Genomic DNA, 56323 nt, shown 5'->3' on the forward strand with positions numbered 1-56323 from the left:
CCACTGAATAGAATCTTTCAGAACTGGATTATCGGAGCCATAAATTGCCTGTAATGCCAGACCAAATACGACACCCATGGCCAGACCAACCAGCACTTTTTTCGCCAGGCTCCACTGTTTGTGGCGCGCCTGCGCGAGAAGCAATAGCAATACAGCGAACACAACGACGTTCGCGATGAGTGGAAAATTCATCCCCGTTCTCCTGATTTATTATTGGGTCGGTTTTTACCGATCCTGTTGGCGGAAGGTTAGCAGAAGTGTGATGTAGCGCTTATATCCAAATGGAATGGTTTATGACAAATGGGATAATTTTGTCGGTTTACTGTTCAATCTGGTGATGAATAAAGCGATTGAACTGAAATTGCAGCGAATTAATCATCTGGGATGACCAGCGAACTGCACTATTTTCGGGCAATGTTTGCGGCATCCAGACGGCATAAGCAAATAGCGCCATGCACAATACGCGCTCAAGCTGGTTGCCTTTCTGCGGTGCGAGGATCGGAAAACGGAAACGCCAGCGGCAGGGCCAAAGCAGCGGCACGCCCGCAGGCGTCAGCATATCGGCGAGAATATGGCTTAAATAGCCCAGCACCATCCCCTGGATGGCATCGGCGGGGACTATCCAGCTTTCGGGCACCTTCAAATAGAAAAGCGTCAGCAGGCCAAACACGGCCAGCAGGCTGTGGGTGAACCCCCGGTGGCCGAACGCGCGGGCGATGGGTTTCGACACCCACTTCAGGCGTTGTCCGAGGAAGGACTTGGGGTGGTCAATGTCGGGCAGCAGACAGGTCAATACGGCGGAAGGGACAATATGCCACCAGTCCCCCTGTGCCAGCACGGGGGTGAGTTCAGCGTTTTTGGCAAATACTGCGCACGCAATAGAAAAAAGCAGGTGGCCTTCCGCCGTCATGATAAAACCCACAAAACTGTCAATTCATACAGTATAGGGTTTTTATACAGTAGGCGGAAGAGGTGACGGTGTAACTGTTTGTCACAAACCGGAGAAGGGCGTTAACCGCCCTGCAGATGATGCGCCGTGAGTTCTGCCAGCGAGTTAAGCTTCACGTCGGCGAGGGCAAACCGGGGGTCGTGACGGCCTTCTTCAGCGGGCACCACAATGGAGCGCATCCGTGCAGCCTTCGACGCCACCATACCGTTAACGGAATCTTCCAGCGCAACGCAGTTGAGGGGATCCAGGCCCAGCTTTGCGGCGCAGTCCAGATAAACCTGCGGGTGCGGCTTGCTGTAAGGCAATTTTTCAGCGGACGCCAGCGCGTCAAAACTGTCGCGCAGTTCAAACATCGTGAGCACTTTTTCCAGCATATGCAGCGGTGAAGCCGAGGCCAGTCCGACCTTCAGCCCCTGGGCTTTACACAGCGCGACGGCCTCACGTACGCCGGGCAGCAGCGGCCTGTTCTCTTCCACCAGAGAAATGGCGCGGCTGATAATGCGTGCGGTCACCTCATCGCGATTGGGACCTACCCAAGGCTGTTGGGCAAACCACAGGTCAACCACCATATCGATGCGCAGGCCCAGCGTATCGGGAAGTTCATTACGGCGGCTGATATCCACGCCCAGGCTGGCCATAACGTCCAGTTCGGCGCGATCCCACAGCGGTTCGGAATCGATCAGTAATCCATCCATGTCAAAAATTGCGGCAAGAATTTGGCGCGGTGTCGACATCACAACGTCTCCTTATCCAGGGTGTTCGACAGACGATACGTGCTAAGCACACTCTGCAATTTAGCATATTGCTTTTAAAGAGCGGGCGAAATTGATGACCAGCAGGTAGACTTAGGCACAAATAACGCGTCTTTATGAAGAGGAACTGATGACGTATCAACAAGCTGGACGCATTGCGGTCTTAAAACGTATTGCTGGCTGGGTGATTTTTATTCCTGCCGTCATTTCTACGCTGATTTCTGTACTCAAATTTATGTACGACCACAGCGAAAAACAGCCGGGTATCAATGCGGTAATGCTTGATTTCGCTCATGTCATGATTGAGATGATGCGTTTTAATACGCCATTTTTGAATGTCTTCTGGTTTAACTCACCCACCCCGGATTTTCATCAACAGCTGAATATCGGCTTTTGGGTGATATACGCCCTGATCTTTGTCGCGCTGGCATTACAGGCCTCTGGCGCGAGAATGAGTCGCCAGACGCGCTTTTTACGCGAAGGCGTTGAGGATCAGTTGATTCTGGAGCAGGCCAAAGGCCCGGAAGGAATGAGTCGGGAGCAGATTGAATCCCGCATCGTTGTGCCGCGTCACACCATTTTCCTGCAAATTTTCCCGCTCTATATCCTTCCCGTGATTATCATTGTGGCGGGATACTTCTTCTTCTCACTGCTCGGTTTTCTGTAAGCGATAAGGGCGGCGGCAAGGCCACCCGTTATCTTCTCAGGCGGCAAGCATACGCTCGAGTGCCCGCTGCGCGTTAACAAGGTGTTCTCCGCCAAAAAGAATGGCACGGTTCATCAGCGTATAAAGCTGATACACCGGCTGGCGGTCGAGGAAACCGGGCGGCAGGGGAGAAACAGACTGGTATCCGTCGTATATTTGCGGCGGCTGCTCAGGATGAAGCGGCAGCATGGCAAGATCGCACTCTCTGTCACCCCAGTAGCAGGCCGGGTCAAAGATGTACGGGCCGTTGGGACCCAGCGCGCAGTTATTGGACCACAAATCGCCGTGAAGCAGAGACGCCTGAGGCTGGTGGGATGCCAGACGCTGTTGAACGTGCTCGACGATGGCGTCGATATTGCCAAATTCCAGCCCTTTCTCGGCGGCTAGCTCTAGCTGCCAGCCAATGCGCTGCTCGGCAAAAAATGTCGACCAGCGACGCTGCCAGGCATTGGGCTGTGGCGTGGTGGAGAGATCGTTGTCAAAGTCGAGACCAAACTGCGGCTGGTCGCTCCATTGATGCAGGCGCGCCAACTGTTGGCCAAGGATGAACGCATTATGGGCATCCAGCGGGCGGGCGGGGAGATATTCCATCACCAGGAAGCTGTAGTCGCGGTCGCTCCCCACGGCCAGAACCTGCGGGACCGTGACCGTTTTACTGCGGGACAACAGCTCCAGCTGGTCGGCTTCGGCGGTAAATATTGGAAGCAGCTCTCGCTCATCGCATTTAACGAAGAGATCGCGCCCAGCGTAGCGTAAATGCCACGCGGCGTGGATCTCACCGCCTGGCAGTTCGTTACGCAGTTCAATTTCACCTTCACCCAGCTGCTCACGTAAAAGATGACTGATAGCCTGCCACATGTTGTCTCTCCCATGTTGTCTGCCAGATCATAAAGTTAGCGCATAACTGCGGTAAAAAAATACGAACTAACGCACACCTGAGCGGTTTAAATTCATACAGCGCACTTATTGTTCTTTTTTTCGCCAGCTTTCCCAGGTATCCACGTCAATTTCGGCAGGCTTGTCGGTCACGCTCTCCACCAGACTGGCGGCCAGCGCATGAACCTCTTCCTGGCTCAGGGCGCCGATCAGACCAAATGTCAGGGTGCCTAAATCATGAATGTTGCCCTCGTCATCCGTCAGCGTGAGGAGAAAATTAGCCCGGGTGAAAGCATTGTTGAGCTCATTCAGCTCGGTCAGCGATGCTTCATGAAGGTTGATGGTCACGACGTAGCGTGTGATGTCACCACTGCTCATAATTCACCTCATTGTTATCATGGAAGTTTTCTTAGCATAGTCGATAGTTTGCGTTTGGCGACTCAGAGACGACATTCCCCTCCGTTAAAGACGAAGGGGAAGAGGGGTTAATTTCGGGACAGGTAATCGACGATTTTTTGCGTATCGGCGAGCGAACAGAGACGCGTGCCCTGGTTGATGGTGGCGGCGCTACCCGCCGCCACGCCGTAGCGTGTCATCTCGAGCAGAGACGCGCCCTGCGCCAGTTTTAGCGTCATCGCACCCACCATGCTATCGCCAGCGCCAACCGTGCTCTGGCTCTTCATCGGCGGTGGGACAACCTGAACGGACGACGATTCATCGACTGCCAGCGCCCCCTGAGGGCCAAGGGAGACGACTACGCGCCGCGCTTTGCCGCTTCGCACCAGCTCCTGCGCTGCGGTGCGCACATCATCAGGCTGCGTCAGTTCGCGGTTGACCAGCGCGCTTAACTCTTTCTGGTTGGGTTTGACCAGCTCCAGATTGCCCGGCACCAGAGCCGCCTGCAGGGCCTCGCCGCTGCTGTCGACAATGCAGCGGATGCCGCGCTGCTGCGCGGCCTGAATCAGCGCCGTCAATTTTTCCGTGCTTACGCCGGGCGGCAGGCTGCCGCTTACCACCAGCAGCGCGCCGCTTTCTATCGTCAGCACTTTTTCTTCAAGCTGACGAAACTCGTCATCGCTGAGTTTCGCGCCCGGCATGACAAAACGGTACTGCTCGCCGCTGGATTCTACGTGGACATGCAGGTTTTGCCGCGTCCAGTCTTTGGCCTCAACGGTTTCAACGGCCACCTGTTCATCGGCCAGCAGAGAGACCAGGTGTTCACCGGTGGCACCGCCTGCGGGGAAAATTGCCGTGGCTTTGCCGCCGAGGTGTGTAATGGCGCGCGCCACGTTGATCCCGCCGCCGCCGGGCTCAAAGACCGGGGCGCTGCAGCGCAATTTACCTTCCGGGTAAATCTGCGGCGTCAGGGTGGCGGAATCCAGGGAAGGGGAGAGCGTCAGAGTATAAATAGAAACCATCATTACCTCCTTTTAGCATGGGTTCTTATTAGCCTGGCACCATTTGTCAGGAAGGCAATGTAAATAACAGTATGATTTTAAATATGAATGCTGACGAAAAGTGAGGTGGGGGATATATAAAATAAAACGCTTTTTGAGATCGTTCTTATTCAAAAAATGAAATAAGAAAACATTGCTATGTTATTTGCGGCTTTTTATAATTTGTTACCTTTCTCTGGACGCCTTGTCATTGATCCTCAAGAAAGATTCCGGGACCGTGTGGTCTCTTTTTTTGTTGTACGGACTCCTTAATAAAATGAAGCTTTTAAAGACAGTGCCCGCTGCACTGATGCTGGCGGGTGGCGTGTTTGCGGCTATGAACGCGACCGCTGATGATACCGTTTTTACTGTCATGGACGATCCTTCCACCGCGAAAAAACCGTTTGAAGGTAACCTGAACGCCGGATACCTGGCACAATCCGGTAACACGAAAAGCTCTTCTCTGACGGCGGACAGTACGCTCACCTGGTACGGTAATACCACCGCCTGGTCTCTGTGGGGTAATGCCAGCAACACTTCCGCTAACGACGAACGTTCTTCCGAGAAGTATGCGGTAGGCGGACGTAGCCGTTACAACATGACCGACTATGACTACCTGTTTGGTCAGGCAAGCTGGTTAACCGACCGTTACAACGGTTATCGCCAGCGCGATGTATTCACCGCCGGTTATGGTCGCCAGTTCCTGAACGGTCCGGTACACAGCTTCCGTTTTGAATTCGGTCCGGGTGTGCGTTACGACGAGTACACCAATGGCGATACCAAAACCCAACCGCTCGGTTACGCTTCCGGTACCTATGCCTGGCAGATGACTGACAACACCAAATTTACCCAGGGTGTTTCTGTATTTGGTGCCGACGATACGACGCTGAACTCTGAGACGGCGCTGAACGTGGCTATCAACGAACACTTTGGCCTGAAAGTCGCCTACAACGTGACCTGGAACTCTTCACCACCAGAATCTGCGCCGGATCATACCGACCGCAGAACCACGGTTTCACTGGGTTATAGAATGTAATAAAAGCGGGCCGATGATGATGTCGGCCCGTTTATTGTCTGCGGTCTTTTGACGTCCCTTCTGATGACTTGTCTTCGCCCCTAGCCCCAAATCATTGCTGCCCAACGGAGTAGCAGCATTGCGCCGCAGATGGCAATCAGCACCAGCACCATTTTCCAGTGTTTTACGGCAAATCGTTTAGTTGGCATAACCTAATCCTTGTTGGTTGATATCCCCAGTCTACCAAACAGGGCCGAAATATGCCCCTTCTCAGGATCGATTGGGTTATGCCAGCGTAGGGTTCGGCTCAGAACCAGTGGAATCGTTCGGCGAGAATCAACAATAAACCTGTGGCGGAAAGGATGTTCAATATCACAACCGTTCTACTGGATACGTTCATGGTATGCACCTTTGGGTTTAAAGACCTGTTCAAGAGTAGCCCAGCATCTTTGAAATGCGAGCGCAGGGGAGAAGCAACCTGCGAATTCGTACGAAAGCGCCAGCCCATCAATCTGGCCGCAGAGGGTGCAATCTCCTTGCCGTTAGTGTTAACATTACGTCGCTTGCCGTAAATCCACATTAATCTGAATTCGGCTGGTGAATGATGACGAACCAATTTGACGATTGTTGGTCAGATGGTTTCGTAATCTATTGTCAAATCACGATTATTTTCTTTGTATATGCTCTTATGTGTGGGGCATCACTGCAAATAAGGATATAAAATGCCTGTAATTACTCTTCCTGATGGCAGCCAACGCCATTTCGACCGTGCTGTTAGCCCAATGGATGTTGCCCTGGACATTGGTCCTGGTCTCGCGAAAGCGACTATCGCTGGCCGCGTTAACGGTGAGCTGGTGGATGCTTCCGATCTGATCGAAAACGATGCGACGCTTGCAATCATCACCGCGAAAGACGAAGAAGGTCTGGAGATCATTCGTCACTCCTGCGCGCACCTGTTAGGCCATGCCATCAAACAGCTGTGGCCAAACACCAAAATGGCGATCGGTCCGGTTATCGACAATGGTTTCTACTACGACGTTGACCTTGACCACACCCTGACTCAGGAAGATATCGACGCGCTCGAAAAGCGTATGCACGAGCTCGCCGAAACGAACTATGACGTCATCAAGAAGAAAGTCAGCTGGCACGAAGCGCGTGAAACCTTCGTGAAGCGCGGCGAGAGCTACAAGGTCTCTATTCTTGACGAAAACATTTCGCATGATGACAAGCCTGGCTTGTACCATCACGAAGAATACGTCGACATGTGCCGTGGACCGCACGTGCCGAACATGCGCTTCTGTCATCACTTTAAGCTGATGAAGATCGCAGGCGCCTACTGGCGTGGCGACAGCAACAACAAGATGTTGCAGCGTATCTATGGTACCGCGTGGGCCGATAAAAAAGCCCTGAACGCGTACCTGCTGCGCCTGGAAGAGGCGGCGAAGCGTGACCACCGTAAAATCGGTAAGCAGCTTGACCTGTACCACATGCAGGAAGAAGCGCCGGGCATGGTGTTCTGGCATAACGACGGCTGGACTATCTTCCGTGAACTGGAAACTTTCGTACGCTCCAAGCTGAAAGAGTACCAGTATCAGGAAGTGAAAGGCCCGTTCATGATGGACCGTGTGCTGTGGGAAAAAACCGGCCACTGGGACAACTACAAAGATGCGATGTTCACCACCTCGTCTGAGAACCGTGAATACTGCATCAAGCCAATGAACTGTCCGGGCCACGTTCAGATCTTCAACCAGGGTCTGAAATCCTACCGCGACCTGCCGCTGCGTATGGCGGAGTTCGGTAGCTGCCACCGTAACGAGCCATCAGGTGCGCTGCACGGTCTGATGCGTGTTCGTGGCTTTACTCAGGATGATGCGCATATCTTCTGTACTGAAGATCAGGTCCGTGACGAAGTTAACGCCTGTATTCGTATGGTCTACGATATGTACAGCACCTTTGGCTTCGAGAAGATCGTGGTCAAACTCTCAACGCGTCCGGAAAAACGTATCGGCAGCGATGAGACATGGGATCGCGCAGAAGCGGATCTCGCCGTGGCGCTGGAAGAGAACGGCATTCCGTTCGAATACCAGCTGGGCGAGGGCGCATTCTACGGTCCGAAAATTGAATTTACCCTGTATGACTGCCTCGATCGCGCATGGCAGTGCGGTACTGTACAGCTGGACTTCTCCCTGCCGCAGCGTTTAAGCGCCTCTTATGTTGGCGAAGACAACGAGCGTCAGGTACCGGTAATGATTCACCGTGCAATTCTCGGTTCTCTGGAGCGCTTCATCGGCATCCTGACCGAAGAGTTCGCTGGCTTCTTCCCAACCTGGCTTGCGCCAGTGCAGGTCGTGGTGATGAACATTACCGATTCTCAGGCGGATTACGTTAAAGAATTGACGCAGAAACTACAAAATGCGGGCATTCGCGTAAAAGCAGACTTGAGAAATGAGAAGATTGGCTTTAAAATCCGCGAGCACACTTTACGTCGTGTCCCGTATATGTTGGTCTGTGGTGATAAAGAGGTGGAAGCAGGCAAAGTTGCCGTTCGCACCCGCCGTGGTAAAGACCTGGGCAGCCTGGACGTAAGTGAAGTGATTGAGAAGCTGCAACAAGAGATTCGCAGCCGCAGTCTTCAACAACTGGAGGAATAAGGTATTAAAGGCGGAAAACGAGTTCAAACGGCACGTCCGAATCGTATCAATGGCGAGATTCGCGCCCAGGAAGTTCGCTTAACAGATCTTGAAGGTGAACCACTGGGGATTGTGAGTCTGAGAGAAGCGATCGAAAAAGCTGAAGAAGCTGGAGTAGATTTAGTTGAAATCAGCCCTAACGCCGAACCGCCAGTTTGTCGTATCATGGACTACGGCAAGTTCCTTTATGAAAAGAGTAAGTCTTCTAAGGAACAGAAGAAGAAGCAAAAAGTTATCCAGGTTAAGGAAATCAAATTCCGTCCTGGTACCGACGATGGCGATTATCAGGTAAAACTCCGCAGCCTGATTCGCTTTCTGGAAGATGGCGATAAGGCCAAGATCACACTGCGTTTCCGCGGTCGTGAGATGGCCCACCAACAGATTGGTATGGAAGTGCTTAACCGCGTCCGTGACGATCTGAGTGAACTGGCAGTAGTCGAATCCTTCCCTACGAAGATCGAAGGCCGCCAGATGATCATGGTGCTCGCTCCTAAGAAGAAACAGTAAGGCCTTCAAGCAGCAAAATCTGTGGAGCCTTCGGGTTTCATAGGTTTTGTTCGCCTATGTTTCGTTTATTTAACAATGCGAAGTGGAAGTTATTAAGATGCCAAAAATTAAGACCGTACGCGGTGCTGCTAAGCGCTTCAAAAAAACCGGTGGTGGTGGATTTAAGCGTAAGCACGCAAACCTGCGTCATATTCTGACCAAAAAATCTACTAAGCGTAAACGTCACCTGCGTCCAAAAGGCCTCGTTTCTAAAGGCGATCTGGGTCTGGTTATCGCGTGCCTGCCGTACGCATAAGCCGTTAACGTTTAATTTTTTACTAAGAATATAGATACAGGAGAGCACATATGGCTCGCGTAAAACGTGGTGTAATTGCACGTGCACGTCACAAGAAAATTTTGAAACAAGCTAAAGGCTACTACGGTGCGCGTTCACGCGTTTACCGCGTTGCCTTCCAGGCTGTTATCAAAGCAGGTCAGTACGCTTACCGTGACCGTCGTCAGCGTAAGCGTCAGTTCCGTCAACTGTGGATTGCGCGTATCAACGCAGCAGCACGTCAGAACGGTATTTCTTACAGCAAATTCATCAACGGCCTGAAAAAAGCCTCTGTTGAAATCGACCGTAAGATCCTGGCTGACATCGCAGTATTCGACAAAGTAGCGTTCACCGCTCTGGTCGAAAAAGCGAAAGCAGCACTGGCATAAGCCAGTTGAGAGAGGGGGCTTTGCTCCCTCTTTTCATTTAACACCATCAGAAGATTGACATTTATCCGTCCAGGCTTTTCAATAAGGTCTTAACGGTTTTTACCAGACAAGGTAACGCAAGCATGAATGCTGCTATTTTCCGCTTCTTCTTTTACTTTAGCACCTGATTTCAGGAGGCTAGCGCGTGAAAGATGAAACGAAAAACAGCGCCAGATAAGCCTCCCGATGGAGGCTTTTTTTGTGCCTGAATTTGAGAGAATAACTCCACCAAATCGGTGTCTGCACCGACATAATGAGGAAAATCATGTCACATCTCGCAGAGCTGGTTGCCAGTGCAACAGCCGCCATTAATCAGGCCTCAGATGTTGCCGCGTTAGACAATGTCCGCGTCGAATATCTTGGGAAGAAAGGGCACCTGACCCTTCAGATGACAACCCTGCGTGAGCTGCCGCCAGAAGAACGCCCGGCAGCGGGTGCAGTGATTAACGAAGCCAAAGAGCAGGTTCAGCAGGCGCTGAACGCGCGCAAAGCCGAGCTGGAAAGCGCGGTGCTGAATGCGCGTCTGGCCGCAGAGACGATCGACGTTTCTCTGCCGGGGCGCCGCATCGAAAACGGTGGTCTGCACCCGGTTACCCGCACCATCGATCGCATTGAAAGTTTCTTCGGTGAGCTCGGCTTTACCGTGGCGACTGGCCCGGAAATCGAAGATGATTACCACAACTTCGACGCCCTGAACATTCCTGGCCATCATCCGGCACGCGCTGACCACGACACTTTCTGGTTCGACGCTACGCGTCTGCTGCGTACTCAGACCTCCGGCGTTCAGATCCGTACCATGAAGGATCAGGAGCCGCCAATCCGCATTATCGCGCCGGGCCGCGTCTATCGTAACGACTACGATCAGACCCACACGCCAATGTTCCACCAGATGGAAGGTCTGATTGTTGATAAAAACATCAGCTTCACCAACCTGAAGGGCACGTTGCACGATTTCCTGAACAACTTCTTTGAGGAAGATCTGCAGGTTCGTTTCCGCCCGTCCTACTTCCCGTTCACCGAACCGTCTGCGGAAGTTGACGTGATGGGTAAAAACGGCAAATGGCTGGAAGTGCTGGGCTGCGGCATGGTGCATCCAAACGTGCTGCGCAACGTGGGTATCGATCCGGAAGTTTACTCCGGCTTTGCTTTCGGCATGGGCATGGAGCGTCTGACTATGCTGCGCTACGGCGTGACCGACTTACGTGCATTCTTCGAAAACGATCTGCGTTTCCTCAAACAGTTTAAATAAGGGCAGGACAGAACAATGAAATTCAGTGAACTGTGGTTACGCGAGTGGGTAAACACCACGCTGGACAGCGACGCGCTTTCTAACCAGATCACCATGGCGGGTCTGGAAGTGGACGGCGTTGAGCCGGTTTCCGGTGCCTTCAGCGGCGTGGTTGTCGGCGAAGTGGTCGAGTGCGGCCAGCACCCCAACGCTGACAAACTGCGCGTAACAAAAGTAAACGTGGGCGGTGACCGTCTGCTGGATATCGTCTGCGGTGCGCCAAACTGCCGTCAGGGCCTGAAGGTGGCCGTGGCGACCGTCGGTGCGGTGCTGCCGGGTGATTTCAAAATTAAAGCGGCTAAGCTGCGCGGTGAGCCGTCTGAAGGCATGCTGTGCTCCTTCTCCGAGCTGGGTATTTCCGACGATCACAACGGCATTATCGAGCTGCCGCTGGATGCGCCAATCGGCACCGATATCCGTGAATACCTGAAGCTTGATGACAACACTATCGAAATCAGCGTCACGCCAAACCGTGCCGACTGCTTAGGTATCATCGGCGTGGCGCGCGACGTGGCCGTGCTGAACCAGACTGAGCTGAACGCGCCGGACATTGCGCCGGTTGAAGCGACCATCAGTGACGTGCTGCCTATTCAGGTTGACGCTGCGGATGCTTGCCCGCGCTACCTCGGCCGTGTGGTGAAAGGCATCAACGTGAAAGCGCCAACTCCGCTGTGGATGAAAGAGAAGCTGCGCCGCTGCGGTATCCGCTCTATCGACGCCGTGGTTGACGTGACCAACTACGTTCTGCTGGAGCTGGGCCAGCCAATGCACGCGTTCGATAAAGACCGTATCGACGGCGGCATCGTTGTGCGCATGGCGAAAGAGGGCGAAACCCTGGTTCTGCTGGACGGCAGCGAAGCGAAACTGAACGCCGACACCCTGGTGATTGCTGACCACAGCAAAGCGCTGGCAATGGGCGGTATCTTCGGGGGCGAGCACTCGGGCGTCAACGACGAGACGCAAAACGTCCTGCTGGAATGCGCGTTCTTCAGCCCGCTCTCCATCACCGGTCGCGCACGCCGCCACGGCCTGCATACCGATGCCTCTCACCGCTACGAGCGCGGCGTTGACCCGGCGCTGCAGTATAAAGCGATGGAACGTGCGACCCGCCTGCTGATCGACATCTGCGGCGGTGAAGCGGGCCCGGTTATCGACGTCACCAACGAAGCGACCCTGCCGAAGCGTGCGACCATCACCCTGCGCCGCAGCAAGCTGGATCGCCTGATTGGTCACCACGTTGCCGATGCGCAGGTAACCGACATCCTGAAACGTCTGGGCTGTGAAGTAACCGAAGGCCAGGACGAATGGAAAGCCGTTGCGCCATCATGGCGTTTCGACATGGAAATTGAAGAAGATCTGGTGGAAGAAGTGGCCCGCGTTTACGGCTACAACAACATCCCTGACGAGCCTGTCCAGGCAGGTCTGGTGATGGGCACCCACCGCGAAGCCGACCTGTCCCTGAAGCGTGTGAAAACCATGCTGAACGACAAAGGCTACCAGGAAGTGATCACCTACAGCTTCGTTGATCCAAAGCTGCAGCAGCTGATCCACCCGGGTCAGGAGGCGCTGATCCTGCCAAGCCCAATTTCCAGCGAAATGTCCGCGATGCGTCTGTCTCTGTGGACGGGCCTGCTGGGCACCGTCGTTTATAACCAGAATCGCCAGCAAAACCGCGTGCGGATTTTCGAAAGCGGTTTGCGCTTTGTACCGGATAATCAGGCAAATTTAGGCATCCGTCAGGATCTCATGCTGGCTGGCGCCATCAGCGGCAACCGCTATGAAGAGCACTGGGACCTGGCAAAAGGCACGGTTGATTTCTACGATATGAAGGGCGATCTGGAAGCGATTCTGGATCTGACCGGTAAATTATCTGAAATTGAATTCCGCGCAGAAGCTATCCCGGCTCTGCATCCGGGCCAGAGCGCAGCGATCTATTTAGACGGCAAACGCGTTGGTTTTATTGGGGTTGTTCACCCTGAGCTGGAGCGTAAGCTGGACCTGAACGGCCGTACCATCGTGTTCGAGCTGGAATGGAACCCGGTGGCTGACCGTGTTATTCCTCAGGCTCAGGACGTCTCCCGCTTCCCGGCAAACCGCCGTGATATCGCGGTTGTGGTCGCGGAAAATGTGCCTGCAGCAGATATTTTGGCCGAATGTAAGAAAGTTGGCGTAAATCAGGTAGTTGGCGTAAACTTATTTGACGTGTACCGCGGCAAGGGCGTAGCAGAAGGTTTCAAGAGCCTCGCTATTAGCCTTATCCTTCAGGATACCAGCCGTACACTCGAAGAAGAGGAGATTGCCGCTACCGTCGCCAAATGTGTAGAGGCATTAAAAGAGCGATTCCAGGCATCATTGAGGGATTGAACCTATGGCGCTTACAAAAGCTGAAATGTCAGAATATCTGTTTGATAAGCTTGGGCTTAGCAAACGGGATGCCAAAGAGCTGGTAGAGCTGTTTTTCGAAGAGATCCGTCGTGCTCTGGAAAATGGTGAGCAGGTAAAACTCTCCGGTTTTGGCAATTTTGATTTGCGAGACAAAAACCAACGTCCGGGCCGCAACCCGAAGACGGGGGAAGATATTCCCATTACAGCCCGCCGCGTGGTGACCTTCAGACCCGGCCAGAAGTTGAAAAGCCGTGTCGAAAACGCAACGCCCAAAGCAGAGTAATATGAACTAACTAAAAAGGCCGCCCACGCGGCCTTTTTTCTTTGCGCTCTCCGGCAAACCCGCCGTAAAATCAATTACATCTCTCGCTACTAAAACCGTACACATGCTTGATTATGTCCATCGTCAGAACCGTTCCGATAAGCGTCACCTGCTTTTGCTGGTGCTGATGCTCATTGTCGCCGCGGGCGTGAGCCTCTGCGCGGGCGACAGATGGATCGGGCCTGAAAGCTGGTGGGGGCCTGACGGGCAGCTCTTCGTCTGGCAAATTCGCCTGCCGCGCACCGTCGCGGTGGTTCTGGTCGGCGCCGCGCTGGCGCTGTGCGGTACCATAATGCAGGCGTTGTTTGATAACCCTCTGGCGGAGCCCGGGCTGCTCGGCGTGTCAAACGGCGCAGGCGTAGGCCTGATTGCGGCGGTAATGTTCGGCGGAGGAGAACTCTCCGGATGGAGTATTAGCCTGAGCGCTATCCTCGGCGCGCTGCTAATCACCGCGATCCTTCTTCGTTTCGCCAGACGGCACTTATCGACCAGCCGTCTGCTGCTTGCCGGCGTGGCGTTGGGGATCATCTGCAGCGCGCTGATGACCTGGGCGGTCTACTTCTCAACCTCCTTTGACTTGCGTCAGCTGATGTACTGGATGATGGGCGGCTTTGGCGGCGTTGACTGGCACCAGGGCTGGCTGATGGCGCTGCTGGTACCGGTCATCGTCTGGGCGGCCCTGCAGGCGCAGCCGCTGAATATGCTCGCGCTGGGTGAAACCTCTGCCCGCCAGCTCGGCATGCCGATTGGGTTCTGGCGTAATGTGCTGGTAATAGCCATTGGCTGGCTGGTCGGCGTCAGCGTGGCTCTGGCGGGCGCGATCGGCTTCATCGGGCTTGTGATTCCGCACATGCTGCGTCTGTGTGGCCTCACGGACCATCGGACCCTGCTTCCGGCCTCGGCGGTTGCCGGGGCCGTCACGCTGCTGGTGGCCGATATCATCGCCCGGCTTGCCCTGACGGCCGCCGAGCTGCCGATTGGCGTGGTGACCGCCACGCTGGGCGCGCCGGTATTTATCTGGCTACTATTAAAAGCTGGACGTTAAATCAACAAGCCGTAAGACAACCTGAGGGAATGCTATGCAGTCAGATATCCTGAATACTGAAGTGACCACCATTGATGGCGATAACACCACGCTGGAAGGCTACAAAGGCAACGTGCTGCTTATCGTCAACGTAGCATCGAAATGTGGCCTGACGCCGCAGTACGAGCAGCTGGAAAACATTCAGAAGGCCTGGGAGAAAGACGGTTTCACCGTGCTGGGCTTCCCGTGCAACCAGTTCCTGGGCCAGGAGCCGGGCAGCGAAGAGGAGATTAAAACCTTCTGCAGCACCACCTATGGCGTGACGTTCCCGATGTTCAGCAAAATCGATGTCAACGGTGAAGACCGCCATCCGCTGTATGCGAAGCTGATCGCTGCCGCGCCGAAGGCCGTTGCGCCGGAAGGAAGCGGTTTTTATGAACGCATGGCCAGCAAAGGCCGCGCGCCGCTTTACCCGGACGATATCCTGTGGAATTTTGAAAAATTCCTGATTGGCCGCGACGGCCAGGTCGTTCAGCGTTTTTCGCCGGATATGACCCCTGAAGATCCGATCGTCATGGAATCGATCAAGCTGGCACTGGCGAAATAATGTCGTTGCTGATGCAGCTCACGGACGTTGCCGAGCGGGGACGTCTGGAGCCGATAACCGAAACCGTCAATGCGGGAGAAATCCTGCATCTTGTCGGGCCAAACGGTGCAGGGAAGAGCACGCTGCTGGCTCGGATGGCAGGCATGACCGGCGGAGAAGGGCAGATAACGCTGCTGGAGCACACGCTCGCCGACTGGTCACCGGTCTCGCTGGCGCACCGGCGCAGTTACCTCGTGCAGCAGCAGGTGCCGCCCTTTGCGATGCCGGTCTGGCACTATCTGATGCTGCATTTGCACGACAAACAACAGACGGCACTGCTGACGGACGTGGCCGCAGCCCTGGGACTGGAAGATAAACTGTCCCGGCATGCCAGCCAGCTTTCCGGCGGAGAGTGGCAGCGGGTGCGTCTGGCGGCGGTCATTCTTCAGATCCACCCGGCAGGTAATCCTCACGGGCGAATGCTGCTTCTCGATGAACCCATGAGCGGTCTGGACGTGGCGCAGCAGGCGGCACTGGATACGCTGTTAAGCACCCTGAGCCGAAAAGGTATCGCCGTGGTGATGAGCAGTCATGACCTCAACCACACCCTGCGTCATGCCCACCGGGTGTGGCTGCTGTCGCAGGGAAAGATGATCGCCAGCGGCGCGCGGGATCGGGTTCTTACGCCGCCCCATCTTGCCCGCGCGTACAACATGTCGTTCCGCAGGCTGGATATTGAGGGACATAAGATGCTGATTTCTACCGGGCAGACGTAACCGTTTCTTGCCTCTTAGCACAATTGCACGCTAAATTACGAAAAGAACAAAAAAAGCAGAGGATTCGTCTGAGAATGCGATTCTGGTTTCTCCTGATGGCCGCACTTTTTCTTGCGGGATGCAGTAGCCATCGTGCGCCGCCGCCTAACCCACGGCTTTCAGATTCGATCACCGTCATTGCCAGCCTTAACGATCAGCTGAGCAACTGGCGCGGTACGCCTTATCGCTACGGCGGAATGAGCCGCGGCGGCGTAGATTGTTCCGGCTTCGTTCTAATGACGTTCCGCGACAAGTTTGATTTACAGCTTCCGCGTGAAACGCGCAAGCAGGCCGAAATTGGCACTGAAATTGATAAAGACGATCTTCTGCCCGGGGACCTGGTTTTCTTCAAAACCGGCTCGGGTGAAAGCGGTCTTCATGTGGGCATATATGATACAGACAATCAGTTCATTCATGCCTCGACAAGCCGCGGGGTGATGCGCTCTTCACTTGATAATGTTTACTGGCGTAAAAATTTCTGGCAGGCACGACGTATATAGTCTTTGTCAGACACTTCTCTTATGACGGCATGGTCTCTAATAAATCATGCCGTTTTTTCTCAAATAAGATGCTTAAAGTTAAATTTATCTAGAATTAGCGAATCCTGCATGTGTCTGTTTTATCTAAAACTGGCTATTATTCAGCAACCAGGATAAAATTAATTTAGATTCAGGGATAAATCTGAAAATAAATACGGAACTAATGAAATTAATCTTATTAAAATCAAGACAGTGGAATTGTGTCGGCAATTGCTCCAGGATGTCCTCTCTCATCTTTAATGCGGAGCGAGTGCAATGATTATTACGCTAGATAATGCTTACCAGTCTGAACTGCTGCTTCTGCCTGCTCGTAATAGCGCAGGGGAGCTTAAAGGTTTAGAGGTTCTGGTTAACTTTACTGGCGTCGGCAGCGATGTGCGGATCCCCACTGAGCTCGTTATCCCTCGGCTTTCAGCAGCTGAAGAGTTAGTGCTGTTTAACGAAAAATTGCAATTGCTTGATACCTGTAAACTGTTTTTTATTCAGCATCAGTTAATTGCATGGATCAATATTACACCTGCAATAGTTGAATTTTTATTAAGTAATGGAAACGCTGTTTCAATCCTTGAGCGTTACCCGTTTCTTGAGTTTACTGTTAATGAGAATTATCCAGGTTTAAATAACGGAAAGGACGATCTGCAGCTGGCGAGAATGGCAATCCATTTCCCGTTGGTTCTGGCAAACTTTGGCGCAGGTGCCGCATCGCTCAAAGCGGTCTATGATGGATTATTTAAACGGGTCATCCTCGATAAAGGCTTCATTCAGCAGCGTGCCCCGGAGCTCTCTTTTGAGCCTTTTATGCGCGCCATCCTCTGGCAAATCACACCGCACTGTCAGTCAGTGATCGTCTCGGGCATTGACGACCACGGCCTGTTGCAACGCGTTTTGTCCTTCAATTTTGGCGCCATGCAGGGCGCACTCTGGCCAGCCGTCTCTGCGGAGCACGTTACATCGCTGGTTCAGCAGCGATAACCCTTGCTTTCGCCCGTGTTTAAGTCCGGGTAAACCCTCTACACTAAAAGCAGGAGGACTTATGACCCTGTCTTTTACTGCTCACTGGCATGACGAGTTGCCTGGCTTTTACACCGCACTCAAACCAACACCGTTACAAAATTCACGCCTTATCTGGCATAACGATTTGCTGGCAGAAGAGCTGGCCATTCCGCCTGAGCTGTTTCAGCCTTCAGAAGGCGCAGGCGTCTGGGGCGGGGAAACGCTTCTCGCCGGGATGCAACCTCTGGCTCAGGTCTATAGCGGACATCAGTTTGGCGTCTGGGCGGGGCAGCTGGGCGACGGCAGGGGGATCCTGCTCGGCGAACAACGGCTTCCCAACGGGGGAACGGTTGACTGGCACCTGAAAGGGGCAGGCCTTACCCCCTATTCGCGAATGGGCGACGGGCGCGCGGTGCTGCGTTCAACGATTCGCGAGTGCCTGGCGTCCGAAGCGATGCACGCCCTGGGGATTCCCACTACGCGCGCGCTGTCGATTATCACCAGCGATACGCCGGTAGCGCGCGAAACGGTGGAAAAAGGGGCAATGCTGATGCGTATTGCGCAAAGCCATTTGCGCTTCGGCCATTTTGAGCACTTTTACTATCGCCGCGAGCCGGACAAGGTTCGCCAGCTGGCTGATTTTGCCATTCGTCACCACTGGGCGCATTTGCAGGACGAGGCGGATAAATACGTTCTCTGGTTCAGGGATGTGGTTGCCCGTACCGCAAGCCTGATTGCCCGCTGGCAAACGGTGGGCTTTGCGCATGGCGTCATGAATACGGACAACATGTCGATCCTCGGGCTGACCTTTGATTACGGTCCGTTTGGTTTCCTGGACGATTATCAGCCTGGCTATATCTGCAATCACTCCGACTATCAGGGGCGTTACAGCTTTGACAATCAGCCCGCGGTTGGCCTGTGGAACCTGCAGCGGCTTGCGCAAACCCTGTCGCCGTTCATCGACGTAGATGCCCTCAATGATGCGCTCGACAGCTATCAGGACATATTGCTGCGAGAATACGGCACGCTGATGCGCAACAAGCTGGGGCTGATGACGCAGGAGAGGGGCGATAACGACATTCTCAACGGTCTGTTTGCCCTGATGGCGCGCGAGGGCAGCGATTATACCCGTACCTTCCGGATGCTGGGCCAGACGGAGCAGCACAGTGCGGCCTCACCGCTGCGCGACGAGTTTATTGACAGACAGGCGTTTGACGACTGGTTTGCCACTTACCGCGCGCGGCTGCAGCAGGAGCGGGTGGATGACGCTACCCGCCAGACGCAGATGAACGCGACAAATCCCGCGATGGTGTTGCGCAACTGGCTGGCGCAGCGGGCGATTGAGCAGGCAGATCAGGGGGAGTATGACGAGCTACACCGCCTGCATCTGGCGTTGCGCACGCCGTTTGCCGACCGGGATGATGACTACGTCAGCCGCCCGCCTGACTGGGGCAAGCGGCTGGAGGTCAGCTGTTCAAGCTAGCGATTTTGCCGGGTGGCGGCGTCGCCTTACCCGGTAAAAATTACTGCGCAACCCAGCCGCCATCCATATTCCACGCGGCGCCGCGAACGTTCACGGCGCCCTCGCTGCACAAAAACAGCGCCAGTTCACCCAGCTGCTCCGGGGTAACAAACTCGCCCGAAGGCTGTTTCTCCGCGAGAAGCCGATCGCGAGCCTGCTCCGGCGGGACGCCTTCAGCGATGCGCTGGTCGATTTGCTGTTGCACCAGCGGCGTCAGTACCCAGCCGGGGCAGATGGTATTGGCGGTAATACCGGTGCGGGCGGTTTCCAGCGCCAGCGATTTCGTAAAGCCCACTACGCCATGCTTGGCGGCCACGTAGGCTGACTTCTCTTTTGACGCGACCAGCCCGTGAACGGAGGCGATATTGATGATGCGCCCCCAGTTTTTCTCGCGCATGGCTGGCAGCGCCAGCCGGCTGGTGTGAAATACCGAGGAGAGATTAATGGCGATAATGTCGTTCCATTTCTCCACCGGAAACGCGTCAACCGGGGCGACATGCTGTATCCCGGCGTTGTTGACAAGAATGTCCACGCCGCCGAACTGCGATTCGGCGTAGCGCATCATGGCTTCAATTTGCAGCACGTCACGCAGATCCGCATCGTGATAGCCCGGCTTTTTGCCCAGCTGCGCAATCTCTTCTCTTGCTGATTCGCTGTCGCCGAAACCGTTGAGGATCAGCTGCGCCCCGGCCTTCGCCAGCACGCGGGCGATCCCAAGTCCAATGCCGCTGGTCGAGCCCGTTACCAGCGCGGTCTTACCGTTCAGATTCATCTTTCTCTCCTTACACAATGCCGGTCAGATAGAACACGGCAATGACAAAAAGCACTGCCAGACTTTTAATGAGGGTGATAGCGAAAATGCCGCCGTAGGCCTGACGATGGCTCAGGCCGGTAATCGCCAGCAGGGTAATCACCGCGCCGTTATGGGGCAGCGTATCCATCCCGCCGCTCGCCATAGAGGCCACGCGGTGCAGCACCTCAAGCGGGATATTGGCGGCGTGGGCGGCGGCGATAAACGAGTCTGACATGGCGGCGAGGGCAATGCTCATCCCGCCGGACGCCGAGCCGGTGATCCCCGCAAGCACCGTCACGCTGATGGCCTCATTCAGCAGCGGATTGGGGATGGCCGCCAGCGCTTTGGATAACACCAGGAACCCGGGCAGGGCGGCGATCACCGCGCCGAAACCGTATTCCGAGGCGGTATTCATCGCCGCCAGAATGGCGCCGCTCACCGCGGTCCGGCTGCCTTCAGCCAGACGACCCCGAATATTGCGAAAGCCAAAAATCAGCACCAGCACGATACCGGAGATCAGCGCAGCCTCAACGGCCCAGATGGCGGTGATCTTGCCCACCTCGGTCACAATCGGTTTCGCCAGGCCTGGCAGAGTAAGCTCGTGGGTTGTGCCGTACCAGCCGGGGATCCAGCGGGTAAACAGCAGGTTCAGTATGCCCACCACCAGCAGCGGGGAGATAGCAATCAGCGGGTGCGGAAGGTTAATGTTATCCGGCGTCTCGGGTTCATTTTTCAGATCCGTGCCGTAGCCCTCGTTGTTATTGAACGCCTTACGACGCTGGCGCTCCAGCCAGAGCAGGCCAAAGACGATAATAAACAGAGAGCCAATAAGCCCCAGCCACGGCGCGGCCCAGGCGTTCGTGCCAAAGAAGCTGGTGGGGATGATATTCTGGATCTGCGGCGTGCCGGGCAGGGCGTCCATGGTAAACGAAAACGCGCCCAGCGCCACGGTGGCCGGGATCAGCCGCTTGGGGATGCCGCTCTGGCGGAACAGTTCCGCGGCAAACGGATACACTGCAAACGCCACCACGAACAGTGAAACGCCGCCGTAGGTTAGCAGCGCACACACCAGGACGATCACCGGAATGGCGTGGCGACGACCGAGGATCTGAATCGCGGCCGCGACGATAGATCGTGAGAAACCGGAAAGCTCAATCAGCTTGCCGAAAACGGCCCCCAGCAGGAACACCGGGAAGTAGAGCTTGACGAAGCCCACCATCTTTTCCATAAACAGGCCGGTAAACGTCGGGCCGACGGCACCCGGATCGGTCAGCAGCACGGCGCCGAGCGCCGCAATCGGCGCAAACAAAATAACGCTGTATCCGCGATAGGCCGCCAGCATCAGCAGCGCCAGCGCCGCCAGGGCAATTAACACGCTCATTACGACTCCTCACTTTAATTATTATTCGGGTATCAACGAGATGCTTAACGCTCGACGGTCAGAGCAATGCCTTGCCCGCCGCCCACGCACAGGGTGACGAGCCCTTTTTTGACGTCACGGCGCTCCATTTCGTACAACAGCGTCACGAGGATGCGGCAGCCGGAGGCGCCAATTGGATGACCCAGGGCGATAGCGCCGCCGTTAACGTTCACCCTGCGCTCATCCCAGCCGAGCTGCTTGCCCACCGCCAGTGCCTGGGCGGCAAAGGCTTCATTGGCTTCAATGAGGTCCACGTCATCGAGCGTCCAGCCCGCCCGCGCCAGCGCCGTCCGGCAGGCGCTGACCGGACCGATGCCCATTACCGACGGGTCAACGCCCGTCACGGCGTAGCTCACGATGCGACCGAGGATCGGCAAACCGCTCTCCCGCGCCTTTTCGCCGCTCATCAGCAGCACCGCGGCGGCACCGTCGTTGAGTGTCGACGCATTTCCGGCCGTGACCGTGCCTTCCGCCTGCAGAAAGGCGGGGCGCAGCTGCGCCAGCTGCTCAGCGGTGGTGCCAGGCCGGGGCTGTTCGTCACGGCTGACGATAAGCGGCGGTTTTTTACCCTGTTTCACCGTCACCGGCGCTATCTCGGCGTCAAAGCGACCCGCTTCGATGGCGGAGGCCGCTTTGTGCTGCGACCGGGCGGCGAAGGCGTCCTGCTGCTCGCGGGAAATGGCATTCTCCCGGGCGACGTTTTCAGCGGTGATCCCCATGTGATAATCGTTGAACGCGTCCCACAGACCGTCGGTAATCATGCTGTCCTGCAGGCCCGTATGGCCAAAACGCAGCCCTGAACGCGCGCCGTCCAGCAGATAGGGGGCGTTGCTCATGCTCTCCTGACCGCCAGCGATGGCCACGTTCGCGTCGCCGCAGCGGATCGCCTGCGCGGCGAGCTGCACCGCTTTTAGGCCCGCGCCGCACACCAGGTTGACCGTTGTCGCCGGCGTGCTGACGGGTAATCCGGAGGCGATGGCCGTCTGACGCGCGGGGTTTTGCCCGCATCCCGCCGTCAGCACCTGTCCGAAAATCAGTTCATCTACCTGTTCTTCGAGAAGATTGCTGTTCTTCAGCAGTTGCCGCACCGCGACGGCCCCCAGTTCAACCGCCGAAAGGGACGATAGCGAGCCGCGAAAACTGCCTATGGGGGTCCGCGTTGCCCCGACAATCATGACTTCTTTCATCGTGAGTCCTCAGTTGAAGCGCATCTCGCGAACGTCGTCCGCCACAATCATTTTCCCGGCTGTCTTAGCCGCAATTTCGTCGATACTGACGCCGGGAGCGTATTCCCGCAGGATGAACGCGCCGTCCTCGATCTCCAGCAACGCGAGGTCGGTGAGGACCCGACGGATACAGCCCGCGCCCGTGAGCGGCAGCGTGCAGCGCGGCAGCAGCTTTGACTCACCGCTTTTCGAGGCGTGGGTCATCACCACAATGATGTTCTGCGCCCCGGCCACGAGATCCATCGCGCCGCCCATGCCCTTGACCATCTTTCCGGGGATCATCCACGAGGCGATATTGCCCTCGACGTCCACTTCAAACGCGCCCAGCACGGTCAGATCCACATGACCGCCGCGGATCATGGCAAACGACTGGGCCGAGTCGAAAATAGCCGCGCCGGTGCGCGCGGTTACGGTCTGTTTACCGGCGTTGATCATGTCGGCGTCAAGGCTCTGCTCGTCAGGAAAAGCCCCCATCCCCAGCAGTCCGTTTTCTGACTGGAGCATCACATCCATCCCGTCCGGAATGTAGTTCGCCACCAGGGTAGGGATGCCGATCCCCAGGTTGACGTAATACCCGTCGCGCAGCTCGCGGGCGACGCGCATGGCCATCTGTTCACGGGTTAACATCGTCAGACTCCTTCCGCGCGCAGGGTGCGCTGTTCAATGCGTTTTTCAAACTGGCCGACAATCAGCCTGTCGACGTAAATTCCCGGGGTATGAATGGCCGACGGGGGCAGCTCGCCCGGGGGAACTATCTCTTCCACCTCGACGACCGTTATCCGGCCCGCCGTTGCCATCAGCGGATTAAAATTTTGCGCGGTATGCCGATAGACAACGTTGCCGTACCAGTCCGCTTTCCAGCCCTTAATGAGCGCGAAATCGCCGGTAATGGCCTCTTCAAGGATGTAGTGCTTCCCCGAAAACTGGCGCACGTCTTTGCCGGCAGCCACGGGCGTGCCGTAGCCGGTGGCCGTGTAAAATGCCGGAATGCCCGCGCCGCCCGCGCGCACCTTTTCCGCCAGCGTGCCCTGAGGCGTGAGTTCAATCTCCAGTTCGCCGCTCAGCACCTGCCGCTCGAACAGGGCGTTCTCGCCGACGTAAGAGGCCACCACTTTGCGAACCTGCCGCGTTTCGAGCAGTATCCCGAGACCGAAACCGTCCACGCCGCAGTTGTTTGATACCACCGTCAGATCTTTCACCTGACGGCGTCTGACCTCTGCAATCAGGTTCTCCGGAATCCCGCACAGGCCGAAGCCGCCCGCCAGCAAGGTCATTCCGTCCGTCAGCCCATCCAGCGCCTGCGCATAGCTGCCGACGCGCTTGTCCAGTCCCGCCATAGTTATCCCTCCCGTTATCCGTGCCGGTATCATTAGGGGCGGCGACTCATTTGTTAATTTTGAATTTGTGACCCACTCATTTGGTTTTTTTATTAATTTCTGTTAACTAATTTTTTTCAATTAGTTAACAGGATGAAAAATGAGAATGAGTGTCAAACAGTTACGCGCGTTTTTAGCGGTAGCTCACACTCTCAATTTCGCGCACGCCAGCGAACGGCTGAATCTTTCCCAGCCGGCCCTGAGCCTGACGATTAAAGCGCTGGAGGATGCGCTCGGCGGACCGCTGCTGCAGCGGAGCACGCGCAAGGTCGCGCTGACGCAGGAGGGGGAGACGTTTTTGCCGATGGCGCGTCAGCTGCTTGCCGACTGGGATAACGTCGAAGAGGCGATGCACCAGTGCTTTACCCTGCAGCGCGGTAAAATTTCGGTTGCGGCCATGCCGTCGTTTGCCGCGAATGTCCTGCCCGAGGTGCTAAAAGCGTTTCGCGATCGCCATGCCGGGATCAACGTCACCGTGCATGATGTCATTAACGAGCAGGTGATAGAGATGGTGCGGGAAGGGCGGGTCGAGATGGGCATCGCCTTTGAGCCCGCGCCAACGCACAACCTGCTGTTTACCCCGCTGGGCCTCGACAGGTTTGTGGCCATTGTGCCAAAAGATTCCTCGCTGGCAGGCAAGAAGCGCCTGTCATGGGAAGAGCTGCTGACGCTGGATTTCATCACCCTGCAGCGCCCTTCGGCGGTACGTCTGATGATGGAGGAGGAGCTGGCGCGAAGCGGCAGAAAGCTGGACGTGGCGCTGGAGAGTCATCAGCTGGTGACGGTCGGGCGAATGGTCGCGAGCGGGCTGGGCGGCAGCGCCGTTCCGGCGCTCTGCGAGGCGCAGATGACGGCGCTGGGCGCGGTCTGTATTCCGCTGGATAACCCGCCGATAGAAAAGTGCATTGGAGCGATCCATCCAGGACACACGCAGCTCTCTAAAGCGGCGCATGCCCTGCTGGAAACGCTGAAAGATTTTTACCAGCCCAATCAGGGGGCGAGAAACACCTGCGGCGCGGCGTGAGCCGGATGCCTGCCGACGATAACCTGCGCGCCGTACCAGCGCGCCAGCGCGTCGGCCTGCAAAACGGTTTCCGGTGCTCCCTGGGACACGATTCTGCCGTCATGCAGCAGCAGGATGCGGTCCGCCCACAGCGCCGCCAGATTAAGGTCGTGCAGCACCGCGCAAACGTGCAGATGACCCCGACGGGTCAGGGATTTCAGCAGGCGCAGCAGATGCTGCTGGTGATAGAGATCCATCGCAGACGTGGGTTCATCAAGGAACAGCCAGCCGCGCGGCGCGCCGTCGCACCAAAGCTGAGCCAGCGCGCGGGCGAGCTGGATGCGCTGCTGCTCGCCGCCGGAGAGTGCGGCAAACTGCCTGCCCGCCAGCGGTAAACAGCCGGTGACGGCCATGACCTCCTCAATAACCGTCGCTTCAGGCGTGCGGGTCCAGGGCGCTCGCCCCATACCGACGACCGCCTCAACCGGCCAGTCAAATCCGAGCTGCGTGTTCTGGCGCATTACCGCCCGGTAGCGGGAAAGCCTGTTCGGCTGCCAGGCCGCAAGCGGTGTGCCCGCCAGGCTGCACCGTCCGCCCGCAGGTTTAAGGTAGCCGGTCAGCAGCCGCAACAGCGTTGATTTCCCGGCGCCGTTGGGGCCAATCAGCGCCACCAGCTCGCCCTGAGATAAGGTCAGCGACACGTCGTCAATCAGCGTGCGTTGTCCGGCGCGAAAAACAAGGTTTTCAGCACAATAGCGTTCAGCCATGCGCACCTCCGCGATGAAAGATAAGCCACAGAAACCACGGCGCGCCGAGAAGGCTGGTCAGTAAGCCGACCGGCATTTCCGCCGGTGCGACCAGGCTGCGCGCCAGCGTATCGGCAACCAGCAGAAGCAACGCGCCGGCCAGCACCGAGCCGGGGAGCACGGCCCGGTGGTCGGCTCCCAGCCACATGCGCACCAGGTGCGGCACCACCAGGCCGACAAAGCCGATCACGCCGCTGACCGCAACGGCGGCGGCCACCAGCAGGGCGCTGCACAACAGCAGGATCCGCTGCACGGCGGCAACCTCCACGCCGAGGTAATGTGCCTCTTCGTCGCCCAGCTGCAGCAGGTTGAGGGCGCCTGCCAGACGCCAGATCGCGAGCACGGTGGGAACCATCAGCGACGCGACGACCAGCAGCGTTGACCACTGCGCCTGGCCGAGGCTGCCCATTCCCCAGAGCGAAAGCTGGCGAAGCTGGGCATCATTGCTGAGCCATGACAGCACCCCGACGGCCGCGCCGCACAGGGCGTTGATAGCAATTCCCACCAGCAGCAGGCGCGACAGGGAAGCGTCACGCTGACGGCTGAGCAGGAAAATCACGAAGGTGGCGGCCAGCGCGCCGAGAAACGCCGCCAGCATCGGGGCATACAGCATCACCAGTGCAGGCAGCGAGAGCGGAAGAACCACCCACAGCGCAACGGCGAGCGCTGCGCCGCTGCTGATGCCGAGCAGTCCCGGGTCTGCCAGCGGATTTCGAAACAGCCCCTGCATCACGCAACCCGCCAGCGCCAGTGAACCGCCGATCGCCAGCGCCAGCAGCACGCGAGGCAGGCGGATTGTCAGCCAGATTTGACGCAGCGCCTCGTCGGTCCCGTTCCACATCAGGCTGATCGGCAGGTGTAATGCCCCAACCCCGGTCGCTGCGAGCGTCATGATGGTCAGGATCGCGGTCAGCATCCATAATGATAAGGCGATCCGCCGGGACATCAGGGCAGCAGCTCCGCTTTGGCACGCAGCTGCTGGATGGCTTCCGGCGTTCGCACGCTGAAGCCCAGCAGCGCCATATCGTCAATCGCCAGCACCTGCTTGTTCCGTCCCGCCGGGGTTTGCGCCAGGCCGGGCAGCGTCCACAGATTCGCTTCACCGCCCAGGGCGTTGAGACCGTCCTGAGAAATCACCACCAGATCGGGTTGGCTGGCTATCGTGCCTTCCTGAGACAGCGGCTGATAGCGGGTAAACCCCTGCATCGCGTTCTGCAGCCCCGCCGCACGAATGGCAGCATCCGCGCCGGTCTGTTGTCCGGCGGCCATGGCGGTCATCCCGCCGTGGTTGAGAATAAACAGCACCCGCTTATTGAGCGGCGACGCGGGAAGCACCGACAGCGCCTGGCGCAGGGTGCTGCGCAGGACCTCCCCCTCGGCCTCGCGGTGCGTCGCTTCAGCGACGATCCGCACCTTTTCGTCAATAACGTTCAGGTTGTTACCGGCAGGAACAGCGATCACCCTGACGTGGCTTTGCTCAACCTGCTTTAGCGCCAGAGACGGCTGCGCCTGAGCGCTGGCCAGCACCAGCGTGGGGCGCATGGACAAGATCCCTTCCGCATTGAGCTGGCGCAGATAGCCCACGTCAGGCAGTGAATTCGCCGCCTGCGGCCACCGGCTGGTGCTGTCGCGGGCCACCAGCGAGGACGCCGCGCCGAGAGCGTAGACAATCTCGGTGACGTCGCCGCCGAGGGTAACGATTTTCTCCTGCGGCGCCGCAGACGCCAGCAGGGGCAGGGCGCTAAGCAGGGCAAGCCACCGTTTCATGCGGCCAGCCCTTTCGCCGTTAAGGCGTCAATCTGGCTGCGCCACTGGCTCTGCTCCGGTTCGCCTTCCGTACGCTGGCCGTACAGCTGGGCGATTTGCGTTCCGTCGGCGGCAAACAGCTCCAGGCTGGTGACATGCCCGTCAGCCGTCGGCTTGCGCGTGACCCACGTTTCCGCAATGGATCCTTCAAGCAGATGCAGGGTAAAGGTTGGGTTAAAGACGTTCAGCCAGCCTTTCATTGGCACCAGCTTTTCCACCGCGCCGGTGAAGATCTGCACGCAGCCGCGGTTGCCGACGAAGACCATGATTTCGTTACCGTCCCGACGCGCCGTCTCCAGGAGCTGCGCCAGCGCGGTGTTTTCTACCCGGCAGGCCAGATCGTCACCCACCAGGCGAAACGTCTGCTGGCGGCTGAGGTTATGGCGCTTGAGCAGGCTGAAGAACTGATGAACGTCGGTCATGGCGCGCCACTCGTTATCCACGAGAGCGGCATTTGCGTTTTCTGCATGAGCCGGAGCATCGGCTATCCTCAACGCCAGCGGCGGGTTGTCGGCAAAGATAAAGCGGGTCAGCACGTCGCCCCAGGCGGAAACGTCGGTGTTGTCCGTGGCGTAGACCTTCAGCAGGGCATCGCCCTGGTGATCGAAGAACTGAATGCTCTGCCGCTCGCCGCGTGCGGTGGCTTCACTGATGTGAAACGCGCTCGACCACTGGTTGAGGAACAGGCGCAGATCCAGCGCGCGCGGGTTCAGCACCAGCCCGGCGTGGCCGTTCAGGTGCTGGTTGGTAAATCTCCCGACCTGCTCGTGTACGGCGTATTCGTTGCGGCAGATACATTTGGTTTCGCCCACCGCCTCCAGCGCGCCCAGGATCTCGCGGATTTCACCGCGCAGTCGCCAGGCGTCGTGACCTACGCGGGCAAAGGTCAGCTCTGCTTCACTGATGTTCATTAACCCCGCGACGTCGCGCGCGTACATACCCGGATTGGCTTCTTTTAGCTCAAGCCAGCGCGTGTAGTGATTCATTGTCTCTTCCTTCTGAATAGTTGCCCCGAAGGGAATTACCACTGATAGCTTACGAAAATCTTGCCGTTACGACCGTCCTGCGGAATGCCCTGAGGTGACCAGTACGCTTTGTCAAAGGCGTTGCCCAGCACCAGCGTAGTGGTCACGCCTTTGAGCCGCTCCTGGCCTTTGTAGCTCACGTAGAAATCGTTGACCGCATAGCCCGGCTGCTTGCTGTAGCTGCCGCTGATATGCGTTGAGCGATCGACAAAAGTACCGATCCAGCCGACGGAGAACCCGCTTTGCGCCACCGGGATATCCAGCTTGCTGGTGACGGTGTCCGGGTTAATGCTGGAGATGTACTCGCCCGTATCGGTGTCTTTCCCGCGCGTGCGGTTGTAGGCCAGATCGAGGTTGAAGAGATCGGCCGAGTATTTTGCCATCATATCCCAACCCCAGATTTTGGCGTTCGGAACGTTGTACGACATGGTGGTCGCGGCGGCAAAATCGACGGTGGTGGAGATATAGTCTTTGGCTTTGGTGTCGAAATAGCTGGCTTTAAACTCCAGCGCATCGTTGGCAAGCATCAGATTGTCAAAGCGCAGGCCAAAACCAAACTCCTGCGTTTCGTTGGTTTCCGGGCGCAGGTTCGGGTTTGGCACCCAGTAGTTGGTATAGAAGCGGCCAATGGAGAAGTGTTTGGCGTCGTTATACATTTCGCCCATGGTCGGCGCGCGGAAGGCCTGCGCGTAAGAGCCAAACAGCATCAGCCAGTCGGTTGGGCTGATGGTTAACCCGGCGCGGGATGACCACTTGTCTGCATCCACATCTTTGTAGCCGTCGCTGCTGCCGCGGTAGCTGTCATAGCGCGTGCCGCCCAGCAGGGTAACAGGCAGATCGCGCAGGGTGATCTCATCCTGCAGCCAGCCGGAGCTGAAGTCGATTTTCGCGTCCGGGAAGCCGGTGGTTGCCCCGCCCGGATGCTGCTCCTGACGATAGTATTCCCCGCCGTAGGTCAGAAGGTGTGCTGCAAAGGTGTCGCTGAACAGACGGGTGCGGTTTTCCACCTTGCCGCCTTTGGTGGTCTGCTTGCGGAACTCACCGCTACCGTCGACGTTCTGGGCATTAATGCGCGCTTCGGACCAGTAGACCTTCGCGTCGGCGTCCAGCCAGTCGTACCCTTCCGGTGAAATGTGGTAGCCAACCTGCGCATCGCGCTGGATGGTGGAGCGGTCGGTCATCGGGTTACTGCTGTCCGCCCCGGTGGTTTGCGGGTTTTTCGGCTCCTGAGCGGCGTTATTGTAGTAGCGCAGGGAGCCGCTCAGGGTCTGGGCGGGGTCGATTTTCCAGCTGCCTTTCGCCAGCATGTTGTTGATGGATTCGTCGTTAGGCGCGGTTGCACCGTCGCTCTGGCGGACATCACCGCGATCCCGGCTGGACCAGGAGACCAGACCGTCAAGCGTATCGGTGCGGCCGTAGGCGCTGGCCCCCATCCCGAGGCTATGATCGCCCGTTGCGCCCGTTCCAAACACGCGGTAGCCGCTGTTTTTACCCGGTTCGAGCAGATCGTTGGCACCGGCGGTGTCATAAGAGATCACGCCGCCCAGCGCGCCGCTACCGTACAGCAGGGCCGACGGGCCGCGGACCACCTCGATACGTTTGATTAGCGCGGGATCGAGAAAGGTGCTGTTCAGGTGACCGGTGTCGGTGCCCTGACGCACGCCGTCAACCAGCACCAGCACGCCGCGACGGTCATAGCCGCGCAGGTTGACGTCCTGCCCGTTAGTGCGCCCAGTGCCGTCCAGCGTCAGACCGGGGACGTTACGCAGCAGGTCGGCCGCCGAGCTTGCGGTTTGTTTCTCCGGCGCGCTGGCGTCAATTACGCTTACCATCATGGGCGCTTCAAAGGTGCTGCGGGCGTTGCCCGTGGCGGTGACGGTAATGTCGTCTGTGGCGGCGAACGCGACGCCCGGTAGGGTACTGGCAATCGCCAGCGCCAGAAGTGACGGACGTAAAGATGCGGAAGGCAGGTGTGGCATAGCAACTCTCCATAAGAAGTGAAAAGCGCTGGCTGCCTGGGTATCACCTGGGTGGCTGGCGTATTTTTAGGTGTTGTTTATTTTGTGAGGATCAGTTTTCCGGCATGGGTCTGGCGCAGAAGATAGCGCTGTCCGTCATGCTCGATAATGACCCGTCCCTCATCGCCGAGGAGGGTTTTGCTGTCAATGCGACGCTCGGCGGGGGCTGGCGCTGTGTGTGTTTTTGCTGGCGTTGCCGCGCTGTTATCCGTACGTGACATAATGTTTATAAATAACAATCAATGTAACAATGATAATCATTATCAATAAACTGCAAATTGACGGCAAGCATTTTTGTGAAAAAAGGGTGAGGGGATCAAATTTGGGGGTGAGGTGCGGTTTGATGCCCTCACTCCGACCCTCTCCCACAGGGAGAGGGAGAAGGGCACAATCGTAGGTCGGGTAAGCGCAGCGCCACCCGACAATAACATCAGAAGCGAGAATCTACCGCAGCTGCCAGCTTTTCCAGCAGCAGTTCGCTGTCTTCCCAGCTCAGGCACGGGTCGGTGATCGACTGGCCGTAAACCATCTGCTGTCCGGCAACGATTTTCTGCGTGCCTTCTTTGATAAAGCTCTCAGCCATAATCCCTGCAACGGCGGTCGAGCCGCTGCGGATCTGCTGACAGATCTCATCGCAGACGTCCAGCTGGCGGCGATGCTGCTTCTGGCAGTTGCCGTGGCTGAAATCCACCACCAGATGTTCCGGCAGGTCGAATTCGGCCAGCGTTTCACAGGCCGCCGCAATATCCTGGGCATGGTAATTGGGTTTCTTCCCGCCGCGCATAATGATATGCCCGTAAGGGTTACCGCTGGTCTGGTAGATGGTCATATGACCGCTCTTGTCCGGCGACAGGAACATGTGGCTGGCACGGGCAGCGCGGATGGCATCAACCGCGATACGGGTGTTGCCATCGGTCCCGTTTTTGAAGCCGACCGGGCAGGAGAGGGCAGAGGCCATCTCACGGTGGATCTGGCTTTCGGTGGTGCGCGCGCCAATCGCGCCCCAGCTGATCAGATCGGCGATAAACTGCCCGGTCACCATATCGAGAAACTCGGTCGCCGTCGGAACGCCCAGCTCGTTGACCTGTAAAAGCAGCTTACGTGCCAGCTCGATACCGTGGTTAACGCGATAGCTGCCGTTGAGGTCAGGATCGGAAATCAGGCCTTTCCAGCCCACCACGGTGCGCGGTTTTTCAAAGTAGGTCCGCATCACGATCTCAAGGCGATGCTGGTACTTATCCCGCAGTCCCTGGAGTCGTTTTGCATAATCCATCGCGGCATCCAGATCGTGGATGGAGCAAGGCCCAATGACCACCAGAAGACGTTTGTCTTCACCGTTCAGGATTTTTTCAATGCGGCGGCGGGAGGCCGTCACATGTTCCGCGACGGCGGCGGAAACGGGATGCCGCTGTGCCAGTTCAGCCGGCGTGACCAGGCTGTCAATGCGCGCAGTGCGGAGTTCATCGGTTTTATTCATGGAATGTCTCAGAAAATTTTTGCTTCATCGGCAGACTACCGGGAAGTGATGGGCATCACCTTAAACCAATCCCTGCTGATTTCAAGTTCGGGGCGACACCGCCCCGTGGTTGCAGGTGATGATACCTGAATCTGAGCTAATGTACTAGCATATTAGTACATGCGGCGATTAAGCCCCATAATGTCGAGAATTTTGGTGGCAATTTCTTCAACCGAATAGTTGGTGCTGTTCAGCCACGGGATCTGATTTTTGCGGTACAGCGCTTCCACTTCGGAGACCTCCATCCGGCACTGGCGCATGGAGGCGTAGCGGCTGTTCTCGCGACGCTCCTCGCGGATGGCCGCAAGGCGTTCAGGGTTGATCGTCAGGCCGAACAGCTTGTGCTGCAGCGGCTTAAGGGCGGCGGGCAGCACCAGGTTATCCATATCGTCGGCGATAAACGGGTAGTTTGCGGCGCGAATGCCAAACTGCATCGCCAGATAAAGGCTGGTCGGGGTTTTGCCGCAGCGCGACACGCCAAGCAGGATCACCTGCGCCTGGTCGAGATTTCGCAGCGAAATACCGTCGTCGTGGGCCAGGGTGTAGTCGATAGCGGCGATACGCGCGTCGTACTTGGTCAGGTTGCCGGGGTTCAGCCCGTGGGTTCGGTGGGCAATCGGGGTCGGGTCGAGCTTAAGCTCGCTCTGCAGCGGCGCCACCAGCGCCTGCACGATATCCTGGCAGAAGCCTTCACTTTGCAGAATGATGGAGCGAATCTCGGGGATCACGATAGAGTAGAACACCAGCGGGCGGACGCCGGTCTGCTGGTAGATGGCGTCAATCTGGTCCTTCACCGCTTTGGCGCGGCTCTCGTTTTCGACAAACGGCAGCGTGATGCTGTTAATCGAGACGGGAAACTGCGACATCACCGCGTGGCCCAGCACCTCGGCGGTGATCGCCGTACCATCAGAAATATAAAAAACGTGGCGATCGACAGCACTATCCATTTTACTCACCCTGAATATCAGACCTAATTGTCTGAAAGCATAAATTAAAAAAGTAATTTACACAGCAAAGAACTTATCCTAATTATGAATGAAACGCTGTTTTTGATTTTCCTGAAAAGTGGATTTCATTTTTCAAATAGCGACTTTATTTTTGGGGTTTCTGGCTGAATATAGAGGAATCATCGGGTTAATCGTTGATGGGAAAGTATCCGAAAAGTTGAAATTTTAAATTGCTTACACGATTCACCGTTTTTTTAGCGGAAATAAATATGCCAGTATAAATACGTAGTCAGGTGTTACTTACTCCGATCAAATATCACAAAAGGATTGTTTCGATGTCCAACAATGGCTCGTCACCGCTGGTGCTTTGGTATAACCAACTCGGCATGAATGATGTAGACAGAGTTGGGGGCAAAAATGCCTCCCTGGGTGAAATGATTACAAATCTGTCGGGTATGGGTGTCTCCGTACCGAACGGGTTTGCCACCACCGCCGATGCCTTTAACCTGTTTTTAGACCAGAGCGGTGTTAACCAGCGCATTTACGACCTGCTGGATAAAACGGATATTGATGACGTAACCGAGCTTGCCAAAGCCGGGGCGCAGATCCGCCAGTGGATCATCGACACACCTTTCCAGCCGGAACTGGAAAAAGCCATTCACGACGCGTACAACCAGCTCTCTGCTGACGATGCGCAGGCCTCCTTTGCCGTACGTTCCTCTGCGACCGCAGAAGATATGCCGGACGCTTCGTTTGCCGGGCAGCAGGAAACCTTCCTGAACGTCCAGGGTTACGATGCGGTGCTGGTGGCGGTGAAGCACGTGTTTGCTTCCCTGTTCAACGATCGCGCCATCTCCTATCGCGTGCACCAGGGCTACGACCATCGCGGCGTGGCGCTCTCCGCTGGCGTGCAGCGCATGGTGCGCTCGGACTTGGGCTCATCCGGCGTGATGTTCTCCATTGATACCGAATCCGGCTTCGACCAGGTGGTGTTTATCACCTCCGCGTGGGGTCTGGGTGAGATGGTGGTGCAGGGCGCGGTAAACCCTGACGAATTTTACGTCCATAAGCCAACGCTGGCCGCTGGCCGTCCGGCGGTGGTGCGTCGCACCATGGGCTCGAAAAAAATCCGCATGATCTATGCCCCGACTCAGGAGCATGGCAAGCAGGTTAAAATTGAAGATGTACCGCAGGAGCAGCGCGACCGCTTCTCCCTGACCGACGCCGAAGTGCAGGAACTGGCGAAGCAGGCGGTGCAGATCGAAAAACACTACGGCCGTCCGATGGACATCGAATGGGCAAAAGACGGTAATACCGGCAAGCTGTTTATCGTGCAGGCGCGTCCGGAAACCGTCCGCTCGCGCGGTCAGGTGATGGAGCGTTATACGCTGCACGCGCAGGGTAAAATCGTGGCGGAAGGCCGCGCCATCGGTCACCGCATCGGTGCCGGTCCGGTCAAAGTGATCCACGACATCAGCGAGATGAACCGTATTGAGCCAGGCGACGTGCTGGTGACCGACATGACCGACCCGGACTGGGAACCGATCATGAAGAAAGCGGCGGCTATCGTCACCAACCGCGGCGGTCGTACCTGCCACGCGGCGATCATTGCCCGCGAGCTGGGCATTCCCGCGGTTGTCGGCTGCGGTGACGCCACCGAACGCATGAAGGACGGGCAGAACGTGACCGTCTCCTGTGCCGAAGGCGATACCGGCTACGTCTACGCCGATATCCTCGACTTCAGCGTGAAGAGCTCCAGCGTGGATACCATGCCGGACCTGCCGCTGAAGATCATGATGAACGTCGGCAACCCGGACCGCGCGTTTGACTTCGCCTGCCTGCCGAACGAAGGCGTTGGCCTGGCGCGTCTGGAATTTATCATCAACCGTATGATCGGCGTTCACCCGCGCGCGCTGCTGGAGTTTGACGACCAGGATCCGAAGCTGCAGAACGAAATCCGCGAGATGATGAAAGGCTACGACTCACCAAAAGAGTTCTACGTCGGCCGTCTGACCGAAGGGATCGCGACGCTGGGCGCCGCCTTCTATCCGAAACGCGTGATCGTGCGTCTGTCTGACTTTAAGTCTAACGAATACGCCAACCTGGTAGGCGGCGAGCGCTACGAGCCGGAAGAAGAGAACCCGATGCTGGGCTTCCGCGGGGCCGGACGCTACGTGTCCGACAGCTTCCGCGACTGCTTCGCGCTGGAGTGTGAGGCGGTGAAACGCGTGCGCAACGACATGGGGCTGACCAACGTCGAAATCATGATCCCGTTCGTGCGTACCGTGGATCAGGCGAAAGCGGTGGTGGACGAGCTGGCGCGTCAGGGTCTGAAGCGCGGCGAGAACGGGCTGAAGATCATCATGATGTGCGAAATCCCGTCCAACGCCCTGCTGGCCGAGCAGTTCCTCGAGCACTTCGACGGCTTCTCTATCGGCTCGAACGACATGACGCAGCTGACGCTGGGTCTGGACCGCGACTCCGGCGTGGTCTCCGAGCTGTTCGACGAGCGCAACGAGGCGGTGAAAGCGCTGCTCTCCATGTCCATCCGCGCGGCGAAGAAGCAGGGTAAATACGTCGGGATCTGCGGTCAGGGCCCATCTGACCATGAAGACTTTGCCGCATGGCTGATGGAAGAGGGGATCGATAGCCTGTCCCTTAACCCGGACACCGTGGTGCAAACCTGGCTGAGCCTGGCGGAACTGAACAAGTAACGCAACGCTGACCCGAAAAGGCGAGGATATTATTCCTCGCCTTTTTTATTTCATTTCTTATTTGCTCCCCATCACAAATAAAGTAAAAAACCAAATATCATAATTTGTCTGTCAATTTAGACAATTGTTAGCGCGCAAACCGTTGCTAATACTTGAGCCTTACTGCGCATTTCCCTTAAGAAGATGCGCAACTGGTTGAAATACGTTTTAACCTGATAAAAAGGCAAATAACAATGACACTCTCCTCTGTATTGCGTACCAAAGATAAAATAGGTTATGGCTTAGGCGATATGGCCAGCGCGCTGGTCTGGCAAACGGCTACCTTATTTCTCGCTTATTTTTATACAGACGTATTTGGGCTGCCCGCCGCGATTATGGGCACCATGTTTTTAGTGGTGCGCGTGGTCGATGCGTTTGTCGACCCGTGCATTGGCGCACTGGTTGACCGCACCCGGACGCGTCACGGACGTTTCCGTCCCTGGCTGCTGTGGTTTGCTATCCCGTTTGGCGTGAGCTGCCTCATTACCTTCTATGTGCCGGACGTTGGGCCGACGGCGAAAATCGTTTACGCCTGCGTGACCTACGCGATTTTAAGCCTGATTTACTCCGCGATTAACGTGCCTTACTGCGCCATGCCCGGCGCGCTGACGCTGGACCCGCGCGAGCGTCATTCTCTGCAGTCGTGGCGCTTTGGCCTGTCGTTTATCGGCGGGCTGATCGTGACGGTTATTGCCCTGCCGCTGGTCTCACTGTTAGGCCAGGGCAACGTGCAGAAAGGCTATTTCTATGCCATGAGCCTGATGGGTCTGCTGGGAATTGTGCTGTTCTTCTGCTGTTTCCTGATGACCCGCGAGCGTTATTCTCCGCGCAATGATACCTCCGGCTCCATGCTCACCGATTTAAAACTGCTGGCCGGGAACAGCCAGTGGCGGATTGTTTTTCTGTTTAATATTTTGCTGTTAACGGCGGTGGTGACGCGCGGTTCCGCCACCATGTATTACGTGAACTATGTGCTGCTGCGTCCGGATCTGGTTTTTGCCTTTATTGTTTCCGGCATGGTGGCCTCCTTAAGCGGCGCATTATTATCTGAACGGCTGCTGGGGAAATTTGACCGCGTGCGCGCCTACCAGTGGACGATTATCTCCTTCGTTATCTTCGGCGCGCTGATTTTCTTCCTGCCTCCTTCACAGGTGTGGCTAATCTTTGGCCTTAACATCGTCTTTAGCTTTATTCAAAACCTCACCACGCCGCTGCAATGGACCATGTTCTCCGATGTGGTCGACTACGAAGAGCACCGCAGCGGCCGTCGTCTGGACGGGCTGGTCTTCTCCACCGCGCTGTTTGCCATCAAGTTTGGCCTGGCGCTGGGTGGGGCGGTCGTCGGTTGGGTGCTTGGCATGGTGGATTACGCCCCGGGCCAGGCAACCCAGGCGCCAGGCGTTCTCTCGACCATTAACGCGCTGTTCACCCTTATCCCTTGCGCGCTGTTCCTCTGCATGGTCGCGCTGCTTGCTATCTACAAACTCAACAGCCGGCTGGTGGATTCCATCGCCCGGGAGCTGGCCAGCAAGCGTGAAGTCAGACCCGAAGCGGGGCAGCTTCGCCCGGCAACCCCTTCCGCACTACAGGAGTAAAATATGACGACTATCTATAAGGACGCGGGACGTCCCGTGCACGAGCGCGTCGCCGATTTACTGGCGCGCATGACCCCGGAAGAGAAGTTCGCCCAGATGCACGCGTACTGGCTGATCCTCGATGAAAACGGTAACCACCGCGAGCGCAGCGATCTGAGTGACGAATTCGCCGGCGTGAGCGAGCAGGCTGCGCTCAGCGAACGGCTGAAGCTGGGCGTCGGGCAGATCACGCGGCCGCTGGGCACCCACATCGTTGACGCGAAGACCGGCGTGCGCGCGGCGAACCGCCTGCAGCGCATGATGATGGAAGAGACGCGTCTTGGCATTCCGGCGCTGTTCCACGAGGAGTGTCTGGTGGGGCTGCTGTGCAAAGACGCCACCCTTTTCCCGTCGTCATTGAACTACGGTTCGACCTGGGATCCGGAGCTGGTGCAGCGGGCGGCAGAGCAGATTGGCAAAGAGGCGCGCTCCGTCGGCTGCCAGCAGGGGCTGGCACCGGTGCTGGACGTATCCCGCGACGTGCGCTGGGGGCGAACGGAAGAGACCTTCGGGGAGGATCCCTGGCTGGTGGGCGTAATGGCGACCGCCTACGTGAAGGGCTTACAGGGCGATAAGCGCGATCTGCTGGCGACGCTCAAGCATTACGTGGGGCATTCGTTCAGCGAAGGAGCGCGCAACCATGCGCCGGTCCACCTGGGGTTCAGCGAGCTGAACGACACCTTCCTGCTGCCGTTCGAAATGGCGGTCAAGCTGGCAAACGCCGGTTCGGTGATGCCCGCGTACCACGATATTGATAACCAGCCGGGGCACAGCGACAGCTTCCTGTTGACCACCGTCCTGCGAGAGCAGTGGGGGTTCGACGGGATTATTGTCGCGGACTACGGCGGCGTCAGCCTGCTGCACCAGCACCACGGGATTTCCCACGACGCGGCCGAATCTGCTGCGCTGGCGTTCAACGCCGGGCTGGACGTTGAGCTGCCGAAAGACGACTGCGCGCGGCATCTGGCGGAAGCGGTAGAGCGCGGGCTGATCTCTATGGCGAAGGTCGACGAGATCGTGGCGCGTACGCTGACGGAAAAATTCCGCCTTGGCCTGTTTGAAAAGCCGTACGCGGATGAAAACGGTATCGATCTGCAAAACGATATGACCCGCCAGGCCGCGCGGGAGGTGGCGACGAAATCGATCACGCTGCTGGAAAACAACGGTATTTTACCGCTCGGCGGCAAACCCCGCGTGGCGGTAGTGGGGCCGACGGCAGACGATCCGCTGGCGTTACTCAGCGGCTACAGCTTCCCGGTGCATTTGATCATCAGCGATATGGTGGAAGAGACCTCGCAGGTCACGACCCCGCGCGCGGCGCTGGAGCAGTATCTCGGTGCATCGAACGTCCGCTATGCCAAAGGGTGCCACATCATCGAAAAACGGATGGCGGGCGCGCCGGTCTTCCCTGGCGACAGCGGCGGCAAACCGATGCAGCAGTCGCCCGTATCGCAAAGTACCGCCCCGATCCCCGAGGCCGTGAACGCCGCGCAGGAGAGTGACGTGGTGGTGGCCTGCGTGGGCGATCTCGCCGGGCTGTTCCAGAGCGGTACCGTGGGGGAAGGTTCCGATACCGATTCCCTGAACCTGCCGGGCGTGCAGCAACAGCTGCTGGAAGCGCTGGTCGCCACCGGTAAACCGGTGATTGTGGTGATGACCGGGGGGCGTCCATACAACCTGCAGGGTCTGGAAGATAAGGTCGCGGCGCTGATGATGGCCTGGGCGCCGGGGCAGGAAGGGGGCTGGGCGATTGCGGACGTGTTAACCGGGCGTGCGGAGCCGCAGGGTCGCCTGGTGGTGAGCGTGCCGAAAAGCGCCGGGGCGATGCCTTATTACTACAATCACAAGCTCAAAAGCGGCGGCACGCCGTTTGCGTTCCATTTCGGATCGCGTTACCCGTTTGGCTTCGGCCTCGGCTGGACGACGTTTAGCTGGGGCGCTGTCCGCGTCGTCGAAAGCAGCGTGCCGGTCGACGGCGAGGTGACGCTGAGCGTGGATATCACCAATACCGGAGAGCGCAGCGGCAGCGAGGTGGTGCAGGTTTACGTCAGAGATAAGGTCGCCACGCAGGTGCGGCCGCTTCAGGAGCTGAAGGCCTTCCAGCGCGTCACGCTCTCGCCGGGAGAAACCGCCACGCTCACCTTCACGCTGCCGGTTGAGATGTTCAACTTCACCCGTCGCGACGGAAAACGCATCGTTGAGCCGGGCGAGTTTGAGCTGCAGGTTGGCGCATCGTCGGCGGATATCCGCGAGACGGTAACGGTCAATGCGACAGGGGAAACGCGGGTGCTGCCGGCTGAGTGGCGGATGCTCAGTACCTGTGAGGTCAGGCGCGCGTAGTCAGGATAAAAAAAAGCCCATCGTGGGAGATGGGCAAAGACTACACACAGCAATTCGTTGTTTCACTCAGGGGATTTCCATGCTTATAAATCAAGGTGTTGATTTATAACCGTGTGCTAATAGTAGGCATTGTGTTATTTAGCGTCGATCGGATTCGTCTCAATAGTTAAAGAGACGTAAAGAATTCTTGAGGTTATTAGCAGACTTACTGCTGAAAAGGCGGGTCTGACCAGTGAGCAACGAATAAATACTTTAGCAGTGTTTAAGTATCATGCGAGAGAGTGTAGGCCGGGTGAGCGTTAACGCCACCCGGCAGCATACCTTAATGCGTGTTCTTCTCTTCCAGCTCTTCCAGTTCGCTCAAAATCACGTCCGGGTCAGTTCCCGGCGGCGGAATTTCATGCACCCAGGCAGAGAACAGACGCCAGGTGACGGCGAGCAGCACCGGGCCGATAAACAGGCCAATCATGCCAAAGGCAATCAATCCGCCAATGACCCCGGAGAGGATCAGGATCAGCGGCAGGTCTGCACCCATGCGAATGAGGATCGGACGAATCACGTTATCCATGGTGCCGACCACGCAGCTCCAGACCAGCAGCACCGTTCCCCACGTGGTATCGCCCGTCCAGTAGAGCCAGATAATGCTGGGAACCAGCACCAGCAGAGGTCCCAGCTGTGCAAGACAGGTCATCAGCATGACCACGGTGAACACGGTGGCGTACGGTACGCCGGAAATCGCCAGACCGATCCCGCCCATCACCGCCTGCACCAGCGCGGTGACCACCACGCCCAGCGCAACCGCGCGCACGGCCTGCGCGGCCAGCAGTACCGCCGCGTCACCGCGTTTTCCCGCCAGGCGGGTGGCAAAGTGACGAACGCCTAAAGCCACCTGCTCGCCGCGCCAGTAGAGCAGGGCGCTGAAGAGCAGCATCAGGGTACAGTGCATCATAAAGCGGCCGATATGCGCCGCCTGACCGACAAACCAGGTGGTGGTGGTGCCAATGTACGGGCGGACTTTTGCCATCAGCGCGCTGCCGCCCATCTCCAGCAGGCTATGCCAGCCGCTGTAGAGTTTGGCGCCCACCAGCGGAATGCTGTTCAGCCAGGCGAGATCCGGCAGCGTCAGGTCGCCGCTGCTAATGGCGCGAATAACCGGGCCACTGGAATCCACCAGGCTATTTACCAGCAGGGCAATCGGAATGATAAACAGCAGGAACAGCAGGAGCGTCATGACCAGCACGGCGAGCCCACGACGGCCGAACAGCAGCTTCTGCAAGCGCAGCAGCAAAGGCCACGTGGCCACGACAACGGTCGCAGCCCACGCAAAGCCGAGAATAAAGGGTTGAACAATCCACAGACACGCAATAATCATGAGGGCCAGAAACAGCACCGACAGCAAAATTTGCGCAACATCCCTGGGCTGGCGAAGATTGACCATAAATGAAACTTTCCTTAAAAGAACGCCAGTACGACTGGCGGGAACGGAAAACCGCGTCTCTTTAATCATTAATGATCTCAGCGGTTTTTAACAGGCGAATTCTGCCTGTAATTCAGCAGAGATTATAAGAAAAAAATGTGATAAAACTTTTAAGATACACGCAAACGATTTCATACAACTCTAATTAGGGTCGACAGTCATGATCCCACAGATTTCTCAGGCACCTGGCGTCGTTCAGCTGGTGCTTAATTTTTTGCAGGCACTGGAGCAACAGGGTTTTACAGGTGATACCGCCACGAACTATGCCGACAGGCTGACGATGGCGACCGATAACAGTATCTACCAGCTTCTTCCCGATGCCGTGGTTTTCCCCCGTTCAACGGCCGACGTCGCGCTTATCGCCCGGCTGGCCACGCAGGAGCGGTTTGCCTCGCTGGTCTTCACGCCGCGCGGCGGCGGCACCGGAACCAACGGTCAGGCGCTGAACCAGGGCATCATTGTTGATATGTCGCGCTATATGAACCGCATCATTGAGATCAACCCGGAAGAGGGGTGGGTGCGGGTCGAAGCGGGCGTCATCAAAGATCAGCTTAATCAGTATCTCAAGCCGTACGGCTACTTTTTTGCCCCTGAGCTTTCCACCAGCAACCGCGCGACCCTTGGCGGGATGATTAACACGGATGCCTCCGGGCAGGGCTCGCTGGTCTACGGCAAAACCTCCGATCACGTGCTGGGCGTGCGTGCGGTGCTGCTGGGCGGCGATATTCTCGATACCCAGCCGATGCCGGTTGAACTGGCGGAAACGCTGGGCAAAGACAACACCGCTAGCGGGCGCATCTATCGTACCGTGCTGGAACGCTGCCGCGACAACCGCCAGCTTATTCTCGATAAATTCCCCAAGCTGAACCGCTTCCTGACCGGGTACGATCTGCGACACGTCTTCAACGAAGACCTGACCCAGTTTGATTTAACCCGCGTGCTGACCGGCTCCGAAGGGACGCTGGCGTTTATTACCGAAGCGCGGCTGGATATCACCCGGTTGCCGAAAGTGCGCCGTCTGGTGAACGTCAAATATGACTCCTTCGACTCCGCGCTGCGCAATGCGCCGTTTATGGTGCAAGCGCAGGCGCTGTCGGTGGAGACCGTCGACTCTAAGGTGCTCAATCTTGCCCGGGAAGATATTGTCTGGCACTCCGTAAGCGACCTCATTACCGACGTGCCGGACAAAGAGATGCTCGGTCTTAATATCGTGGAATTTGCCGGCGATGATGCGGAGCTGATTGAGCGTCAGGTCACCACGCTTTGCCAGCGGCTGGACGAGCTGATTGCGCAGGGCGAAGGCGGCGTGATCGGCTGGCAGCTCTGTAACGATCTGGCCGGGATTGAGCGTATCTATGCGATGCGTAAAAAGGCCGTGGGCCTGCTCGGCAATGCGAAAGGGGCGGCGAAGCCTATTCCCTTTGCCGAAGATACCTGCGTGCCGCCCGAGCATCTGGCGGATTATATCGTTGAGTTTCGCGCCCTGCTGGACAGCCACGGCCTGAGCTATGGCATGTTCGGCCACGTCGACGCCGGGGTACTGCACGTGCGTCCGGCGCTGGACATGTGCGACCCGCAGCAGGAGATCCTGATGAAGCAGATCTCCGACGACGTGGTGGCCTTAACCGCCAAATACGGCGGTCTGCTGTGGGGGGAGCACGGGAAAGGGTTCCGCGCGGAGTACAGCCCGGCATTCTTCGGCGAACAGCTCTACGCGGAATTGCGTAAGGTGAAAGCGGCTTTCGACCCGCATAACCGCCTCAACCCGGGTAAAATCTGCCCGCCTGAGGGTGTTGATGCCCCGATGCTGCAGGTGGATGCCGTCAAGCGCGGCACGTACGACAGGCAGATCCCGATTGCGGTGCGCTCGTCCTGGCGCGGCGCGATTGAGTGCAACGGCAACGGCCTGTGCTTTAACTTTGATGTGAAAAGCCCGATGTGCCCGTCGATGAAAATCACCAGCAACCGTATTCACTCGCCGAAAGGGCGGGCGACGCTGGTGCGCGAGTGGCTGCGTCTGCTGGCCGACCGCGGGGTGGATCCGCTCAAGCTGGAGCAGGAGCTGCCGGAAAAACGGGCCAGCCTGCGCTCGCTGATTGAGCGCACCCGCAACAGCTGGCATGCCAACAAGGGCGAGTATGATTTCTCCCACGAGGTGAAAGAGGCGATGTCCGGCTGTCTGGCCTGTAAAGCCTGCTCCACCCAGTGCCCGATTAAAATCGACGTGCCGGAGTTCCGCTCGCGTTTCCTGCAGCTTTACCACACCCGATACCTCCGCCCGGTGCGCGACCATCTGGTGGCGACGGTGGAAAGCTACGCGCCGCTGATGGCGCGTGCGCCAAAGACCTTCAACTTCTTTATCAACCAGCCGCTGGTGCGCAAGCTCTCCGAAAAACACATCGGCATGGTCGATCTGCCGCTGCTGTCGGTCCCGTCTCTGCAGCGCCAGCTCGTCGGTCACCGTTCGGCGAACATGACCCTGGAACAGCTGGAGGCGCTCACTCCGGAGCAAAAAGGCAATATGGTGCTGGTGGTGCAGGATCCGTTCACCAGCTACTACGATGCGCAGGTCGTGGCCGATTTCGTCCGTCTGGCGGAGAAGGTGGGCTACCAGCCGGTTGTGCTGCCGTTCTCTCCCAACGGCAAGGCGCAGCACATTAAGGGTTTCCTGAACCGATTTGCGAAGACCGCGCAGAAAACGTCTGACTTCTTAAACCGCGTGGCGCAACTCGGGATACCGATGGTCGGCGTCGATCCGGCGCTGGTGCTTTGCTATCGCGATGAATACAAGCAGACGCTGGGCGATAAGCGCGGTGATTTCAACGTCATGCTGGTGCACGAGTGGCTTCCGGTGGCGCTGGCAGATAAAGCCGTTCAGGACGTCAGCGGTGAACCGTGGTATCTGTTCGGCCACTGCACGGAAGTGACCGCGCTGCCGGGTGCCCCCGCGCAGTGGGCGTCCGTTTTTGCCCGCTTCGGTGCGAAGCTGGAGAGCGTCAACGTAGGCTGCTGCGGGATGGCCGGAACCTACGGACACGAAGTGAAAAACCACGCCAACTCGCTCGGCATCTATGAGCTGTCCTGGCATCAGGCGATGCAGCGTTTGCCGCGAAACCGCTGTCTGGCGACGGGCTACTCCTGCCGCAGCCAGGTAAAACGGGTAGAAGGTAACGGTGTGCGTCACCCATTGCAGGCTTTACTGGAGATAATTGGATGATCTGGAAACGTGCCGTGACGCTGCAGGCGCTGAACGCCATGGGCGAGGGGAATATGGTGGGGCTGCTGGATATCCAGTTCATCCGCATTGGCGACGATGAAATTGAGGCCACCATGCCCGTCGATAGTCGCACCCACCAGCCGTTTGGTTTATTGCACGGCGGGGCCTCCGTCGTGCTGGCCGAAACGCTGGGCTCGGTGGCGGGGTATCTCTGTACCGACGGGGAGCAGAAGGTTGTTGGACTTGAGGTGAATGCTAACCACATTCGCTCGGTGCGCAGCGGGCGCGTGCGCGGTGTTTGCCGCGCGCTGCACGCCGGAAGCCGCCATCAGGTGTGGCAGATAGATATTCTCGATGAGCAGGATCGCCTGTGCTGCTCGTCGCGGCTGACCACGGCGGTTGTGTAAAGTTTTCAGATGTTTTGCCTTTGGTCAAAAACTAGCCAGTCCGTTGTGATATACTGGTCAGGTTTTGTACATAAGCGAGGACATCATGGATACTGAAATAACCCCAACACAGCTGGCAATTGAATATTTACGTCGCGATAAGAGCAACCTGTCTCCGGCGCAGTACCTGAAAAAGCTGAAACAGCTTGAGCTGGAATTTACAGATTTGCTGGCGCTCTCTTCGAATGAACTGAAAGAAGAGATCTACTTTGCCTGGCGGTTGGGCGTTCACGTCCATTGAGTACATGAGAATAAAAGGGCCGCGAGTGCGGCCTTTTTTGTGTCTGCAATTCAGTATCGGGCGGCGGTGACGCCACCCGATATTTTCCTCAGACATTGACGGCGTTGATCAGCCGCGACTTCATGGACTGATACGCCGACGCCGCAAAATCCTCCGCCCAGCGCTGGTCCTCAATCGCCTCCAGCTGCACCGCGCAATACTTCGTTTCCGGCGTTTTTGAGATGGGATCGAGATTATCCTGGGTCAGCTCGTTGCAGGCGCCAATCCACCACTGATAGGTCATGTAGACCGCCCCGGCGTTGATACGCTCGCTAATGCTGGCGCGGGTGATCACTTTGCCGCGACGCGAACGCACCCAGACCAGCTGGCCCTCCGCGATGCCCAGCCTTTCCGCATCGGCTGGGTTCATTTGCACCCGGCCCGGCTCATCGGCCAGGCTTTGCAGCGCGGCGCAGTTCCCGGTCATCGAGCGGCAGGAGTAGTGCCCCACTTCACGCACCGTACACAGCACCAGCGGGAAATCTGCGTCCGGAGTTTCCGCCGGTGCGCGCCACGGTGCGGCAAAGAGCTGGCCTTTACCGGTTGGGGTGTCGAACTGATTGTCTTTGTACAGGTACGGCGTTCCCGGATGATCCAGCGTCGGGCACGGCCACTGCACGTGGCCCATCTCGCCCATTTTTTCATACGTCACGCCGTAGAAGAGAGGGCACAGCTCGCGCATCTCGTCCCAGATCTGCTGGTTGGAGTCATAATGCATCGGGTAGCCCATCTCGGTGGCGAGCAGGCTGATAATCTCCCAGTCGCGCTTCACGTTGCCGCTGGCCTCAATGGCTTTGCCAAAACGCTGGAATCCGCGATCGGCACAGGTAAAGACGCCGCCGTGTTCACCCCAGGAGGTGGCAGGAAGCAGAACGTCCGCCACTTCTGCCGTTTTGGTCATAAAGATGTCCTGAACCACCACAAAGTCGAGCGCCTCAAAACCGCTGCGAACGAGACCGAGATCGGCTTCGGTCTGAAGCGGATCTTCCCCCATGATGTAGTAGGCCTTGACCTTGCCTTCCAGCGCCAGATGGGGCACCTCGGTAATGCGCGTCCCGACCCGATCGTCCATTTTATTGGCGTCAATTCCCCAGGCATCGGCAAACTTCTGCCTGACCGCCGGATCGGTCACATCCTGATAGCCGGGGAACATATTTGGCAGAACGCCCATATCGCAGGCGCCCTGAACGTTGTTTTGCCCGCGCACGGGACCGACGCCGACGGCAGGGCGCCCGAGGTTGCCGGTCAGCAGCGCCAGGCTGGAAAGCCCTTTGACCACATCCACGGCCTGACCAAACTGGGTCACGCCCATCCCCCACATCACGGTGGCGGAAGGGGCCGCCGCGAAGGTGCGCATCGCCTGGCGAACGTCGCGGGCGGGAATGCCGGTAAGATGCTCAACCTTCTCCGGCGCATAGTCTTTCACCGTCTGGCGATAGGCCTCAAGCCCCTCGGTAAAGCGCGCCACGTAGCTTTTGTCGTAGAGCTCCTCTTCCAGCAGCACGTAGCCAAAGGCGTTTACCAGCGCCATGTTGCTGCCGTTTTTCAGCTGCAGATGCTGGTCGGCGATGCGCGCCGTTTCAATGCGCCGCGGATCGCAGACGATAATTTTTGCGCCGTTTTCCCGCGCTTTCAGCACGCGTCGGGCGACGATAGGGTGGGAGTCCGCGCAGTTATAGCCAAACACCAGCAGGCATTTTGAGTTTTCAATATCGTTGATTGAGTTGCTCATCGCCCCGTTGCCGAGCGTTTCCTGTAAACCGGCCACGGAAGGGCCGTGACAGACGCGCGCGCAGCAGTCCACGTTGTTGGTGTTCAGCACCGCGCGGGCAAATTTTTGCATCACATAGTTTGTTTCATTGCCGGTTCCGCGAGAGGAACCGGTGGTCATGATCGACCGCGGCCCGTGCTGCGCTTTAATGCTGCTGAGTTTGTGCGCGGTGTAGCGGATAGCCTCTTCCCAGGTAACGGGAGTGAATGCCTCGCCTTTATGGTAGCGGATCATCGGCTGGGTCAGGCGCGGGGTGAGCAGACGGGTATCGTTGAGGAAGTCCCAGCCGTAAAAGCCTTTCAGACACAGGGTGCCCTGGTTTGTGACGCCTTCTGCGGCTTCGGCACGGATGATACGGTTATTTTCAACGACAAGGTTTAGTTTACAGCCTGCACCGCAGTAGGGGCAGACGCTGGCGATCTTTTTCATCAATAACAGACCTGTTAAGAAATGAAGCAAAGTTGACTGGAAAACCCAGTCCCGTAAGCAGAGGTAAGCAGGAACCGTGCCAGGTTGGCTTTGCTGATTTAACAGGGTGTTAAGCGGGGAAGACGCGTGTCATCGTCAGAACATTCGTCAGTTTTGACGATGACACGAAAGCAGGATGAGTGGCCGTGAAATTACAGGTCGTCCATGGTGTAGCCCACGACAATTTCCAGCGTCTTGCGAATTACATCCGCCTGGACAACATCGTGGGTCGCTTCCAGCGTCTGAATGAGCCAGAGGATTATCGCTTTGTTGGACAGATGGCCTTCGGAGGCCAGAACACAGCGTACTGCAGTAGAAAAAATAGCGGACTCTTCAGCAAAACGATCGCCTGCATGACGGAAATATTCCGCCAGCGCACTGTCTAAAAAAGCAGAGTGGTATTCGGGTTGAAGCTGAATATTTTGTCTCATTTGTTCTCACCGTAGCTGTTAAATTGCAGTCAATGTATTTTTTTGGGGTCGGACGGTTTTCCACTTCCAAATAACGGCACTACATTGTCTCTGTTATCGTTGAGAGGTCCCTCTCTGTTCGTTCGTCCTTGCGCGGTTCTGCGACGTTTAAAGGCGATGCTGTTTGAGCCGATCTCGGCAATCACCACCGCTAGTGTCTCCCGCCGCCGGGGATCCTTTTCATGTTCTTTCATAACCCGCAGACGCTGCAGCAATCCTTCGGTTGTCACTGGCCCCCGCTCTTTCAGAAGAGAGAGAACGGCTTCACCGATAAGCGTGTCGATCAGTCGGTCTGCGTCACTGCTATTCATCACGTTACCGTTCGAAGAGCAGACCAAGCAGCATGTGGTAGTGCTCTTCCTCTTCCGGACCATCGGCCCTTTCGAGGCGGCTGAGCAGTTTGGTACAGAGCGATTTGCGATTCAGGTTTCGCCCGTCGCTGAGGATTTCGACAACCACCTGGCCCAGCGTCTCCTGCTGGGTAGGAAGCGCCGCCTTTTCGAAGTACTGTGCGATCGCTGCTGCGGAATCTGTGGCGTAACCTTTCTGCTGCATGTTTCGCTCCTGTAAAATTTTGTAATCACTAACGTTACAATTAAGGTATACACAATTCTTAAATCTGTACACTTAAAATGTACAGATTTTTAATATTTTTATGATATATTTTATAAATTGCTTTATTTTCAGATGGTTAATTAGTTGGTGTGAACCGGTAATGTTACAGGATATATTGTACAAAAAGGTCTGACACTGGTAAGTTGTACAGCGCAGAAAAATGTTTCATTAACTGCCGTAAATGATTGAGATGTAAATTATTTGTCAGGCAATGAATGTGCTATAAATGATACTTATCCACCGTTTTGTGGCCAAAACCCTAACCCCAGGAATCGCATGCTCACAACCATCATTTACCGCAGCCATATCTGCGAGGACGTTCCAGTGAAAGCGCTGGAAGCCATGGTCGCTGCAGCAAATAGTAAAAACCGGCAATCCAATGTCACGGGGATCCTGCTGTTTAACGGCACACATTTTTTTCAGCTGCTTGAAGGGCCAGTGGAACACGTCTCTGCTATCTATGAGCAGATCTGCAACGACCCGCGCCACCATAACGTGGTGGAGCTGATGCGCGATCACGGACCTGTCCGGCGTTTTGGTAACGTGGGCATGGAGCTTTTTGATTTGCGCCACTTCGACAGGGAAGAAGTGCTGCAGCAGGTGCTCAACAGGGGGACGACACGCTATCAGCTGACGTATAATGACCGCCCGCTGCAGTTTTTCCGCACCTTTGTCGAGGCCACGGAAAAAGCGAACTATTTTGAACTGCCGCCTGCGGATTCCTGGGAGTTCGTTCGCGAAGAAACGCGCCTGTCCGCGCAGCCCGAAGTGGTCGCGAAAGGGGCGGATTGCAGCTTTGCGTTCCAGCCGATAGTCGATCCGTTTATGCAGCAGGTCGTCTCCTGGGAGGCGCTTCTCCGCACGCCTGACGGCGGCGCACCGGGAGATTACTTTGCTAATCTGCCGCGTGACGAGGTGTACGCCTCTGATTTACACAGCAAGCAGGTGGCGCTCTCCATGGCCAGCGCGCTGGGGCTACAGGATCAGACGTTATCCCTCAACCTGCGGCCCATGACGCTGGTCAACATTCCCAACGCCGTGGATTTCCTGCTCACCGCGATTGAAGCCAATGGGTTTGTACCCGAGCAAATTGTGGTGGAGTTCACCGAGAGCGAAGCCATTTCCCGTTTTGATGAATTCACGGATTCTGTCAGGCAGTTAAAAAGCGCGGGTATCAGCGTGACGATCGATCACTTTGGCGCCGGTTTTGCCGGGCTGCAGCTGCTGGCGCAGTTCCAGCCGGACAGAATTAAGATTAATCGCGATCTGGTCGCGAACGTGCATAAAAGTGGCCCCCGACAGGCCATTATTCAGGCGATTATTAAATGCTGCTCCTCGCTTGAGATCCAGTTCTGCGCGGTAGGAGTAGAGAAGGCTGAAGAGTGGATGTGGCTGGAATCCGCCGGGATTTCCCAGTTCCAGGGACATCTTTTTGCCAGCCCGCGACACGGCGGTATTCCCGCGATTGCGTGGCCGGAGAAAAAGTTCGATTTCTGATAAAGCTGTACACCTTACGGCAGAGTTAACTGTACGAATGGTAATTTTTATACAACAATGTATTAACAGGTGAAGGGAGGAGTAGCCCATTCACCTGAGCAAAATGCGGTCTTAGTTATACAAATGGTGTGTACAATCTGATAAGGTTGGTGCAGTTAGGTATGGAAGTTCTGAGCGTGAGGGAGTTAATGGCCTATTACAGTATCGGCGAAGTGGCCGAACGATGCGGTATCAACCCCGTTACGCTGCGTGCCTGGCAGCGCCGTTATGGATTGTTGAAGCCGCAGCGCAGCGAAGGGGGTCATCGTCAGTTTGACGATGAAGATATCCTCCGCATAGAAGAGATCAAGCGCCTGATGAAAAGCGGCGTCTCGGTCGGAAAAGTCAAAGCCTTGCTGGAAAACAAAGAAGTATTGACTCAGGGCAACTGGGTCTCGTTCCAGGAAGAGATGATGACCGTTCTGCGTTACGCCAGCCCGGCAAAGCTGCGCGCCAAAATGGGCGAATTCCGCCGCGATCACGCGATAGATGCACTGATTGACAATATTATTTCTCCCGTTCGTCAGCGCATGAATCAGGATCAAAACACCGTGCGCCACATGGCGAGCCTGTTTGACGGCGTCCTGATCGAATTCGCGATTGCAAGCCTGGCGGAGTCCCGCAAAAAAGCCGGTAAAGACGCACTCCTGATTGGCTGGGAATGCGATGACCGCACCCACCTGTGGCTGGAAGCCGCGCGCTTATCGCAGAAGGGCTGGCACATTGACGTCCTGGCGGAACCTATTGATTCGCCGCGTCCTGAACTGTTCCCTGGGCAAAAAATCTTCGTCTGGACGGGGAAATCCCCAACGCCTCGCCAGCAGGAACAGCTCGATCACTGGCGTGAACAGGGGTTTGCTGTCTCATTTCATCACTGATTAACAGAGGCCTTGAGGGCCTTTTTTTGTTTTTGTCCTTTTCTGAACAAAAGCTATCTCAAAAATAGGCATTTCCGATGCATATTTTACTTTTCTCTTCCCCGTCATAAATGCCGCGTTGAAATGCATTATTAATCAATGTATTGAACAAATACATCCATCCTGACTGCATCCTCTCACAGGGTCTATGCTTAATAAAAGTAGGCAAAAAGGGCGGTTTAGCCGAATGCCCCTGCTGACAGAGGGTTGAAGTGATAATCGTTATCACTAACATGGTGTTATGCCCTGATGGCTTATCAGATGAGGTGGACCTATGGAACTGCATTCAGAAACCTTTAATCCTGCCGATTTTGCCTGGCGCGGCTTAACGCTCACGCCAGCGGCGGCGGCACATATTCACGATCTGGTGGCGAAAAAGCCCGAGATCCTTGGCGTGCGTTTAGGCGTCAAACAGACCGGCTGCGCGGGTTTCGGCTACGTGCTCGATACCGTCACCGAACCCGAGAAAGATGACCTGGTGTTCGAGACTGACGGCGCGAAGCTGTACGTCGCGCTGCAGGCCATGCCGTTTATTGACGGCACCGAAGTGGACTACGTCCGCGAAGGCTTAAACCAGTTATTCAAATTTCATAACCCGAAGGCCCAGAACGAATGCGGCTGCGGCGAAAGCTTTGGGGTATAGGCGGTACTATGTCTCGTAATACTGAAGCAACGAGTGATGTAAATACCTGGGGCGGTGGGCACCTCAACTATAAAGAGGGGTTCTTCACCCAGCTGCAGACCGATGAGCTGGCGAAAGGCATCAACGAAGATGTCGTGCGGGCGATCTCGGCGAAACGCAACGAGCCCGAGTGGATGCTGGAGTTCCGCCTGAGCGCCTTCCGCGCCTGGCTGGAGATGGAAGAACCGCACTGGCTGAAAGCGCACTACGACAAGCTGAACTATCAGGACTACAGCTACTATTCTGCGCCCTCCTGCGGCAGCTGTGACGATACCTGCGCCTCGCAGCCCGGCGCGGTGCAGCAAACCGGTGCGGAGAACAGTTTCCTCAGCAAAGAGGTGGAAGAAGCCTTTAACCAGCTTGGCGTGCCCGTGCGTGAGGGGAAAGAGGTGGCGGTGGACGCTATTTTCGACTCCGTCTCGGTGGCGACCACCTACCGCGAGAAGCTGGCAGAGCAGGGGATCATTTTCTGCTCCTTCGGCGAAGCGATTCACGATCATCCGGAACTGGTGAAAAAATACATTGGGACCGTGGTGCCTTCTAACGACAACTTCTTTGCGGCGCTCAACGCGGCGGTAGCCTCTGACGGCACCTTTATCTATGTGCCGAAAGGCGTGCGCTGCCCGATGGAGCTGTCCACCTATTTCCGCATCAACGCCGAAAAAACCGGCCAGTTCGAACGCACGATTCTGGTCGCGGATGAAGGCAGTTACGTCAGCTATATCGAAGGGTGCTCCGCCCCGGTCCGCGACAGCTACCAGCTGCACGCGGCGGTGGTGGAGGTCATCATCCACAAAGATGCCGAGGTGAAATACTCCACGGTGCAAAACTGGTTCCCGGGCGACGGCAATACCGGCGGTATCCTGAACTTCGTCACCAAGCGCGCGCTGTGCGAAGGCGAAAACAGCAAGATGTCGTGGACCCAGTCTGAAACCGGCTCTGCCATCACCTGGAAATACCCGAGCTGCATCCTGCGCGGGGATAACTCCATCGGCGAGTTTTACTCGGTAGCGCTGACCAGCGGCCATCAGCAGGCCGATACCGGCACCAAGATGATCCACATTGGTAAAAACACCAAATCGACCATCATCTCGAAAGGGATCTCTGCCGGGCATAGCCAGAACAGCTATCGCGGGCTGGTGAAAATCATGCCGACGGCCACCAATGCGAGAAACTTTACCCAGTGTGACTCGATGCTGATTGGCGCTGAATGCGGGGCGCATACCTTCCCGTACGTCGAGTGCCGTAACAACACGGCCCAGCTTGAGCACGAGGCGACGACGTCGCGGATTGGGGAAGATCAGCTCTTCTACTGCCTGCAGCGCGGGATCAGCGAAGAAGACGCCATCTCGATGATCGTTAACGGCTTCTGTAAGGACGTGTTCTCTGAACTGCCGCTGGAATTTGCCGTTGAAGCCCAGAAACTCCTCGCCATTAGTCTTGAACACAGCGTCGGTTAAGGAAAGCACATGTTAAGCATTAAAGATTTACAGGTTAGCGTAGAAGACAAAGCCATCCTGCGTGGCCTCAATTTTGACGTCAGGCCGGGCGAAGTTCACGCCATCATGGGGCCGAACGGCTCCGGGAAAAGTACGCTGTCTGCGACGTTGGCGGGGCGCGAAGATTATGAGGTGACCCACGGCTCGGTGGAGTTTAACGGTAAAGATCTGCTTGAGATGTCGCCGGAAGACCGCGCGGGAGAGGGCATTTTCATGGCCTTCCAGTACCCGGTCGAAATTCCGGGCGTCAGCAACCAGTTCTTCCTGCAGACGGCGCTGAACGCGGTGCGAAAGTATCGCGGCCTGGAGGCGCTGGACCGCTTTGACTTCCAGGACCTGATGGAAGAGAAGATCAAACTGCTAAAAATGCCGGAGGATCTGCTGACCCGTTCGGTGAACGTTGGCTTTTCCGGCGGCGAGAAAAAGCGTAACGACATTCTGCAGATGGCGGTGCTGGAGCCCGAGCTGTGCATTCTGGATGAGACCGACTCCGGTCTGGATATCGACGCCCTGAAGATTGTCGCTGACGGCGTGAATTCCCTGCGTGACGGCAAGCGTTCGTTCATTATCGTCACTCATTACCAGCGCATTCTGGACTACATTAAGCCTGATTACGTTCACGTGCTTTACCAGGGGCGTATTGTGAAATCCGGTGATTTCACGCTGGTTAAACAACTGGAGGAGCAGGGCTATGGCTGGCTTACCGAACAGCAGTAATGCGCTCCAGCAGTGGCACCGGCTGTTTGAAGCCCAGGGCGGCACGCGCTCTGAGCAGGCGCAGCAGCATCTGCAGCAGATGCTGCGTCTCGGCCTGCCGACGCGTAAGCATGAGAACTGGAAATACACCCCGCTTGACGGCCTGCTGAACGCCGAGTTCGTGACCCGTCTGGCGGATCTCACCCCGGCGCAGCGTGACGCGCTGGCCGTAAACGTGGACGCCGTGCGCCTGGTGTTTGTCGACGGTGAGTTCCGTCCGGAGCTGAGCGACGCCCTTCAGGGGAGCGGATTTGAGATTGAGATAAACGACGATCGCCAGCCCATGAGCGCCCCGGTTCAGCCTGAGGTTTTCCTGCACCTAACCGAGAGCCTGGCCCGCAGCGTGACGCATATCCGCGTGAAGCGTAACCAGCGTCCGGCAAAACCGCTGCTGCTGATGCACATCACCCAGGGTCTGGACGGCGACGAAATCAACACCGCGCACTATCGCCACCATCTTGAGCTGGCGGAGGGGGCGGAGGCCACGGTAATCGAACATTACGTCAGCCTCAACGATATCCGGCACTTTACCGGATCGCGTCTGACGATGAACGTTGCCGCCAATGCCCAGCTTCACCACGTCAAGCTGGCGTTTGAGAATGCGCAGAGCCACCACTTTGCCCATAACGACATTGTGCTGGGTCAGGATGCCGCGGCGTACAGCCACAGCTTCCTGCTCGGCGGGTCGGTATTGCGCCACAACACCAGCACGCAGCTTAACGGTGAAAACACCACGCTGCGCATCAACAGCCTGGCGATGCCGGTTAAATCTGAAGTGTGCGACACGCGCACCTGGCTTGAGCACAACAAAGGCTACTGCAACAGCCGCCAGCTGCACAAAACTATCGTGAGTGATAAAGGGCGCGCGGTATTTAACGGACTGATTAACGTGGCGCAGCACGCCATTAAAACGGACGGGCAGATGACCAACAACAATCTGCTGTTAGGTCGCCTGGCGGAAGTGGACACCAAACCGCAGCTGGAGATCTACGCCGACGACGTGAAGTGCAGCCACGGTGCGACGGTCGGACGCATCGACGACGAGCAGATGTTCTACCTGCGTTCCCGCGGTATCGACCAGCAGGCGGCGCAGAAAATGATTATCTATGCGTTTGCCGCCGAACTGACGGAAGCGCTGAACGATGGTCAGTTGAAACAGCAGGTGCTGGCGCGTATCGGTCAGCGTCTGCCTGGAGGCGAAGCATGAGTTTTCCCGTCGAGAAAGTACGGGCAGATTTTCCGGTTCTGACCCGTGAAGTAAACGGTCTTCCTCTGGCCTATCTGGACAGCGCGGCCAGCGCGCAGAAGCCGAACCCGGTCGTGGATGCGGAAGCCGAGTTTTATCGCCACGGCTACGCCGCCGTGCATCGCGGTATTCATACCCTGAGCGCCGAGGCGACCCAGCGTATGGAAAACGTGCGCACGCAAATTGCCGCCTTCCTCAATGCGAAATCGCCTGAAGAGCTGGTCTTCGTGCGCGGAACTACCGAAGGGATCAACCTTGTCGCTAACAGCTGGGGCAACGCGCAGGTCCACGCGGGGGATAATATTATCATCACCCAGATGGAGCACCACGCCAATATCGTGCCGTGGCAGATGCTCTGTGAGCGCGTTGGCGCGCAGCTGCGGGTCATTCCGCTTAACCTTGACGGGACGCTGCAGCTCGAGCAGCTCGACGCACTGCTGGATGACCGCACGCGGCTGGTGGCGGTCACCCAGGTCTCCAACGTGCTGGGGACGGAAAACCCGGTGGCAGAGATTATCGAAAAAGCCCACCAGGCCGGCGCGAAGGTGCTGATTGACGGCGCTCAGGCGGTGATGCACCACGCGGTTGACGTTCAGGCGCTGGACTGCGATTTCTACGTCTTTTCAGGCCACAAGCTCTATGGGCCGACCGGGATTGGCGTGCTGTACGTGAAAGAAGACATCCTGCAGGCGATGCCGCCGTGGGAAGGGGGCGGATCGATGATCGCCACCGTTAGCCTGACGGAAGGCACCACCTATGCGCGCGCGCCGTGGCGTTTTGAGGCGGGCACGCCCAACACCGGCGGGATTATCGGGCTGGGGGCGGCGGTTTCCTACGTCTCCGCAATCGGCCTTGAAAGCATTCAGGAGTACGAACAGCTGCTGATGCACTATGCGCTTGCCGAGCTTGCCAGCGTGCCGGATCTGACCCTCTACGGGCCTGCCGACCGGCAAGGGGTGATTGCGTTCAATCTCGGGAAACATCACGCCTATGACGTGGGCAGTTTCCTCGATAACTACGGCGTGGCGGTCCGTACCGGGCACCACTGCGCCATGCCGCTGATGGCGTTTTACCAGGTGCCGGCAATGTGCCGCGCGTCGCTGGTGATGTACAACACAACGGAAGAGGTCGACA

General features: G+C 57.0%; 56 protein-coding genes, 1 other RNA gene and 1 other annotated feature (2 of these 58 running past the window's edge). Of the genes, 30 read left to right on the forward strand and 27 right to left on the reverse strand.

Annotation, left to right across the window (positions count from 1 at the left end; all coding sequences use genetic code 11):
* From QMN93_RS13420 to hxpB, 3 genes are all read right to left on the reverse strand, one after another.
* On the reverse strand, positions 1-192 hold the 5' portion of the coding sequence (locus tag QMN93_RS13420) for an L-cystine transporter (RefSeq protein WP_045336125.1). 1200 nt of this gene lie to the left of the window's left edge; only the first 192 of its 1392 coding nucleotides appear in the window; its start codon is at positions 190-192; its stop codon lies beyond the left edge, outside the window.
* A 127-nt stretch (positions 193-319) separates the two neighbouring features.
* A complete protein-coding gene (locus tag QMN93_RS13425) occupies positions 320-910 on the reverse strand; it encodes a metal-dependent hydrolase (RefSeq protein ID WP_014883483.1) in 591 nt (196 codons plus the stop codon).
* 101 nt (positions 911-1011) lie between these two features.
* Positions 1012-1683, reverse strand: coding sequence for a hexitol phosphatase HxpB (gene hxpB, locus QMN93_RS13430; RefSeq protein WP_033145270.1), 672 nt, complete (start codon positions 1681-1683; stop codon positions 1012-1014).
* A gap of 148 nt (positions 1684-1831) precedes the next feature.
* Between hxpB and QMN93_RS13435 the strand changes: the two genes are divergently transcribed.
* Positions 1832-2368 (forward strand): YniB family protein, encoded by a 537-nt coding sequence (locus QMN93_RS13435; RefSeq protein ID WP_023311291.1) that lies wholly within the window; start codon positions 1832-1834, stop codon positions 2366-2368.
* A 36-nt stretch (positions 2369-2404) separates the two neighbouring features.
* On the opposite strand, the gene QMN93_RS13440 is transcribed toward QMN93_RS13435, so the two are convergent.
* From QMN93_RS13440 to pfkB, 3 genes are all read right to left on the reverse strand, one after another.
* Positions 2405-3265, reverse strand: a complete 861-nt coding sequence (locus QMN93_RS13440) for a fructosamine kinase family protein (protein WP_029740438.1) — start codon at positions 3263-3265, stop codon at positions 2405-2407.
* A 105-nt stretch (positions 3266-3370) separates the two neighbouring features.
* Positions 3371-3661, reverse strand: coding sequence for a type V toxin-antitoxin system endoribonuclease antitoxin GhoS (gene ghoS, locus QMN93_RS13445; RefSeq protein ID WP_033145271.1), 291 nt, complete (start codon positions 3659-3661; stop codon positions 3371-3373).
* A 107-nt stretch (positions 3662-3768) separates the two neighbouring features.
* A complete protein-coding gene (gene pfkB, locus QMN93_RS13450) occupies positions 3769-4701 on the reverse strand; it encodes a 6-phosphofructokinase II (protein ID WP_033145272.1) in 933 nt (310 codons plus the stop codon).
* A gap of 295 nt (positions 4702-4996) precedes the next feature.
* On the opposite strand from pfkB, the gene QMN93_RS13455 reads away from it, so the two are divergent.
* Positions 4997-5755, forward strand: a complete 759-nt coding sequence (locus QMN93_RS13455) for a YdiY family protein (RefSeq protein WP_033145273.1) — start codon at positions 4997-4999, stop codon at positions 5753-5755.
* Between the two features lie 80 nt (positions 5756-5835).
* On the opposite strand, the gene yniD is transcribed toward QMN93_RS13455, so the two are convergent.
* Entirely contained in the window at positions 5836-5943 is a 108-nt protein-coding gene (gene yniD / locus QMN93_RS13460) for a small membrane protein YniD (protein WP_008500658.1), read from the reverse strand.
* Positions 5944-6041: 98 nt separating this feature from the next.
* Positions 6042-6314 carry a stress response membrane protein YncL gene (gene yncL / locus QMN93_RS13465; protein WP_081273698.1) on the reverse strand — a complete coding sequence of 91 codons (273 nt, stop codon included), beginning with the start codon at positions 6312-6314 and terminating at the stop codon, positions 6042-6044.
* Positions 6315-6456: 142 nt separating this feature from the next.
* Here yncL and thrS point away from each other — a divergent pair, with 142 nt between their 5' ends.
* The 14 genes from thrS (at position 6457) to selO (ending at position 19107) form a co-directional block, all read left to right on the forward strand.
* Positions 6457-8385, forward strand: coding sequence for a threonine--tRNA ligase (gene thrS / locus QMN93_RS13470; RefSeq protein WP_008500657.1), 1929 nt, complete (start codon positions 6457-6459; stop codon positions 8383-8385).
* 3 nt (positions 8386-8388) lie between these two features.
* Entirely contained in the window at positions 8389-8931 is a 543-nt protein-coding gene (gene infC, locus QMN93_RS13475; protein ID WP_014069901.1) for a translation initiation factor IF-3, read from the forward strand.
* Positions 8932-9028: 97 nt separating this feature from the next.
* Positions 9029-9226, forward strand: a complete 198-nt coding sequence (gene rpmI / locus QMN93_RS13480; RefSeq protein ID WP_003030583.1) for a 50S ribosomal protein L35 — start codon at positions 9029-9031, stop codon at positions 9224-9226.
* Positions 9227-9276: 50 nt separating this feature from the next.
* On the forward strand, positions 9277-9633 hold the full coding sequence (rplT, locus tag QMN93_RS13485; RefSeq protein WP_000124850.1) for a 50S ribosomal protein L20: 357 nt from the start codon (positions 9277-9279) through the stop codon (positions 9631-9633).
* A 117-nt stretch (positions 9634-9750) separates the two neighbouring features.
* Positions 9751-9875 (forward strand) — a sequence feature (Phe leader region).
* Positions 9756-9800, forward strand: a complete 45-nt coding sequence (gene pheM / locus QMN93_RS13490; protein ID WP_001386830.1) for a pheST operon leader peptide PheM — start codon at positions 9756-9758, stop codon at positions 9798-9800. It overlaps the preceding feature by 45 nt.
* Before the next feature lie 62 nt (positions 9876-9937).
* Positions 9938-10921, forward strand: coding sequence for a phenylalanine--tRNA ligase subunit alpha (gene pheS, locus QMN93_RS13495; protein ID WP_010426091.1), 984 nt, complete (start codon positions 9938-9940; stop codon positions 10919-10921).
* 15 nt (positions 10922-10936) lie between these two features.
* Entirely contained in the window at positions 10937-13324 is a 2388-nt protein-coding gene (pheT, locus tag QMN93_RS13500) for a phenylalanine--tRNA ligase subunit beta (RefSeq protein WP_058840787.1), read from the forward strand.
* 4 nt (positions 13325-13328) lie between these two features.
* Positions 13329-13628, forward strand: coding sequence for an integration host factor subunit alpha (gene ihfA, locus QMN93_RS13505; RefSeq protein ID WP_003857805.1), 300 nt, complete (start codon positions 13329-13331; stop codon positions 13626-13628).
* 103 nt (positions 13629-13731) lie between these two features.
* On the forward strand, positions 13732-14712 hold the full coding sequence (btuC, locus tag QMN93_RS13510; RefSeq protein ID WP_182383387.1) for a vitamin B12 ABC transporter permease BtuC: 981 nt from the start codon (positions 13732-13734) through the stop codon (positions 14710-14712).
* A 34-nt stretch (positions 14713-14746) separates the two neighbouring features.
* Positions 14747-15298, forward strand: a complete 552-nt coding sequence (locus QMN93_RS13515) for a glutathione peroxidase (RefSeq protein WP_023311298.1) — start codon at positions 14747-14749, stop codon at positions 15296-15298.
* A complete protein-coding gene (btuD, locus tag QMN93_RS13520; protein WP_058840785.1) occupies positions 15298-16053 on the forward strand; it encodes a vitamin B12 ABC transporter ATP-binding protein BtuD in 756 nt (251 codons plus the stop codon). The genes QMN93_RS13515 and btuD overlap by 1 nt, the downstream gene beginning before the upstream one ends.
* Before the next feature lie 74 nt (positions 16054-16127).
* Positions 16128-16592 carry an NlpC/P60 family protein gene (locus QMN93_RS13525; protein ID WP_008500650.1) on the forward strand — a complete coding sequence of 155 codons (465 nt, stop codon included), beginning with the start codon at positions 16128-16130 and terminating at the stop codon, positions 16590-16592.
* Between the two features lie 294 nt (positions 16593-16886).
* A complete protein-coding gene (locus QMN93_RS13530) occupies positions 16887-17603 on the forward strand; it encodes an EAL domain-containing protein (protein ID WP_032657851.1) in 717 nt (238 codons plus the stop codon).
* Positions 17604-17664: 61 nt separating this feature from the next.
* On the forward strand, positions 17665-19107 hold the full coding sequence (gene selO, locus QMN93_RS13535; protein WP_182383389.1) for a protein adenylyltransferase SelO: 1443 nt from the start codon (positions 17665-17667) through the stop codon (positions 19105-19107).
* Positions 19108-19147: 40 nt separating this feature from the next.
* Here the strand turns inward: selO and QMN93_RS13540 are convergent, their stop codons facing one another.
* Genes QMN93_RS13540 through QMN93_RS13560 form a run of 5 tightly spaced genes read right to left on the reverse strand, consistent with a single transcriptional unit; the run spans position 19148 to position 23922 of the window.
* Positions 19148-19918 carry a 3-hydroxybutyrate dehydrogenase gene (locus tag QMN93_RS13540; protein WP_039262084.1) on the reverse strand — a complete coding sequence of 257 codons (771 nt, stop codon included), beginning with the start codon at positions 19916-19918 and terminating at the stop codon, positions 19148-19150.
* A 10-nt stretch (positions 19919-19928) separates the two neighbouring features.
* A complete protein-coding gene (locus tag QMN93_RS13545) occupies positions 19929-21320 on the reverse strand; it encodes a GntP family permease (protein ID WP_048979470.1) in 1392 nt (463 codons plus the stop codon).
* 44 nt (positions 21321-21364) lie between these two features.
* The gene (locus tag QMN93_RS13550; protein ID WP_193139070.1) at positions 21365-22546 is read right to left on the reverse strand and encodes an acetyl-CoA C-acetyltransferase; all 1182 of its coding nucleotides are present in this window, start codon (positions 22544-22546) and stop codon (positions 21365-21367) included.
* A gap of 9 nt (positions 22547-22555) precedes the next feature.
* Positions 22556-23212 (reverse strand): CoA transferase subunit B, encoded by a 657-nt coding sequence (locus tag QMN93_RS13555; RefSeq protein ID WP_029740425.1) that lies wholly within the window; start codon positions 23210-23212, stop codon positions 22556-22558.
* 2 nt (positions 23213-23214) lie between these two features.
* Positions 23215-23922, reverse strand: coding sequence for a CoA transferase subunit A (locus QMN93_RS13560; protein ID WP_064672329.1), 708 nt, complete (start codon positions 23920-23922; stop codon positions 23215-23217).
* Positions 23923-24061: 139 nt separating this feature from the next.
* Between QMN93_RS13560 and QMN93_RS13565 the strand changes: the two genes are divergently transcribed.
* Positions 24062-24985: a LysR family transcriptional regulator gene (locus QMN93_RS13565; protein WP_033145286.1), complete on the forward strand. Its 924-nt coding sequence runs from the start codon at positions 24062-24064 to the stop codon at positions 24983-24985.
* Here QMN93_RS13565 and QMN93_RS13570 read toward each other — a convergent pair.
* From QMN93_RS13570 to QMN93_RS13605, 8 genes are all read right to left on the reverse strand, one after another.
* Positions 24952-25731 (reverse strand): heme ABC transporter ATP-binding protein, encoded by a 780-nt coding sequence (locus QMN93_RS13570; protein ID WP_033145287.1) that lies wholly within the window; start codon positions 25729-25731, stop codon positions 24952-24954. The two genes, QMN93_RS13565 and QMN93_RS13570, sit on opposite strands and share 34 nt — an antisense overlap.
* A complete protein-coding gene (locus QMN93_RS13575; protein WP_193139072.1) occupies positions 25724-26716 on the reverse strand; it encodes an iron ABC transporter permease in 993 nt (330 codons plus the stop codon). The genes QMN93_RS13570 and QMN93_RS13575 overlap by 8 nt, the downstream gene beginning before the upstream one ends.
* A complete protein-coding gene (locus tag QMN93_RS13580; RefSeq protein WP_193139074.1) occupies positions 26716-27537 on the reverse strand; it encodes a hemin ABC transporter substrate-binding protein in 822 nt (273 codons plus the stop codon). Before QMN93_RS13580 ends, QMN93_RS13575 begins: the two co-directional genes overlap by 1 nt.
* Entirely contained in the window at positions 27534-28562 is a 1029-nt protein-coding gene (locus QMN93_RS13585; protein ID WP_193139076.1) for a hemin-degrading factor, read from the reverse strand. The genes QMN93_RS13580 and QMN93_RS13585 overlap by 4 nt, the downstream gene beginning before the upstream one ends.
* A gap of 35 nt (positions 28563-28597) precedes the next feature.
* A complete protein-coding gene (locus QMN93_RS13590) occupies positions 28598-30580 on the reverse strand; it encodes a TonB-dependent hemoglobin/transferrin/lactoferrin family receptor (RefSeq protein WP_193139078.1) in 1983 nt (660 codons plus the stop codon).
* A gap of 77 nt (positions 30581-30657) precedes the next feature.
* The gene (gene hemP / locus QMN93_RS13595; RefSeq protein WP_032638304.1) at positions 30658-30840 is read right to left on the reverse strand and encodes a hemin uptake protein HemP; all 183 of its coding nucleotides are present in this window, start codon (positions 30838-30840) and stop codon (positions 30658-30660) included.
* A gap of 209 nt (positions 30841-31049) precedes the next feature.
* Positions 31050-32096, reverse strand: coding sequence for a 3-deoxy-7-phosphoheptulonate synthase AroH (gene aroH / locus QMN93_RS13600; RefSeq protein WP_033145292.1), 1047 nt, complete (start codon positions 32094-32096; stop codon positions 31050-31052).
* A gap of 152 nt (positions 32097-32248) precedes the next feature.
* A complete protein-coding gene (locus QMN93_RS13605; protein WP_023311315.1) occupies positions 32249-33082 on the reverse strand; it encodes a pyruvate, water dikinase regulatory protein in 834 nt (277 codons plus the stop codon).
* A gap of 335 nt (positions 33083-33417) precedes the next feature.
* Between QMN93_RS13605 and ppsA the strand changes: the two genes are divergently transcribed.
* From ppsA to QMN93_RS13620, 3 genes are all read left to right on the forward strand, one after another.
* On the forward strand, positions 33418-35796 hold the full coding sequence (gene ppsA / locus QMN93_RS13610) for a phosphoenolpyruvate synthase (RefSeq protein WP_193139080.1): 2379 nt from the start codon (positions 33418-33420) through the stop codon (positions 35794-35796).
* A 233-nt stretch (positions 35797-36029) separates the two neighbouring features.
* Positions 36030-37430 carry an MFS transporter gene (locus QMN93_RS13615; RefSeq protein ID WP_033145293.1) on the forward strand — a complete coding sequence of 467 codons (1401 nt, stop codon included), beginning with the start codon at positions 36030-36032 and terminating at the stop codon, positions 37428-37430.
* A 3-nt stretch (positions 37431-37433) separates the two neighbouring features.
* On the forward strand, positions 37434-39809 hold the full coding sequence (locus QMN93_RS13620; protein WP_182383393.1) for a glycoside hydrolase family 3 N-terminal domain-containing protein: 2376 nt from the start codon (positions 37434-37436) through the stop codon (positions 39807-39809).
* 5 nt (positions 39810-39814) lie between these two features.
* Here the strand turns inward: QMN93_RS13620 and rprA are convergent.
* Together rprA and ydiK are read right to left on the reverse strand one after the other, a co-directional pair.
* An RNA gene (gene rprA / locus QMN93_RS13625) (antisense sRNA RprA) lies at positions 39815-39922 on the reverse strand.
* A 209-nt stretch (positions 39923-40131) separates the two neighbouring features.
* A complete protein-coding gene (ydiK, locus tag QMN93_RS13630) occupies positions 40132-41247 on the reverse strand; it encodes an AI-2E family transporter YdiK (protein ID WP_193139082.1) in 1116 nt (371 codons plus the stop codon).
* A gap of 199 nt (positions 41248-41446) precedes the next feature.
* Here ydiK and QMN93_RS13635 point away from each other — a divergent pair, with 199 nt between their 5' ends.
* From QMN93_RS13635 to QMN93_RS13645, 3 genes are all read left to right on the forward strand, one after another.
* Entirely contained in the window at positions 41447-44503 is a 3057-nt protein-coding gene (locus QMN93_RS13635; RefSeq protein ID WP_193139083.1) for an FAD-binding and (Fe-S)-binding domain-containing protein, read from the forward strand.
* A complete protein-coding gene (gene menI, locus QMN93_RS13640; RefSeq protein WP_048979481.1) occupies positions 44500-44910 on the forward strand; it encodes a 1,4-dihydroxy-2-naphthoyl-CoA hydrolase in 411 nt (136 codons plus the stop codon). Before QMN93_RS13635 ends, menI begins: the two co-directional genes overlap by 4 nt.
* 85 nt (positions 44911-44995) lie before the next feature.
* Positions 44996-45190 (forward strand): YdiH family protein, encoded by a 195-nt coding sequence (locus QMN93_RS13645; RefSeq protein ID WP_003857766.1) that lies wholly within the window; start codon positions 44996-44998, stop codon positions 45188-45190.
* Between the two features lie 88 nt (positions 45191-45278).
* Here the strand turns inward: QMN93_RS13645 and fdhF are convergent, their stop codons facing one another.
* From fdhF to ycgZ, 4 genes are all read right to left on the reverse strand, one after another.
* Positions 45279-47429, reverse strand: coding sequence for a formate dehydrogenase subunit alpha (gene fdhF, locus QMN93_RS13650; RefSeq protein ID WP_182383395.1), 2151 nt, complete (start codon positions 47427-47429; stop codon positions 45279-45281).
* 191 nt (positions 47430-47620) lie between these two features.
* Complete coding sequence (locus QMN93_RS13655; RefSeq protein WP_048977426.1) at positions 47621-47899, reverse strand: biofilm/acid-resistance regulator YmgB/AriR; 279 nt, start codon at positions 47897-47899, stop codon at positions 47621-47623.
* Positions 47900-47928: 29 nt separating this feature from the next.
* Positions 47929-48249, reverse strand: a complete 321-nt coding sequence (locus QMN93_RS13660) for a hypothetical protein (RefSeq protein ID WP_029739770.1) — start codon at positions 48247-48249, stop codon at positions 47929-47931.
* A gap of 4 nt (positions 48250-48253) precedes the next feature.
* The gene (gene ycgZ, locus QMN93_RS13665; protein WP_029739771.1) at positions 48254-48493 is read right to left on the reverse strand and encodes a regulatory protein YcgZ; all 240 of its coding nucleotides are present in this window, start codon (positions 48491-48493) and stop codon (positions 48254-48256) included.
* Positions 48494-48829: 336 nt separating this feature from the next.
* Between ycgZ and QMN93_RS13670 the strand changes: the two genes are divergently transcribed.
* The 7 genes from QMN93_RS13670 to sufS all read left to right on the forward strand — a co-directional run.
* A complete protein-coding gene (locus tag QMN93_RS13670; RefSeq protein WP_039262103.1) occupies positions 48830-50050 on the forward strand; it encodes a diguanylate phosphodiesterase in 1221 nt (406 codons plus the stop codon).
* Positions 50051-50238: 188 nt separating this feature from the next.
* Positions 50239-50967 (forward strand): MerR family transcriptional regulator, encoded by a 729-nt coding sequence (locus QMN93_RS13675; RefSeq protein WP_033145300.1) that lies wholly within the window; start codon positions 50239-50241, stop codon positions 50965-50967.
* A 313-nt stretch (positions 50968-51280) separates the two neighbouring features.
* Positions 51281-51649 carry a Fe-S cluster assembly scaffold SufA gene (sufA, locus tag QMN93_RS13680; RefSeq protein ID WP_033145301.1) on the forward strand — a complete coding sequence of 123 codons (369 nt, stop codon included), beginning with the start codon at positions 51281-51283 and terminating at the stop codon, positions 51647-51649.
* A gap of 8 nt (positions 51650-51657) precedes the next feature.
* On the forward strand, positions 51658-53148 hold the full coding sequence (gene sufB / locus QMN93_RS13685; protein WP_182383396.1) for a Fe-S cluster assembly protein SufB: 1491 nt from the start codon (positions 51658-51660) through the stop codon (positions 53146-53148).
* Between the two features lie 9 nt (positions 53149-53157).
* Positions 53158-53904, forward strand: coding sequence for a Fe-S cluster assembly ATPase SufC (sufC, locus tag QMN93_RS13690; RefSeq protein WP_033145303.1), 747 nt, complete (start codon positions 53158-53160; stop codon positions 53902-53904).
* Entirely contained in the window at positions 53879-55150 is a 1272-nt protein-coding gene (sufD, locus tag QMN93_RS13695) for a Fe-S cluster assembly protein SufD (protein ID WP_182383397.1), read from the forward strand. Before sufC ends, sufD begins: the two co-directional genes overlap by 26 nt.
* On the forward strand, positions 55147-56323 hold the 5' portion of the coding sequence (gene sufS, locus QMN93_RS13700) for a cysteine desulfurase SufS (RefSeq protein WP_143347178.1). Its footprint extends 44 nt past the window's final position; the window shows 1177 of its 1221 coding nt (coding positions 1-1177); the start codon lies at positions 55147-55149; its stop codon lies off the right edge, out of view. Before sufD ends, sufS begins: the two co-directional genes overlap by 4 nt.

This window comes from Enterobacter sp. R-1.6.2 (assembly GCF_035064085.1).
In the GTDB taxonomy this organism is placed as follows: Bacteria; Pseudomonadota; Gammaproteobacteria; order Enterobacterales; family Enterobacteriaceae; genus Enterobacter; species Enterobacter asburiae_B.

Excerpts from the sequence above, each read along its gene's own strand:
- QMN93_RS13425 (WP_014883483.1), bottom strand. The coding sequence starts at position 910 with ATGACGGCGGAAGGCCACCTGCTTTTTTCTATTGCGTGCGCAGTATTT.
- hxpB (WP_033145270.1), bottom strand. The coding sequence starts at position 1,683 with ATGTCGACACCGCGCCAAATTCTTGCCGCAATTTTTGACATGGATGGA.
- QMN93_RS13435 (WP_023311291.1), top strand. The coding sequence starts at position 1,832 with ATGACGTATCAACAAGCTGGACGCATTGCGGTCTTAAAACGTATTGCT.
- QMN93_RS13440 (WP_029740438.1), bottom strand. The coding sequence starts at position 3,265 with ATGTGGCAGGCTATCAGTCATCTTTTACGTGAGCAGCTGGGTGAAGGT.
- ghoS (WP_033145271.1), bottom strand. The coding sequence starts at position 3,661 with ATGAGCAGTGGTGACATCACACGCTACGTCGTGACCATCAACCTTCAT.
- pfkB (WP_033145272.1), bottom strand. The coding sequence starts at position 4,701 with ATGGTTTCTATTTATACTCTGACGCTCTCCCCTTCCCTGGATTCCGCC.
- QMN93_RS13455 (WP_033145273.1), top strand. The coding sequence starts at position 4,997 with ATGAAGCTTTTAAAGACAGTGCCCGCTGCACTGATGCTGGCGGGTGGC.
- yniD (WP_008500658.1), bottom strand. The coding sequence starts at position 5,943 with ATGCCAACTAAACGATTTGCCGTAAAACACTGGAAAATGGTGCTGGTG.
- yncL (WP_081273698.1), bottom strand. The coding sequence starts at position 6,314 with ATGTGGATTTACGGCAAGCGACGTAATGTTAACACTAACGGCAAGGAG.
- thrS (WP_008500657.1), top strand. The coding sequence starts at position 6,457 with ATGCCTGTAATTACTCTTCCTGATGGCAGCCAACGCCATTTCGACCGT.
- rpmI (WP_003030583.1), top strand. The coding sequence starts at position 9,029 with ATGCCAAAAATTAAGACCGTACGCGGTGCTGCTAAGCGCTTCAAAAAA.
- rplT (WP_000124850.1), top strand. The coding sequence starts at position 9,277 with ATGGCTCGCGTAAAACGTGGTGTAATTGCACGTGCACGTCACAAGAAA.
- pheS (WP_010426091.1), top strand. The coding sequence starts at position 9,938 with ATGTCACATCTCGCAGAGCTGGTTGCCAGTGCAACAGCCGCCATTAAT.
- pheT (WP_058840787.1), top strand. The coding sequence starts at position 10,937 with ATGAAATTCAGTGAACTGTGGTTACGCGAGTGGGTAAACACCACGCTG.
- ihfA (WP_003857805.1), top strand. The coding sequence starts at position 13,329 with ATGGCGCTTACAAAAGCTGAAATGTCAGAATATCTGTTTGATAAGCTT.
- btuC (WP_182383387.1), top strand. The coding sequence starts at position 13,732 with ATGCTTGATTATGTCCATCGTCAGAACCGTTCCGATAAGCGTCACCTG.
- QMN93_RS13515 (WP_023311298.1), top strand. The coding sequence starts at position 14,747 with ATGCAGTCAGATATCCTGAATACTGAAGTGACCACCATTGATGGCGAT.
- btuD (WP_058840785.1), top strand. The coding sequence starts at position 15,298 with ATGTCGTTGCTGATGCAGCTCACGGACGTTGCCGAGCGGGGACGTCTG.
- QMN93_RS13525 (WP_008500650.1), top strand. The coding sequence starts at position 16,128 with ATGCGATTCTGGTTTCTCCTGATGGCCGCACTTTTTCTTGCGGGATGC.
- QMN93_RS13530 (WP_032657851.1), top strand. The coding sequence starts at position 16,887 with ATGATTATTACGCTAGATAATGCTTACCAGTCTGAACTGCTGCTTCTG.
- selO (WP_182383389.1), top strand. The coding sequence starts at position 17,665 with ATGACCCTGTCTTTTACTGCTCACTGGCATGACGAGTTGCCTGGCTTT.
- QMN93_RS13540 (WP_039262084.1), bottom strand. The coding sequence starts at position 19,918 with ATGAATCTGAACGGTAAGACCGCGCTGGTAACGGGCTCGACCAGCGGC.
- QMN93_RS13545 (WP_048979470.1), bottom strand. The coding sequence starts at position 21,320 with ATGAGCGTGTTAATTGCCCTGGCGGCGCTGGCGCTGCTGATGCTGGCG.
- QMN93_RS13550 (WP_193139070.1), bottom strand. The coding sequence starts at position 22,546 with ATGAAAGAAGTCATGATTGTCGGGGCAACGCGGACCCCCATAGGCAGT.
- QMN93_RS13555 (WP_029740425.1), bottom strand. The coding sequence starts at position 23,212 with ATGTTAACCCGTGAACAGATGGCCATGCGCGTCGCCCGCGAGCTGCGC.
- QMN93_RS13560 (WP_064672329.1), bottom strand. The coding sequence starts at position 23,922 with ATGGCGGGACTGGACAAGCGCGTCGGCAGCTATGCGCAGGCGCTGGAT.
- QMN93_RS13565 (WP_033145286.1), top strand. The coding sequence starts at position 24,062 with ATGAGAATGAGTGTCAAACAGTTACGCGCGTTTTTAGCGGTAGCTCAC.
- QMN93_RS13570 (WP_033145287.1), bottom strand. The coding sequence starts at position 25,731 with ATGGCTGAACGCTATTGTGCTGAAAACCTTGTTTTTCGCGCCGGACAA.
- QMN93_RS13575 (WP_193139072.1), bottom strand. The coding sequence starts at position 26,716 with ATGTCCCGGCGGATCGCCTTATCATTATGGATGCTGACCGCGATCCTG.
- QMN93_RS13580 (WP_193139074.1), bottom strand. The coding sequence starts at position 27,537 with ATGAAACGGTGGCTTGCCCTGCTTAGCGCCCTGCCCCTGCTGGCGTCT.
- QMN93_RS13585 (WP_193139076.1), bottom strand. The coding sequence starts at position 28,562 with ATGAATCACTACACGCGCTGGCTTGAGCTAAAAGAAGCCAATCCGGGT.
- QMN93_RS13590 (WP_193139078.1), bottom strand. The coding sequence starts at position 30,580 with ATGCCACACCTGCCTTCCGCATCTTTACGTCCGTCACTTCTGGCGCTG.
- hemP (WP_032638304.1), bottom strand. The coding sequence starts at position 30,840 with ATGTCACGTACGGATAACAGCGCGGCAACGCCAGCAAAAACACACACA.
- aroH (WP_033145292.1), bottom strand. The coding sequence starts at position 32,096 with ATGAATAAAACCGATGAACTCCGCACTGCGCGCATTGACAGCCTGGTC.
- QMN93_RS13605 (WP_023311315.1), bottom strand. The coding sequence starts at position 33,082 with ATGGATAGTGCTGTCGATCGCCACGTTTTTTATATTTCTGATGGTACG.
- ppsA (WP_193139080.1), top strand. The coding sequence starts at position 33,418 with ATGTCCAACAATGGCTCGTCACCGCTGGTGCTTTGGTATAACCAACTC.
- QMN93_RS13615 (WP_033145293.1), top strand. The coding sequence starts at position 36,030 with ATGACACTCTCCTCTGTATTGCGTACCAAAGATAAAATAGGTTATGGC.
- QMN93_RS13620 (WP_182383393.1), top strand. The coding sequence starts at position 37,434 with ATGACGACTATCTATAAGGACGCGGGACGTCCCGTGCACGAGCGCGTC.
- ydiK (WP_193139082.1), bottom strand. The coding sequence starts at position 41,247 with ATGGTCAATCTTCGCCAGCCCAGGGATGTTGCGCAAATTTTGCTGTCG.
- QMN93_RS13635 (WP_193139083.1), top strand. The coding sequence starts at position 41,447 with ATGATCCCACAGATTTCTCAGGCACCTGGCGTCGTTCAGCTGGTGCTT.
- menI (WP_048979481.1), top strand. The coding sequence starts at position 44,500 with ATGATCTGGAAACGTGCCGTGACGCTGCAGGCGCTGAACGCCATGGGC.
- QMN93_RS13645 (WP_003857766.1), top strand. The coding sequence starts at position 44,996 with ATGGATACTGAAATAACCCCAACACAGCTGGCAATTGAATATTTACGT.
- fdhF (WP_182383395.1), bottom strand. The coding sequence starts at position 47,429 with ATGAAAAAGATCGCCAGCGTCTGCCCCTACTGCGGTGCAGGCTGTAAA.
- QMN93_RS13655 (WP_048977426.1), bottom strand. The coding sequence starts at position 47,899 with ATGAGACAAAATATTCAGCTTCAACCCGAATACCACTCTGCTTTTTTA.
- QMN93_RS13660 (WP_029739770.1), bottom strand. The coding sequence starts at position 48,249 with ATGAATAGCAGTGACGCAGACCGACTGATCGACACGCTTATCGGTGAA.
- ycgZ (WP_029739771.1), bottom strand. The coding sequence starts at position 48,493 with ATGCAGCAGAAAGGTTACGCCACAGATTCCGCAGCAGCGATCGCACAG.
- QMN93_RS13670 (WP_039262103.1), top strand. The coding sequence starts at position 48,830 with ATGCTCACAACCATCATTTACCGCAGCCATATCTGCGAGGACGTTCCA.
- QMN93_RS13675 (WP_033145300.1), top strand. The coding sequence starts at position 50,239 with ATGGCCTATTACAGTATCGGCGAAGTGGCCGAACGATGCGGTATCAAC.
- sufA (WP_033145301.1), top strand. The coding sequence starts at position 51,281 with ATGGAACTGCATTCAGAAACCTTTAATCCTGCCGATTTTGCCTGGCGC.
- sufB (WP_182383396.1), top strand. The coding sequence starts at position 51,658 with ATGTCTCGTAATACTGAAGCAACGAGTGATGTAAATACCTGGGGCGGT.
- sufC (WP_033145303.1), top strand. The coding sequence starts at position 53,158 with ATGTTAAGCATTAAAGATTTACAGGTTAGCGTAGAAGACAAAGCCATC.
- sufD (WP_182383397.1), top strand. The coding sequence starts at position 53,879 with ATGGCTGGCTTACCGAACAGCAGTAATGCGCTCCAGCAGTGGCACCGG.